This window comes from Ruegeria sp. BC3 (genome assembly GCF_056539265.1).
Genome location: NZ_JBQFUP010000002.1, coordinates 227042 through 284712 on the forward strand (window position 1 = coordinate 227042; position 57671 = coordinate 284712).

Sequence of the window (57671 nt, forward strand, 5' to 3'; positions counted from 1 at the left end):
ATTTCCTGCTGCGGTTTCAAGACACCGGTTCTTTAAAAATGCGGAAATCGCGGTCTTTGGTCGGTCTATCGTGGGGTTTAGGACCCGAACGTTTCAAAGTGAATTTGACTTTTTGGCACACCTGCTGCTTCGAGCCCTGATTTTAGCTCAGTTACGAAACCGGCGGGCCCGCATAACAAATACTGGGCACCATCGCCTGCGTTCAGCGCCAACAATTCATTTACGGTGATCCGCCCTTCGGCATCGAAATCCCGGCCCAATTGATCGGTACGGACCGGGGCGCTGTAGTAGACACGCTTTGCCGCGTTGCGGTTTGCCGCGATCACTTGGTTAACTTCGTTGCGAAGGGCGTGATGGTGACCGTTGCGTGCGCCGTGAACAAACCAAACTGGACGGTCACCATTTTTCTGAACGCTATGGTGCAGCATAGCCACCATCGGAGTCAGACCAACACCTGCGCTGACCAGAACCAAGGGGCTGTTGCCTAAAGGGATCAGGAAGTCACCGGCTGGGGGGCGGGCCTCTATAACATCACCCACGTCGATCTTGTCGTGAAGGAATGCGGAGGCCACGCCTTTGGGTTCTCGCTTGACGGTGATCCGATAGTGCTCATCTCCTGGATTGCTCGACAGCGAATATGTTCGCCGCACTTTTGTTTTTTGTTCCGGTATTTCGAGAGCGATGGGCAGATGCTGGCCAGCTTGAAAAGAGGCCAAGACGTGTCCCTTCGCAGGTGCAAGGTGGAATGAGGTTATGCCTTCGGCTTCGTTGACCTTGTCCGTAACCACAAGCCTCGTCGATGGCGTCGGTTGAGCGGACCATCGCAGCGACAGTGCCTCGGGACGCTCGATCACGGCATCAACTTGGACGTCGATCATGCGCAGGATGTTTGGATCGCGTGCCTCTGCCGGGGTCCAGTCGATCTCGGCGCGGCCTGTCAAATGCAGTAACCCGCCACTTGCGAAATCGACAAACAGCAACCCGATGCGCGGATCCTGCAAAAGGTTTCCAATCGTGTTGAAGAAGTTGTTGCCTGAATAGTCAGGAATCCGCAGCCGATTGGGGCCGATCACGCGGACGAAACCGGGCTCGCCCCCGCGGTGCGAGGCGTCAAACCCGTTGGAGGCGTCTTCTTGCGGGCCATGACGCCCGGAGCCGATGAACAAGGTATCTGCCTGGGTTATGTGTGCAATCTGCGTCGGACTGAGGTGGTCCGACAAAACGGGTTCTGCATCCCCATTGCGCGCGACACGCCACCAGTCGCGTTCGTTTATATATTGCGGGCAGTTTCCGAAGGTTTGCCGGATGTCGATGGCAAACCCGCTATCGGTCCGACGGGTCCGACCGCTCAATCTGTTGCGGCGGCGTGTGGCCAGTTCAATGCCGACGATGCCAACATCGGCACCATTGCAAAAGGTCTGCGCCAGTGGGTCCGAGGGGTCAAGCTGAGTGCTCAGCTCCAGCTTGCGGGGATCGGGCGAGTGAACAAATCCGTCAGGGCCTTCGATGATCGTGGCCCAAACGCGCCCCTCGGCATCACCGGAGGCGGCAACAAGGAATGGCTGTGCCTCATAGAAGTTCCGATGCTGGTCAGGCATGAAATCTCGAATAAACGGGGCGGCCTGCTTTGCGATATGGCCTGCCCCTGCGCGCTGCTGCGCCGCCAATTCGCCTGCGTGAAACGGAGTATCTGCGTAGGACATGATGTTTCCTTTCCATGCAGGCTGTGTGTTGGCTGTTCAGGCAACGAGACCGGCGGCTGTGGCGGGCATCGGTTCGAACCCGTCCAAGGCCTCGAACCGCGCGATCCATGCGCGAACGTTGGGGTATGGGTCGAGCGAGACGTTCCCCTCGGGTGCATGGGCGGTGTAGGAATAGGCGGCAACGTCCGCGATGGTCGGCCGATCACCAACCAGCCAATCCCGGCCATCCAGTCCCTTTTCCAGCTTCTGCAGGGCTTTGGTCGCTGTTGCGGCTGCGAAGTCTGCATCCAGCGGAGCACCAAAGACAGTGATCAGCCTTGCCGCGCAGGAACCAAAAGCGATTTCACCCGCTGCAAGGGTTAGCCAGCGCTGCATCGCGGCCTCATCCACCGCGTCGGTGGGTATCCAATCCGGGGCGTATGTCCGCGCAAGATAGACAAGGATCGCATTGGAATCTGACACCACTACATCACCGTCTTCCAGAACCGGCACCTGGCCATCGGGGTTCATCGCCAGAAACTCGGGCGATTTATGCGCACCTGCGGCCAGATCGACGAAAACGGCCTCGTGGGCGATCCCGGCCAGTTTAGCGAACACCAACGCGCGGTGCGCATGGCCGGACAGCGGAAAGTGGTGGATACGAACTGCATTGGCCATTTAAAGGCTCCTGTCTTGATCAACTTGATGTCTTGGGGAATAAGTAGCGCTTGCCTATTCAGATGATAATCGCCACTTTGAGCGAAAGATTAAGCCCTGAAAGGGCGCAAAGTTTATGGATAAAATCGATCGCATGCGCGCCTTTGCTTTGGTGGCAAAGAACGCCTCATTCACTCTGGCGGCTCAACGGCTGGGCAGGTCTGCGCGTCTGGTCAGCAAATATGTGGCGGATTTGGAAGACTCGCTGGGCGTGCAGCTTTTGAACCGAACCACGCGCAGCGTGTCGCTGACCGAGGCCGGGGCCACCTATCTGGCCATGTGCGAGCCGTTGCTGGACGGTTTCGACGAGTTGGAAGAGACGGTTAGAAATGCCCAGCAGTCCCTGCGCGGTGTGATCCGCATTTCGGCGCCAACAGGATTTGGGTCTATACGATTGGCCCCGTCGCTTGCTGCCTTTGCCAAACAGCACCCCGAAGTAGAGATTGACTTAAAGCTGTCGGACCGCCGGGTATCTATCATTGAAGAGGGTCTAGACCTTGCTATTCGGATCGGTCCGTTGCGCGACAGCTCGCTACGTGTTCGCCAGTTGGGACCCATGCCTTTGATCGTGTGTGCCTCGCCTGACTATCTGCGGCAGGCGGGTATGCCTTCACATCCTGGGGCGCTTACACAGCATGAATGCGTTTTGGACGGCACCATGAGCGACACGGCGATATGGCGGTTCGACATCAGCGGAGAGGACGTGGCCGTCCCGGTCAAAGGACGGTTTCAGGCAAACGCTCCGGCAGCCGCAGCTCGGTTGGCAGCAGCGGGTGTGGCCGTCGCCAGATGCCCGGCCTACACAGTGGCCAGCGCGCTGGAATCCGGTGAACTGGTTGAGCTTTTCCACGAGCACCGTGTGACGCCTTTTGTCGTCGCGGCGTTATTTCCGCAAAACCGTCGTCTCACGACCCGCGTGCGCGCCTTGATCGACCACCTGGCCGCCGATGATCTGATTTGTAACGCGGGTGCATGATCCAGGTCGCTTTGTAAGCCGACCTGTATGGGCCGTGACCTAGACCTGTTCGCATTGCTTTGAATTCCATTCTGCCTTTGCGGAATACTCATTGATCAGGTCGGAAAGCTCTGGGCGACAGGAACCGCAGTTTGTTCCGGCCTGAAGGACATTCCCGAGTGCTTCCACGTCCAAAGCCTGCGCATCTTCAATAGCACGGATGATGGATTTCAGCCCCACGTCAAAGCACGAGCAGACGATTGGTCCGCGATCTTGATCGTCCGAAACAGATCGACCAGACAATATCTGGTCGAGGCCGACCTCTGGCAAAGTCGCAAGGTAGTCTCGCATAAGCGTGACAGGTTCGCGGGAGATAAACAGAGCCGCCAGAACGTGGCGACCGTCAGAAAAGGCAATGCGAAACGACCCTCGTTTTGGATCTTCGACTGAGGTGCACGCAACGTCTGACAACCCGAACCAGTCTCGGGCGGTGCTTTCCCAGTCTTCGACGGGCCGATACCCGGCCAGTTCGGTCCGGTAGCCTTTGTCAGTTTTGACGGTTGCCCAGTAGTCAGCTTTTGGAACGGTTGCGCTAGAAGACACCGCAAACCCGTACCAAGCTGCTTTCATAGGCCGAATAGACACGGCTGTTGCCTTGCTTTCTGGCTGGCCAGAGATCGGGTCGGTCACGCTGGGCACCAACACGTCCACACGCGCGGAAGGGGCGGTCTCGCCTGTCCAATGGATGGGTGCAAAGGCCTGACCAGGTGCGACGGCGTCTGTGATGCGAAGCCGGAAGATGCCTTGTCCGACTGAACTTTGCACCTCAACCAAATCGGCAGGATTTAGGTTCAGGCGTTCGGCGTCGTTGGGGTTCAAATCGATAAACGGTTCGGCCAGATGTGCCGACAGGCGGGGCGACAGACCAGAGCGGGTCATCGTATGCCACTGATCCCGAATGCGACCGGTGTTCAACTGGAACGGATAGTGTATTGACGGTTCCGCTTTGGGCGGTCGATGGGTCAAGGGTACGAAACGAGCTTTGCCGTCCGGATGAAAAAACCGACCGTCGCCAAAATAGCGCCCGCCGGTTTTGCCAGAGGCCACAGGCCAGCGTGTCGGCTTCAACTCTGCGTATTCTTCGTCGTCAATCTCCGACAAACCCGAAATGTCGAAGTCTTTGCCCAGTGAACCTGCGATGGAGGATAGGGCGGCGTGCTCTCGAAAGATCTCTGCTGGTGAGGCGTAGTTAAACGCGTCCTCCCATCCCATGCGACGGCCAATTTCGGCCAGAATATCCCAGTCTGCCCGCGCTTGCCCCGGAGGCTCTAAAACAGCGCGTTGTCTGCTGATTGTTCGGTCTGAATTGGTGACTGTGCCGCTTTTCTCGGCCCAACCTGCCGCTGGTAACACTACATCGGCGAGCTGTGCGGTATCTGTATGTGCGGTCAGATCACTGACAACCGTGAAAGGGCAGTTGTCTATCGCGGCTTTGACGCGGTCAGCATCAGGCATTGTGACCGCGGGATTGGTGTGAATGACCCAAAGGGCTTTGATCTGACCGTCTTCAACAGCGCGAAACAAATCGACGGCCTTCAAGCCCTGCTTTTCCGGCATGGTTGGTGCATTCCAAAAGCCTTGGACAGCGCTGCGATGGTCTTCGTTCTCAATGTCGAGGTGGCATGCCAGCATGTTGGCCAACCCGCCGACTTCCCGTCCACCCATCGCGTTGGGTTGTCCGGTGACTGAAAACGGGCCCATACCGGGCCGCCCGATCCGGCCTGTCGCCAGATGGCAGTTCAGGATCGCGTTGACCTTGTCTGTACCTCTAGAGGATTGGTTCACGCCCTGGCTGAAGATTGTCACGACACGCTTCGTTTTGATCCAGAGCTCGCAGAAAGCTTCAATCTCGGTGGTTGTCAGCCCTGTGACCGATGGATCGTCATTCTCAGCTGCGCTGATGGCCTCAGCAAAGCCAACGGTCCGCTCCAGGAAATACGGATCGCTATGCCCGCCTGCCTGAATTTTGCGAAGAAGTTGATTGAACAGGGACACGTCGCTGCCGGGATTCAGCGCCAGGTGCAGATCAGCCTGATCGCAACTGGCCGTCCGACGCGGATCTATCACGACGATCTTTGTCCCCCTTGCCTGCCGCGCGGCCAAGACACGTTGATAAAGCACCGGATGGCACCATGCGAGATTGGAGCCCACGAGTACGACCAGATCGGCCTGATCCAAATCCTCATAGGTTCCCGGAACCGTATCTGTCCCAAATGCACGTTTATGTCCTGCCACGGTTGAGGCCATGCACAGGCGAGAGTTGGTGTCGATGTTGGCTGAACCGATAAAGCCCTTCATCAGCTTGTTTGCGACGTAGTAATCCTCGGTCAGCAATTGGCCGGAGACATAGAATCCGATGCTGTCCGGTCCATGCGCCTTGATGGCGGCCGAAAATTGATCGGCGACCATTTTTAGTGCTTCGTCCCAATTTACATCGTGACCAAATGCGCGTGGGGCGAGCAAGCGGTGGTCCAGACCGACCGTGTCACCCAGAGCCATGCCTTTCGAGCATAAGCGCCCGTGGTTCGCCGGGTGGTCCGGGTCACCACGAACCGCCAACCCTCCAACACCGTCCGGGCGCAGAAGGACGCCGCAGCCAACACCGCAATAGGCGCAGGTCGAACGAACTTCGGGCAGGCTGGTGCCGTCCATCAGGCTGCGCTCCGTTGGGCAACTGCGCTGTCGTCGAGCAGAATACGACCACCTTCGAGGCGCACCGGATACGTGGTGATCCGACCGTCATCGGCACCCTGCGCTTCGCCTGTGTTCAGGTCGAACACCCAATTGTGCAAGGGGCAGGTCACCGACTGGCCGTGGACAATACCTTCGGACAATGGGCCACCCTTGTGCGGGCAGCTGTTTGTCGCGGCATATACTTCTGCTTCGGCGGTCCGGAAGACAGCGATGCAGCCGATATGGGTTTTGACCAGACGTGCCCCGCGCAGCGGTATGTCGTCGATAGGTCCGATGTCGATCCAGCTCATTCTGCCGCCTCCAGTGTGAAATCTGCAATCGGCGCATAAGTTTGCGCCTTGTCGCGCACGTGTTCGGCCCATGGATCCTTGCGGTAGATGCTTTGCGACAGCTCAAACCGCTCGACCAAAGCAGCGCGGTTTTCAAGATCATCCACGACCTGCGCCTTTACCCAGTCCATGCCGACCTTTCCCAGCCATTTATACAATCGGTCCAGATACTTGCCGCCTTCGCGATAGGCTTGCGTCACGGCCATAACGACCTCGATGGCCTCGTCTTCGGTGAGAACCTGACAGAGCAGCTCGGTCTCTTTCACGTCCATACCTGCGGCCCCGCCGATGCTGATTTGATAGCCGGAATCCACACAAACGACGCCAATATCCTTGCATGTCGCCTCAGCACAGTTTCGAGGGCAACCCGACACGGCCAGCTTCAACTTGTGCGGTGTCCACGACCCCCACAGGATCTTCTCCAGCTTGATGCCGAGGCCGGTGCTGTCCTGCGTTCCAAACCGACAATGATCGGTGCCGACACAGGTTTTGACCGTCCGCAAACCCTTGGAATAGGCGTGACCCGAAACTAGGCCGGCCTTATTCAGGTCAGACCAGATCGAAGGAAGGTCTTCGCCCTTCACACCCAGCAGGTCGATACGCTGACCTCCCGTGACCTTGACGGTTGGCACGTCATACTTGTCGGCAGCATCAGCGATAGCGCGGAGTTCTTCTGGCGTTGTGATCCCGCCCCACATGCGCGGCACGACACTGAACGTGCCGTCTTTTTGGATATTGGCGTGCTTGCGCTCGTTCACAAACCGGCTTTGCGGGTCGTCCTGATACTCAAGCGGCCAATCGGCCAGCAAGTAGTAGTTGATCGCCGGACGGCAGACGTGGCAGCCGTTGGGTGTTTTCCAGCCGAGTTCCTGCCAGACGGCGGCCTGGCTTTTCAGTTCCTGTCCTTTGATCAGACGGCGCACATCCTCATGTGTCAGATCCGTGCACCCACAGATCGGTTGAGCAGACGGCATTTGGAAGTCGTCGCCCAACGTGACTTGTAAAACTTGCTCAACCAGCCCCGTGCATGTCCCGCAGGAGGCACTGGCCTTGGTGCTTGCGCGCACCGCGCCCAGATCGCCGGCCCCTGCATTGATCGCCTCGACAATGTCGCCCTTGCATACGCCGTTGCAGCCGCAAATCTCCGCCTCAAGCGGCAATGCTGCAACGGCTGAGAGAGGGTCCGCAGTGTCGCCCCCCTGATAGGCAGGGCCGAAGATCAGCGTCTCGCGCATCTCTTCGATGCTGGTGCCGTCTTTGATCAGCCCGAAGAACCAGCTGCCATCGGCAGTGTCGCCATACATCACGGCGCCAACCAGACGATCTTCTTCGATCACAAGCCGTTTATAGACCCCGCGCGAGGGGTCTCGGAACACAATATCCTCGCGACCCGGACCATCGGCAAAGTCACCTGCGCTGAACAGATCGCAGCCGGTGACTTTCAGTTTGGTCGAGAGGGTTTTCTGGGCGAATGCAGCGTCTTCCGCCAGCAACGACTGTGCCGCGACCTTCGCCTGATCGTAGAGCGGAGCAACAAGGCCGAAGATTTCTCCGTCATGTTCAACGCATTCGCCGACTACATAAATATCGGGGTCTGAGGTCAGCATCTGGTCGTCAACATGGATGCCCCGGCCGGTGGCGAGCCCGGCCTCTTGCGCCAGCGCCGTATTGGGGCGGATACCTACCGCCATTACCAGCAGATCACAGGGCAATTCAGTGCCGTCATCCAACAAAAGCGCGCGGACCTTACCATCCTGTCCAAGGATTTCCTTGGAGTTCGCCTGCAGGCAAATCCTGATGCCTTTGTCCTCCAGCGATTTCTTCAGCAGGTAGCCTGCTGCTTCGTCCAGCTGGCGCTCCATCAGGTGGCCCATGATGTGAACGATGGTAACGTCCACGCCGTGCGCGGCCATGCCTGCCGCTGCCTCAAGCCCCAGCAAGCCGCCACCGATCACGACAACCTTGTTGTCCGGGCCCATACCCATCATTTGCTGCGTGTCTTCCAGATCGCGATAGGCAATCACGCCGCCCAGATCATGACCGGGCAGTGGGATGATAAACGGGTTCGACCCCGTCGCAATGACAAGTTTGTCGTAGGGCACATGGCCATTCGCGCCCTCAACCACCTTCATCTCGCGGTCGATCTTTTCGACCTTTTCACCGAAACGGCAGGCTATGCCGCGCTCGGCGTACCAGGCGTCGTCATGGATGACGATCTCTTCATAGGTTTTCTCGCCCGACAAAACCGGGCTGAGCATGATGCGGTTGTAATTCCCGCGCGGTTCGGCGTTGAACAGGGTGATGTCGAACGCATCCGGCGCGGCGTCGGTCAAGTGTTCCAGCACCCGGCCCGAGGCCATGCCTGCGCCTATGACAACAAGTCTTTGCTTCATGGGTTCACTCCGCTGCAATCGCCTTGGGGGCGGGTGTTTTGGGCTTGGCGCCGTGTTCGTATTCTTCGAGGAAATCGAGGACTTCCTGCCGGTAGGCGTAGTAATCCGGGTGTTCCAACAGGGCCTTACGTGTGCGCGGACGCGGCAGGTCGACTTTGGTGATCTTGCCGATCGTCGCCTGCGGGCCGTTGGTCATCATCACCACCCGGTCGGCCAGCAGGATCGCCTCGTCCACGTCGTGGGTGACGCAGATCGCGGTGACCTTCGTGCGGGACCAAACCTCCATCAGCACTTCCTGCAACTCCCAGCGTGTCAGGCTGTCGAGCATTCCGAACGGCTCATCCAGGAGCAGCAGCTTGGGGGACAGAGCAAAGGCGCGGGCGATGCCGACGCGTTGCTTCATGCCGTTCGACAGATCAGAGGCGGATTTGTCCATCGCATCGGCCAGACCGACGCGTTCCAGATAGTATTCGACCACATCCTGCCGCTCGGCCATGCTGGCCTTGGGATAGACTTTGTCGACACCAATCGCGACGTTCTCTTTGGCGCTGAGCCATGGGAACAGGTTGGGGGATTGAAACACCACAGCGCGTTCCGGATCAGCCCCTTCGACATGGCGGCCATCCAGCTTGATCGCGCCTTTCGAGATTTCGTTCAGCCCGGCGGCCATGGTCAGAACCGTGGATTTGCCGCAGCCCGAATGGCCGATCAGAGAGATGAATTCGCCCTTGTCGATCTTCAGGTCGAAATCCTCAACCACGGTCAGCGGACCCTTGGGCGTCGGATAGACTTTGTGAAGTTGCGAGAAGTCCAGGAACCGATCTTGGATCATCCCCTTTTGCGCCTCTGCCACCGCCGTTGGGACGCCATGGATCGGCGTGACGTCGGGCAGGATGCGCGAGCCTTCGACCTTGGCCTCGATCCCCACGTCCATCAGGTACTTGGTGACGTCCGCGCGCAGGCGCTTGAAGGTCTCATCGTTGTTCATGGCCCCGCGTTCCCGAGGGCGTGGGATCGACACGCGGAACTCCTGACCCAGAGTGCCATCGGGGTTCAGGGCAATGATCCGGTCGGCGAGGATAATCGCCTCGTCCACATCGTTGGTGATCAGCACGCAGGTCTTTTTGTCGGCCTCCCAGATGTGCTCGATTTCGTCGGCCAGATTGGCGCGGGTGAGCGCGTCGAGCGCCGAAAGGGGCTCATCCAGAAGTAGAACTTCGGGGTTCATCGATAGCGCGCGCGCCACATTGACCCGCTGGCGCATCCCGCCCGACAGTTCCGCCGGACGGCGCGTGGCTGCGTGGCTGAGGCCAACCATCTTGACGTAATGCGCGACTTTCTCGGCTTTCTCGGCCTTGCTGAGGCCGGGGAAGACCGTATCAACCGCCAGACCCACATTGCCGCTGACCGTCAGCCAAGGCATTAGCGAGTAGTTCTGGAAGATCACGCCCCGTTCCGGGCCAGGGCCCTTGATCGGAGCACCTTTGAACGTGACCTCTCCACTGGTAGGCGTGTCCAGACCGGCCATCAGGTTGATCAAGGTCGTCTTACCGGTGCCCGAGAAACCTAGGATCACCAGAAACTCGCCCTCTTGCACGTCCAGATCGATGCCTTTCAGCACATCTGTGCGCGCAGTGCCCTCTCCGAAGGACTTTGAGGCGTTTTTGAAGCTCAGAATGCTCATCGCGCTCACCGGTTGTTCGTGAAGGTAAAGAGGGATTGCAGCGCGTACATCACTCGGTCCAGCAAGAAGCCGATGATGCCGATGGTGAAGACCGCGACCATGATCTTGGCGAGCGAACTTGACGAGCCGTTCTGGAACTCATCCCAGACGAATTTTCCCAGACCGGGGTTCTGCGCCAGCATCTCAGCTGCAATCAGAACCATCCAACCCACACCAAGCGACAGGCGCAGACCGGTGAAGATCAGCGGCAGGGCCGACGGCAGCACCAGCTTAGTGATCTTGGTATACGTGTTCATTTTCAGAACTTTGGAGACGTTCACCAGATCCTTGTCGATTGATGCCACACCCAAAGATGTGTTGATCAGGGTAGGCCACAACGAACACAGCGTCACGGTGATGGCCGAGATCAGGAAGGACTTGGCGAACCAGCCATCATTGGTGACGTAAACCGCTGAGACGATCATGGTCACGATGGGCAACCATGCCAGCGGAGAAACCGGTTTGAAAATCTGGATCAGTGGGTTCAGCGCAGCGTTCGCAGTCGGAGACAAACCGGCCGCGATACCCAGCGGAACTGCAATAACGGTTGCGATCAGAAAGCCGAAGAACACGGTTTTGATCGAGGTCCAGATTTGTTGGTAGTAGGTCGGAGCCCCAGTGAAGGCGACGTCTTTCACTTTTTCGGGCTGACCTGCGTCAATGAACTTCTGGTTGCGTTTCTCAACCATGGCCTCGAATTTCGCGCGCTTGGCCGCTTTTGCCTTTGCGTCCTCATTCAGACTGACCATCTCCTCCCAAACCTGAGCGGGGCCCGGGACCGCACCCAATGAGGTTTGCACTTTGGGGGCCAGCGCCGCCCACAGCAGCAGGAAGGCGCAGATCGACAGCAGTGGGACAACCAGCAGACGCCAGATCTCGGTCATCTGGGCGCGGGGGTTGTCTCCGGCGGCGGCCTTTAGGACGGGCGTCGCCCAACTGAGGCCCAGAACCTGAAACCATTTGTCGGCGGCATTGATGCGGGTGAAAAGGCGGGCGCGACGTGCCTCGCGGGCGGCGTCTGCGTTGAATTCTGGATCGACGGTTGTCATTTGATGTGTCCTTGCGATGGCGGGGCACTGTGGGGTCCGCGCCCGACCGATGCCGGGCGCAGCTTTTTGGGTTAGCCTTGCACGTCCGAGCCGACGATCTTCTGACCGTCCTTCAGACCGATGGACAGGCTTTCGAGATAGGCGTTGGGGGTGCGACCGTCATAGGCGATACCGTCGATGATATCCTCGGCCGGGGTCGGCGCTTTGTATCCGTCGCTGTCCCAGGGGAAGTCGGCCTCGTTCGCCAAACCTTCGTCGACCAACAGGCGCGCGGCTTCCAGATAGATCTCGGGCTTGTAGACGGACTTGGCGACCTCGTCATACCAACTGTCGGGCTTGGATTCTGGGATCTGACCCCAGCGTCGCATTTGGGTCAGATACCAGATGGCGTCAGAGTAGAACGGATAGGTTGCGTTGTAGCGGAAGAACACATTGAAATCAGGGACTTCACGCTTATCGCCTTTCTCGTACTCAAACGTACCGGTCATCGAGTTGGCGATCACGTCATAATCCGCGCCCACGTATTCCGCACGGCTTAGGATCTCGACGGCCTCGGGGCGGTTGGCGTTTTCGTTTTCGTCCAGCCATTGCGCCGCACGGATAAGTGCCTTGGTCACTGCCAGCGTGGTGTTCGGGTATTCTTCGGCGAATTCGGCGGTGATGCCGAACACCTTTTCAGGGTTGTTCTTCCAAAGCTCATAATCGGTGATGACCGGAACACCGATACCCTTGAACACAGCCTGCTGGTTCCACGGCTCGCCGACGCAATAGCCATAGATCGTTCCAGCCTCCAGCGTGGCTGGCATCTGCGGCGGAGGCGTCACGGACAGGAAGACATCCGCGCCAATCTGACCGGTCACGTTTTCGGGGCTGTAGAAACCTGGGTGCAGACCACCGGCAGCCAGCCAATAGCGCAGCTCGTAATTGTGGGTCGAAACCGGGAAGACCATGCCCATGTTGAATGGCTTGCCTTCGGATTTGTACTTCTCAACCACCGGAGCAAGCGCCTCGGCGCTAATCGGGTGCTGCGGGCGACCGTCATCCATCTTTGGGATGTTCGGCTTCATCTCTTCCCAGATCTCATTGGATACAGTTATGCCGTTGCCGTTCAGATCCATCGAGAAAGGGGTGATGATATGCGCTTCGGTCCCGTAGCCGATCGTTGCGGCCAAAGGCTGCCCGGCCAGCATGTGCGCGCCGTCCAATTGCCCGTCGATCACGCCATCCAGCAGCACTTTCCAGTTCGCCTGCGCTTCAAGCGTAACGAACAGACCTTCGTCCAGAAAATACCCGTTCTCATATGCCACCGCCAACGGCGCCATGTCGGTCAGTTTGATAAAGCCAAAAGTCAGTTCGTCTTTTTCAAGCTCCAGCTCGGCCAATGCCGGAGACACAAGCGCTGTCGTCGCAGCGAGGCTCAGAAGTAGCTTTTTCATTTCGGTCCCTTTCGGTTCAGCCCATTTCCGTTGGGCAAACAAAAAAGCCGCCGACACAAACCGCCGGGAGGAGATGGCGGTTGGTCGAGCGGCTTTGCTCTTGTTATTTGCCCCTGGCTTTGGGCGAATTCTGTCGGTGGGCTTCGTTGCCTTCCGATAAGAGGATTAAGCCAGCCGTTTGCCGGGTCGTCATCAAATTTCGCCATTTTAGCGTGGATTTTTCTGCAATGCAGCGTGATGAGATGCTGCGGTGCAAAAAAAATGTGCAACCTCACCCGGTCGGCTCGAAAATGCGTCGGTCAAAAAACATGTTTTGCGGCAGAATCAGGCTGCCTGTCGCCGAGGCTACAGCCGTCGACTCGGCCAATGCCCCTTCCAGCTTTTCGGATGCGCCGGGTGTTTCGACACCTAATCCCTGCAATTCGCGACGATAGAGATCGCTGCGAAACACCTTGGCCGCCTGACGTTCCGCCGTCGCAGGGTCCAACCCGTTTCGTTTTGCGAGTTGATGCGCGACCCATTTCGCCTGACTGCGCCAAGGGAAGGTCGCGGCACCCTCAAAAAACTCGACAAACCCGTCCACTTGGCGCTGCTCTCCGCGCGCAGAGATCGTGAACGCACCCATCAGGGCACGATCGATCAACTCAGGCGAGACATTGAGGTAGGTTTTGCGTGATAGCATCTCGGATGCGGTGGTCCGGCTGTCCGGGTTGGACAGCCACCGACCCGCACGCCAAACAGCCCGCATAAGACTGCCTAATAAGTGGGGTTCGGTTTCCGCCCAATCGTTTCTGACGGCCAGAACTTTTTCTGGTGCGCAGGTCCATATCGCCCGGCCGGGCAGTAGCAAGGCACCCACATTATCGTCTACCGAGAACGAACCCCAAGGCTCGCCCACGCAGAACGCGTCAATCTCGCCGCTGGCCAGGGCTTGCGCCATCAGTGGCGGCGGGACGGTGCGGATTTCGACCTTTTTGGAAGCTAGCCCCGTTCCGGCGACCCAATAGCGCAACAATTCGACATGCATCGAAAAGGGGAAAGGAACGCCAAAGACAAGAACCTCACCAGCGGCCTGCGCCAATGCGGCCCCGGCGGTTTGGGCGTCCGAAAAATCGAATTCATACCCCATATCCGCCAGTCGCCCGGCCAGCTTGGTGCCGACACCGATGACATTGCCATTCAGGGACAGGACAGATACGGCGGAAAGTGGTGTTGCGATGCCGCCCAAACCCAAAGCCATCGCCACGGGCACCGGAGACAACAGATGCGCCGCATCGACATGGCCGAAGGCCAGCATATCCCGCAGCGATGACCACGAAGGCGCGGGGCGCAGATCCAACGAGATCCCTTCTGCATGGTCGAAGCCCATCTCTCGCGCAACTATCAGGGGGGCCGCGTCCACCAAAGGCATGTAAGCGACAGGCAGCGTGACAGTCCTCATGAGAGCAACCCCGAAGCTGTCACCAAAGCCTCGGCCACGTCTGCAACACGCCGGTTCTGGTTCATCGCGGTTTTGCGCAGCAAGGCGTATGCCTCGTCCTCCTGAACACCTTTGGCTTTCATCAGCAGCCCCTTGGCGCGGTCAATCAGCTTGCGCTCTTCCAAAGCGCGTCGGGTTTCTTCCAATTCCACGCGCATCTGCCGCAACATCTGAAATCGGGCGATAGCGGTATCCATGACGGGCTTTATTCGATCGGCCTGCAGGCCATCGACGACGTAAGCTGACATACCGGCCTCAACCGCTGCCTTGGCCAAGCCACCAGCTGCTCCGGACACGAACATCGCGACGGGGCGTTCCATTGGGCCCGAGGCAACGGTCAGCTCTTCCAGCATGTCGCGGGACGGGTTATCGACGTCGATCAACACGATATCGGGGCTATGCGTGGCAATCTTGCGCGCAAGACCTGACACGCTGCCGATCACAAAGACGTCCACGTCCCCGGATTCTTTCAGGGCATCGACAATAGCAAAGGCACGCTCTTGGTTCTGTTCGACGACAACGACAGTGAGGTTTTGGCTCATGACGAACCAGCTGGGGCCAGACGTTGACGGCCTCAATCCGAAAACCTTGGATTGCCTCGTTGGAGTGCGGAGTTGCCTAATTTATCAGCGCTTTTGGGCCTGATGCGGAAAGACTGCGCAGTTGACCTTCGGCGGGCTGGGGACTCCGCGCTGGTCCGGTGATGACTATGGCACCGTAAACTTGTGTCGGGTTCAAAAGTGAAGGTAGTGGCGCACCACTGGGCCTGTGGCTCTGATATCGAATTTCTTTATTTCGGCCTGTTCCATGCTGTCGGAAACCGTAAGCCGTTCATGTTGGGCCAGGTGTTCATTCCAACTGGCAACCTCGAAGCTTTCAATCCAGATCTCGGGATCCTCGACACTTTGGATGAGCGACCACTTGAAGGCCCCATCGCGGTATCGCTGCGCTGACCAGGCCTTAAGAGCCTGAACAAATGCGGTGCGGTCTTCAGGTCGAATGCGATATTCAATTTGAACCCGCGCAGCACGATCAGCGGATTGGTCCGTGTTCAAGTCCAGGTCGGGTGCGGCAGGCCAAAGCATTGCGGGGCTCAGGTCCAGGTTTTCCCCCTGACCAAGCTTTGCTTTTCTGGTGATTGCCGACCCGAATACCAGACCAGCGGCCGCAATGCCCAAGGCCAAGGAAAGGCCGTAGGCTTGCGCAACCTGCCCCCAGAGTGTCGCCCCAATCGCCATGGACCCGAAGAAGACCATCAGGAAAATGGCCATACCGCGTGCTCTGACCCAATTCGGCAGAGCCAATTGCGCCGATACATGGAACTTCGTCAGCACCGCAATCCAGGCAAAACCACCGACAAAAGAGGCAAGCATGGCAACGCTAGGGTTGTTGGCAACCGCGAGCAAAACCAGTGCGACAGCCGTTCCGCCTGTTCCTGCTGTGACAACCTGATCAGACGAGGCGTTTCCGCGCAGTCTGGGCAAAGCAATGGCTCCGCTTACTGCACCTGCACCGACAAGCGTTAACAGTAGCCCGTAAAGTTCGGCACCGCCGTCGGGTATACTGCGCGCGATCAGAGGCAACATGGCCCAATAGGCAGAAGCAAACAGAAAGAACGCAGCCGCCCGGATCAATGTTGCCAGCAGCGCATGGTTATAGCGGGCATGGCGCAAACCCGTTGCCATTTCGGCCAGTATCGGTTGATGTCCGATTTTCCTGGGCGTCGCTTCGGGTTTCCAAACCAGCAAGGCCGCGATAATCACAAGGTGGCTTATCGCATTGACGACGAACGGCGTGGATAGCCCAACGCTTACGATCAGGACACCGGCCAATGCCGGACCGATCGCCCGACTGATATTGATGCCCATCGAATTCAGCGCAATCGCTGACTGCAGATTGTCGCGCGGGATCAATGAGGGCACCACCGCCTGCCAGGCCGGGGCCATGAAGGCCGCGCCGGTGCCTACAGCCAGTGTGAAGAGGATCAGGATCAAGGGCGTAATCGCCTTCAGCTGTACAAGTAGCGCAAGCACGGCAACTACAACCATCATTATGACGTTGATCACGATCAGCATGCGACGTTTGTCCAAACGATCTGCCAACGTCCCGGCGAACAGAGCGAACAGGAAAACCGGTAGTGTGGTCGCAGCCTGAACCAGCGATACCACAGCAGGTGAAGGGCTGAGTTCGGTCATCAGCCACCCCGCACCAACTTCGTGCATCCATGTCCCGACATTCGAGATCAGTGTGGCAAACCAAAGCAGCGCGAACGCGCGATAGCGAAAGGGCGACCAGGTCGAAACGGGTGGTGCAGCCTCAGAACTGGATGACATCGGCCCATTCCTCTTTGTGACGCATCGCTTGGGCCCGAACAAAGGGACATAGGGGAACCACTCGCTGGCCTGCTGAACGGGCGTCGGCGATCAATCGCTCGACCAGTTGTTGTCCAACACCCATGCCACGCAGGCTGTCGGGTACGATGGTGCCATCGGCGATCACCAGCGTCTCGCTGGTTTTTGAGAGCGTCAGCTCTGCGGTACCGTCCAAGCCGGGCAGGGTGCCCGAGTACACGGCTTTTGCATCTGAATCTTTGCGGGTAATTGTCGCTTGGAGGGTCAATTCTGAACTCCCGAATGTAGTAGTGTCGAGGTTACACGCACCGAAAGGCCAGGGCGCAAAAGCTGATCTGAATTTGGAACGCGCAGCCAAACGGTAAGGTGTCCGGCATCGTTAAGCTCAAGACTGGCGCGTTCCGGGGAAAGTCCATCGTGAATAACAGTTCCGCTTGCGAGCGAGATTGAGACACTGAGGCGATCAAACAAAGCTTCAAGCGACGAGACGCCAGCTTTGGTCATTGTGTTTAGGCGAGTATCGTAGTCGACCTCGTAGGCGATCAGAACGGGATCTGTGACGATAATTTCTCCTAGCTCCTGATTGGCCTCAGCCTCAACAAACATTCCCTTGGCAGTCGAGGCCTTAGAAATCACGCCAGCAATGGGTGCACGGATCACTGTTCGGTTCAGCGCAACTTCGGCAGCGGTGACATCGGTGTGCGCCAGTGCCAGATTTGCTTCGGCAACCTTCTGGGCCGTAATGGCCGGGTTTGCGGCGGCTTCTGCAGATATTCCACGGCTCAGAAGTTCGCGCTGCCTGTTTGCGCGCGCCGTTGCGGCGGCCAATGTGGCTTGGGCCTGTTGCAGGCGAGCGTTTGCCATGTCCAAAACCAACCTCGCGTCGGTTTCGTCCAATTGAATAATCGGCTCTCCTTCTGTGACATGCGTGCCGTTTCCGTGAAAAACGGCCTCTACGACGCCGTCGATATGACTGGTGATGATCCCGCGCTCAGAGGGAAGGACTGTGCCCTCGAACTCGAGCACATCGGCGGACGCAGCGGATCCCAACAGAACGGCCATGGCGAATGCGACGGCTTTCTTCATGCCACGTCCCCTTTCGCCGATTGAGCTGCGTCGCTTTGATCCTTGGCAAAGCTTTTGTCGCGCAGGCACTCGGCTGCCGCTTCTTCAATGGTCAGTTGTTTTTTGACCCAGCCTGTCAGACCTTCACCGATGAGCATGCCGAGCAATCCCAGCAGCGCTATGATCGGCGGCGCGGGCGAACGTGTGTTCAGTAGCGCATAGATCACCGCGATTAACAGGCCGACGGCCAGAGAGACAACGTATGCTTTCCAGTCCATTTCGCTCTCCGTCAGGCCACAAGAACGCCAGGCGCGCCGAATGAATTGATCGGGGACCAGTCGGGAAGCTCGGGCAGAGGTTCCGGACCAATGCTTGCAAATGCGCCCTTGGCGTGGACGATTTTCCCGCCTGTGAGGGTGAGGTCGGCCGAGATATCCGCGATCTCATCTTCCGCGACCGCAAAATAGTCGCGGTCCAGCACAGCGAGGTCGGCAAACTGACCCGGTTTCAACTGTCCCTTTCTGCCTTGTTCCCGGCTGAACCAGGCCCCGGCCTCTGTCCAGTGGCGCAGGGCGTCCTCGCGGCTCAACCTGTTTTCTGCAGACCAGATCATGTCTCCGCCCCGCCCTTTGCCTGAAACCGCCCAATGGATCGCGAGCCACGGGTTATACGAAGATACGCGTGTCGCATCGGTTCCGGCGGCCAGCGGCGCGCCCGAGGCCATCATCTTTTTGACCGGCATGACATCGCGCAGTGCGGCCTCACCATAACGATCCCGGTACGCGGTCGTCTGGAAGGCAATGCGGTTCTGGTAAGAAATGCCGCCGCCAAGCCGGGCCACCCGTTCCATAGTCTTTTCGGACACGGTCTCTCCATGGTCGAAAATCCAGTTGAGTTCGTCCAACCCTTTGTCTCGACCAACTTCTTCGACCACAGAAAGCAGGCGATGGGCGCTTTCCTCGTAGGTACAGTGGAAGCGGATCGGCCAGCGTTTTTCGAACAGGAACTCCAGCACCGGTTTCAAGTCGCTTTCCATGCGCTTGGGCAGTTCCGGTCGGGGGTAAGAGAAGTCTTCGAAATCATAGGCCGAGGCGACGAGCATTTCACCGGCGCCGACGCATTTCAGGAAATCATCGCCCTGATCCGGCTTCACGACGTCATTCCAGCGTTTGAAGTCGTCCAGCTCCAGCGTCGGTCGCTGCGCAAACAGTTGGTATCCAATCCGAACGGTCTGCTCTCCGCGCCGGTTGAGCTCACTGATCACGCCATAGTCGTCCGGATAGTTCAGAAACCCGCCAGCACAATCCAGTGCCGAGGTCAGGCCCAACCCGTTCAGCGCCCGAAAATAGTGTTTGGTGGAAAGCAACTGCTGCTCAAAGTCCAATTTTGGAGCCATGTCGAGCAGTGCATAAAGCGGTTGGGCATTCGGGCGTGCCAAGGCCAAACCCGTCGGATTGCCATTGTCATCACGCTCCAAGCGACCCGAAATGAACGGTTCGTAGTAATGACTGTCGATCCCAAGCGCGCGCAGGGCGGCTTTGTTCAGCCATGCCCGGTCGTACAGATGCAGGACATAGACCGGCACATCGGGCGCGACGGCGTTGATTTCGTCAATCGTCGGCAGTCGTTTTTCGGCGAACTGATCCGCCGACCAGCCGCCCACGACGCGGATCCACTGACCGGCGGGCGTGCGTTGCGCCTGTGCCTTCAGCATGGCCAGACCATCCGCCAGCGAGGGTACATGATCCCAGCGTAGCTCCATTGCGAAATTGTTGCCCTGCCGGATGATGTGCGTGTGGCTATCGATCAAGCCGGGGATCACGCGGCGGCCCTGCAGGTCGATAGTCTGCGCATCCTTGGCATCGGCCATCAGCTCGGCATCGGTTCCGGTGGCTTGGATTTTTCCGCCGGAAATCGCTATGGCAGTGGCCTCTGGCCGATCAGGATCGAACGTTGTGATACGCCCGTTATAGAGTATTAGGTCCGCCATTCTGCGTCTCCGTGAAATGGTCGTTAGGGGCACTGGGGTCCGGTTTGTTTCAGAAAACCGTCAGCGGTTGGGTCTGCTGCAGGATCACCGGGGACCAGTCCGGGCTGATCGGTGGAATGTGCCGCAGATCCTGATGCGCGAAGGGGCCGGAGCCAAAGACAACCTCACCCCCCATTACTGTCAGCTCGGATTTCAGCTTGGCGATCTCTGCATCCGTGACGGCGAAATAATCCCGGTCCAGGACAGCGAAATCTGCCAACTGGCCCGGAGTGATCGCGCCCTTTCTGCCTGCGTCGCCGGTGAACCAAGCTGAACCCGTGGTCCAGACACGCAAGGCTTCCTCGCGGCTCAGAAGGTTCGCGTCGTCATACATCGGCATACCCCCGCGTGAGAGGCCGGTGGTCATCCACTGGATCGAGAACCACGGGTTGAACGAGGTGACGCGGGTTGCATCCGTACCGCCGCCTACCGGAACACCAAGGTCGAGGATCGCGCGGAAATTGGGCGTGGTTTTCAGTTTGTCCACGCCGTAATTCGCAACAAAATCTTCGGCCTGGAACTGAATGCGGTTCTGCAGGGCGATGCCACCGCCAAGTGCGGCGATGCGTTCGAGGTTGCGCTGGCTGAAGGTCTCGACATGGTCGATGAACCAACCGGGCGTCAAACCCGCGCCCTTGGCGACGTCCTCGTAGACGGGCAACAAGCGATCGCCGGTCTCGTCATAGGTGATGTGCTGGCGGAACGGCCAGCCACCTTCGCCCAGAACGGTCATGATCTGGCGCTGATAGTCTTCGGCATCCGCGTCGATGTCGGGCCGCGCGTCTGCGAAAATCTCGTAATCGTAGGACGCCCAAGCGAGGTTTTCGCCTGCACCGACGAATTTCAGCAGATCATCTCCGGTACCGGCACGCGTGCTGGCGGCCCATCTCTGATAGTCGGACAGTTCCTGCCCTTTGTGCTGCGGGAAGGAATGGTAGCCGATGCGAACACTCTGCAACCCCTCATCATGCATCCAGCCGATGACGCGATAAGGATCGGCGTCCGGGAACTCCATCCCCCCGCCACCTGCATCCGATACAGAAGTAATGCCGAGGCCGTTCAGCGTGTCGAAATACTGTTGAGAGCTGTTGATCTGGTCACGGATCGACAGCATTGGCGCGGCTGCCAGGGTGCGATACATAACAAGACCCGACGGCGCGGCCAGCAAACGACCTGTCGCGGTCCCATCCACGTCCTTTTCGATGATGCCGCCGGGGTATTCCGGATGACCTGGCTCATTGTAACCGTACCACTCAACCGCCTTGGTGTTCAGCAGCGTGAGCTTGTAGAGATGGTGGATCAGAACGGGATGGTTGGGGGCAACTGCATCCAGCTCGGCCACGGTCGGCAGGCGCTTTTCTTTGAACTGGAACTCACTGAAGCCTCCGGCGACGCGGATAAACTGTCCGTCAGGCGTGCGCTCGGCCTGCATGCGCAGCAGGTGCAAAGCTTCTTCCAGACTGTCGACACCGTCCCAGCGAACCTCAAGGTTGTAGTTCACCGCGCCCCGGATGGCGTGCGTGTGACTGTCGTTCAGACCGGGGATCACCCGCTGGCCACGTGCGTCCATAACTTGCGTGAACGGCCCGATCATGGGGCGTATCTCAGCGTCGCTACCAACCGCGATGAACTGTCCGTCTTTGACGGCCAGAGCAGAAGCGTCGGGCTTTGCCGGATCCATCGTCGTGACTTTCCCGTTTACCAACACCAGGTCTGCCGTTTGCGTTTGAGCAGCGGCTGACAAAGGGGCGGCAATCAGGGTGGCGGTTCCGGCCAAAAGCTGGCGGCGGTCAATCTGGGTCGGCATGGTCGGTCACCTTGTGTCTGGGCAAAGGGGATCGTCCCGGCCCGACGGGCCGGTCAGGAATGTGTGCTGAGAAATTCTGTCCGGGGCAGGGGAGATGACCCCGGACAGGAGGCGCTAATTTACTCGGCGGCGATGGGTGCGGGCGCCGGATCAATGGTCGGTCCGTGCTCAACCCGTTCGGGCGCCTTGTGCACCATGGTGTAAGCGTAATCGACGCCCATACCGTAGGCACCCGAGTGCTCTTTCACGAGGTCGATTACGGCGTCGTACGTGTCGCGGTGCGCCCAATCACGTTGCCATTCCAGCAGCACTTGCTGCCAGGTCATTGGAACAACGCCGGCCTGCACCATTCGGTCCATCGCATAGTTATGCGCATCGACCGACGTGCCTCCCGAGGCGTCGGCAACCATGTAGATTTCATAGCCGCCTTCCAGCATCGCGCTGAGTGCAAAGGTGGTGTTGCAGACCTCGGTCCACAGGCCGGAAACGATCACTTTCTTGCGCCCGTTCTGAGCCAACGCATCACGGACTTTCTGATCGTCCCACGAGTTCATCGAAGTGCGTTCCAGCAGCGGATGCTCGGGGAAGACGCTCAGAAGTTCGGGATAGGTGTGACCCGAGAAGCTTTCGGTTTCGACAGTCGTGATCGTGGTCGGGATGTCAAATATCTTGGCCGCTTTGGCCAAACCCACTGTGTTGTTCTTCAATGTTTGCCGGTCGATGGACTGAACGCCAAAGGCCATTTGCGGTTGGTGGTCGATAAAGATCAACTGACTGTTCTGGGGGGTGAGAACCTGCAATTTCTCTGTGCTCATGTCTGGACTCCTTAAAAGGTTTGGCCGACGGGCCGCTGGGGTGCCTTGCCAATGCAAGTGGGGTGGAAAAAAGCGGGCGACAAACGATGGATTCTTGCCCGATAGTTTAGTTTTGCTATTCTATGCCCATGCCGTTTCGCCGCCTTCCAGCTCTGGCTTCGTTGCGCGCCTTCGAGGCCGCCGCACGGCTGTCGTCGTTCAAAGATGCGGCAGCGGAATTGGCGGTGACTCCGGGCGCAGTCAGTCAGCAAGTCCGCGCATTGGAGGATGATCTTGGCGTAAAACTCTTTACCCGCGCCGTGCGGGCTGTGACGCTCACCGAAGCGGGGCAATCCTTGCAACCTGCGGTCTCGTCCGCGTTCCTGCAGTTGCGCGATGCCGTGGATCAGGTCAGGCCAAAGGCGACCCAACCGTTGCGGGTGGAATCCAGCGGCCCGATTATTCGCAAATGGCTTTTGCCGCGTCTGCATCGCTTTGCCGAACGGTACCCGGAATTGCCGGTGAGCTTTGAAACCGTCGGCCACGTAACCACCTTTGGAAAAGATGGACCCGACGTAGTGATACGGTTTACCCGTGCGCCCGGAGAAGGGCTGTTTGCGGTGAAACTGTGCGAGGATTTTCTGGTCCCGCTGGCGAGCCCCGATTTGATCGCACAGCTTGACCTGCGATTCTCGGCCGATATTGTCCGCGCGCCCTTGTTGCATGACAGCAGTGCCGAGGTTTTCGGGCAGAACCTGAACTGGTCCGGTTGGTTTTCCAGGGCTGGCCTTGACATTGTCGGGGCTCAACGGGGCATGCGGTTTGAACGTCAAGCCGCTGACCATGCCATTGATGCAGCCGTCAATGGGGCTGGCGTTGTTCTGGCAAGGCGGTTTCTGGCCCGCAACGAGATGCTGGACGGTCGCCTTGTGATACCATTTGGTCCGGTGCTTCCGATGCATGTCAGCTACTTCGTGATCTGCCAAAAAGGGGATGAGACGCGACCAGAAATCGCCAGTTTCATCAACTGGTCGCGGGAAGAGGCCGCAGTGTTGGAGGATGGCGCCGGATTTGGCGGCGCCATCACTTGACTCAGCTCAGGTCCATATCGAACAACAAAATTTCTGCATCGCCGCACGCCTTAAGGTTCACCTGTGGTTTGTTCGCGACCGCGAAACCGTCCCCGGTTTCAAGGTCTGACCCGTTGGCAGTCAGCGGTCCACGGATCACCTGAACCCAAACGCCTCGTCCTGCCGCAATATCATGCTGAAGTTCTTTGCCTGCATTCAGGGTTGCACCGTACAGATCGACGTCCTGGTGGATAGTTAACGATCCATTCCGTCCGTCGCGCGACCCCAATAGGCGAAGATTGTCCTGACGCTCGATCTCTGGGAAGGTTTTCTGCTCGTAACTTGGACGAAGCCCTTCGCGCTCGGGTACGATCCAGATCTGCAAAAAGTGCACCGGGTCCGTCTTCGAGGCATTGTATTCTGAATGCCGCACGCCTGTTCCGGCGCTCATGCGCTGAACCTCGCCAGGTCGGATAATGGCGTTCCGGCCCATGGAATCTTTGTGCTCTAGCGCGCCATACAGAACGACCGAGATTATCTCCATATCCGCATGGCCATGAGTGCCGAACCCAGCCCCCGGTGCGACCCGGTCCTCGTTGATGACACGAAGCGGGCCAAAGCCCATGTGGTTCTGATCCAGGTATTGCCCAAAGGAAAAGGAATGTTTCGAGTCAAGCCAACCAAAGTTGGCTGCGCCGCGCTCTGCCGAAGGTCTGATCATCTGCATTTGTAACTCCGTGGTATGAGTTTCGCTGTTGACCTTCAATTTGGACTATTTGCATTGAGCGACAATTGCATCAAATATGGACACACTGTCCCGCAAAACGAGCAGGTGAAATATGGACCGTTTTTTAGAACTCCGTGCGTTTGTGGACGTGGTCGAGGCTGGCAGTTTTTCCGGCGCGGCCCGCGAAACCGGACAATCGCGGTCGTCCGTGAACCGATTGGTCATAGCGCTTGAAGAACGCTTGGGGGTTCAGTTGCTGCACCGAACAACGCGATCGGTCTCAACCAACAGCAATGGCCGGGCGCTCTATGAGCGGGCCAAACAGATACTGAGCGATCTTGAAGAGGTAGAGCTTTCAGTCACCGCCGCACGGCGCGTGCCCGTTGGGAAGCTTCGGATTAGTGCGCCCCATTCGTTCGGAGACCTGGATTTTTCCGATATTGTTGCCGGGTTTCTCAAGCAATATCCGCAGGTCCAAATAGAGATTTCTTTCGAGAACCGCCTGATTGATCCGGTCACTGAAGGATACGATCTTGTGATCCGAGTGGCCGAGCCCGATGAAGAAACCTTGTTGGTCGACCACCGCATAATGACGTTGGATTATCTTTTGTGCGCATCCCCAACCTATCTGAAAGAACATGGAGTCCCAAATACGGCAGAGTGTTTGAAAGACCACCATGGTCTAAGTTTGCTGCAATCCGAGCAGTCGGGATTTTGGGGGCTGTTGGGTCCGGACGGCCCGGTTAAGGTCAAAGTTCGACCGGTCTTGCGCGCAAACACCATGGACGCCCTTTTGAAAGCAGCCATTGAAGGGTTGGGGATAGCGGTGCTTCCAGAATATGCAATTCGGTCCGATTTGGAGGCAGGGCGGCTGGAAAAGCTATTGAGCAGCTACCAGCTCCCGTCTCGTATGCTGCAGGTGATCTATCCCCCGGCGCGGCACCTGTCGGCAAACGTGCAGGCCTTTTCGGATTTTGTCTCGGACTGGTGCAGTCGATAAGGTCGGCCCCATCAGATCGGACCAAACCTAGACGGCAAACATCTGGGCAGAAACCTGCCAAGTGGCTGCAAATAAAGCAAACGGCAATTTTTGTTGTGTGGAAACGAAGTGTGATTGCCAATTGGACAGCCACTTTGCTGTCAATGAATCCGACAAATGAAACTCACGTTTTACGAAAGTGACAAGTCGCCGCGTTAGTACTAAGTTGAGACATAAATATTCAAATATTTGACTGTCCAGTTTCTCAGCTTCACCCAGCGCGAGTTTCATATGTCCAAGTTCAAATTCCCTACCGCCTTTACCATTCTTTTCATTCTGATTGCCGTCGTGGCGGCCCTTACATGGGTTATTCCGGCCGGTGAGTATGACCGTCAGATGAACGAAGCTCTGGGCAGCGAAGCGCCTGTCCCGGGCACCTACCACGAAGTCGAGCCGAACCCTCAGGGGCTTACGGCGGTCATCCTTGCGCCGATTGCAGGTATGTACGACCCTGGTCTTTTGGGAAGTTCATCCAGCGCCGCAATTGATGTCGCTTTGTTTGTTCTGGTCATTGGTGGTTTCCTGATGGTTGTCACCAAGACAGGAGCTATCGACGCCGGTATCGGTTGGTTGCTGCATAGGTTGGCCGGGCGGGAAATCCTGATGATCCCGATCCTGATGATCGCCTTTGCCTTTGGTGGGACAAGCTATGGCATGGCCGAAGAATCCCTCGCGTTCTACGCTCTGATCATTCCGGTTTTTATTCGGGCAGGGTACGACTCCTTGACCGGGGTTGCGGTGATCATGCTGGGCGCAGGCATCGGGACCCTGGGCTCAACCTTCAACGCATTTGCGACAGTTGTTGCCTCGCAAGGTGCGGGTATTCCGTTCACGAACGGGATCGTACTGAGGTTCATTATCCTTATCCTTTGTCTTGCTGCAGGCATCGCATTCGTCATGCGATACGCATCACGCGTGAAGGCCGACCCGTCATTGTCCGTGGTGGCAGATCAGGCCGAGGAAAACCGGGCGCATTTCCTAAAGGGTTCGGAAGGCGATGATACGTTCCCCGAGATGACCAAGACGCGTTCCATCATCTTGCTCCTTTTCGGGATAACCTTCGCCATCATGATCTATGGTGTTGTCGCGCTTGGGTGGTGGATGGCCGAGATGTCTGGCCTGTTCCTGGTGATGTCCATCATCGTCTGGTGGGTCGGGAAAACGGATGAAGGGTCCAGAATGGACGAAGGGACCTTTGTGGAAACCTTCGTTGATGGCGCGCGCGATTTGCTGGGCGTTGCCCTGATCATTGGCGTCGCGCGCGGTGTTGTCGTCATAATGGACGCGGGCAAAATCACCGACACAATCCTCGCCGGAGCCGAGGGGTTTGTCTCGGGGCTGAGCGAGTTCGCCTTTATCAACGCGATGTTTGGCATTCAGATCTTGATGTCATTCCTGGTGCCGTCCTCGTCAGGGCTGGCCACGCTTTCGATGCCGATCATGGCGCCACTGGCAGACTTTGCGGGCGTTGGTCGTGACCTTGTGGTTACAGCGTACCAGTCAGCAAACGGATGGGTGAACCTGTTCAACCCGACATTTGCCGTCGTCATGGGTGGGCTAGCCATTGGCCGTGTCTCTTATGACCGGTGGCTACGTTTTGTTTTCCCGCTGCTCGTAATTCTGGCCGTGATCATCTGCGCGGCACTTACCGTTGGGGCCATCACTGATCCGGGGATCGACGGGCCCGCTACCGAGACTTCAGACACAACATCGAACTGAGCCGTCGCAATGACCGATCGCTCCGCTCCAGAGACGACTTCGACATCGGGTGCCCTAGGGCTGACGGCCTGTATCGCTCTGGTCGTTGGAAACATGATCGGCTCAGGAGTGTTCCTTCTACCAGCGTCACTTGCACCGTTTGGGCCAATCGCAATTGGCGGGTGGATTCTGACATCGGCAGGGGCGCTTGTTCTTGCGATCATATTCGGAAGGCTGTCACGTGTCGTTTCGAAACCCGGTGGCCCCTATGCCTATTCGCAAGAAGCATTCGGAGACTTTGCAGGCTTCATAATTGCCTGGGGGTACTGGATCGCACTTTGGACTGGGAACGCAGCTGTTGCTGTCGCGTTGGTGGGATATCTGGGATTCCTGTTCCCTATTATCATCGAAGTGCCAATGTACGGTCTTTCGACTGCGTTGGTTGCGATCTGGACGCTCACCTTGGTTAACATCCGAGGGGTCGAAGGCGCTGGTTTGGTTCAGATCGTAACCACCGTGCTCAAACTCGCTCCGCTGATATTGATTGGCACATTGGGTATCTTCTGGATCAACACCGAGAACTATGTTCCGGTCAACCAAAGCGGCACCACGGCGTTTACGGCGATTTCTGCCGCGGCTGCTCTGACGCTTTGGGCCTACCTAGGCCTTGAATCTGCGACGGTTCCCTCTGGCGATGTTATCGAACCGGAAAAGACCATCCCGCGCGCCACCGTGATCGGCGTGATTATCGCCGCAAGCGTCTATATCTCGGTAACTGCCGTTTCGATGGGGGTCATTCCTGCCGAGTTGCTCGCTGTTTCCGCCGCACCTCTGGCAGCCGTCGGTGAGGTGATGTTTGGTCCCGTTGGCGGTGTCCTTGTTGCAGTGGGCGCGGTGATTTCGACTTTCGGCACTTTGAACGGCTTTACGCTGCTCAGTGGCCAGGTCCCTTACGGTGCCGCTTTGGATCGCGTCTTTCCTGCAGCCTTGGGCCAAAAATCCAAATTTGGAACGCCTGCCAATGCGTTAATCCTGTCGAACGCGCTAGCCTCGGTTCTGATCATCATGAACTATGCGCAAGGGCTGGTCGCCGCATTCAACTTTGTCATTCTGCTCGCCGTTGTCGCCAGCCTGTTGCCCTATGCCATCTGCTCTGTGGCCGAGATTACGATCCGGCTGAAAGGCGGGCAGGTCCTGCATGGCCCGGAACTGGCGAAGGTCATCGTACTGGGCGCGCTTGGGTTCATTTATTCGGTCTGGGCCTTCATCGGCTCAGGCGCTGAAACCGTTTTGGTTGGCTCGGTCCTGCTGCTTATGGGCGTGCCTATCCATGTCTGGGTCCGCTGGAGCCAGGCCAATGAAATTGAAGAGATTCAGAAAACGGATAGTTCGAAAGGAGAGTTGCCATGAAGCTCGGCGTTCATTCCGAGATCGGAAAGCTCAACAAGGTGATCGTCTCGCGCCCTTCACTGGCGCATGATCGTCTGACACCACGAAATTGCGAAGAGCTTTTGTTTGATGACGTGATCTGGGTCGAGCAGGCCCGCAAGGACCACGCAGAATTCTGTTCCCTGATGCGGGAGCGCGGGGTCGAGGTTTACGACATTCAGGATCTGCTCGCCCAAGCTATCGCAGACGACCCCGCAGCGCGCGCCTTCCTGCTGGACCGTCTGATCACGCCCAACATGGTCGGCCTAGGCTTTTCCGTAGAAATGCGGGCTTGGTTGGACGAGATGGATGCAAAAACGCTAGCCCGCCATATGCTTGGCGGCATCATCTTCGCAGACCTGCCCAAAGGCATGATCGACGAACAGTTCGGTGATCTGGTTTCTCTGGGCGACTTCATCCTTCCGGCCATCCCCAACGCGCAGTTCCAACGCGACCCCTCCTGCTGGATTTTCGATGGCGTGACGACGAACCCAATGTTCTGGCCCGCTCGCAAGCCGGAAACCCTGATCATGCGTACGGTGTATCGCCACCATAAGATGTTCAAGGACGCCGAGTTCGAGTTCTGGTGGGGCGACAGCGACGACGATTTCGGCCTCGCCTCGGTCGAGGGTGGCGACGTTCAACCGGTGGGCAACGGCACTGTCTTCATTGGAATGGGCGAACGCACAACCCGGCAGGCCGTCGCACAGGTAGCGGAAGCATTGTTCAGGAAAGGCGGTGCTGAACGTGTCGTCGCCTGTGCCATGCCAAAAAGCCGCGCGGCCATGCATCTGGATACCGTCTTCACTTGTCTTGACCACGACAGGGTCACCGCATTCTCGGAAGTTGCGGACCAGATCACCTGTATCTCGATTCGCCCGGGCGACCGCGGGGACTTGGATATCCACGTGGAAAAAGGACACTTGTTCGACGTCTACAAGGAGGCCTTGGGATTGAACTCGCTTGAGGTCATTTCGACCGGCGGCAACGAGTTCCAGGCCGAGCGCGAGCAATGGGATGACGGCAATAACGTGGTGGCCCTCTCGCCCGGAGTGGTCGTTGGCTACGCGCGCAACACGTTTACGAACGGCAAGATGCGTGCGGCTGGCGTCGAGGTGATCGAAATCTCGGGTCAGGAACTGGGACGCGGTCGCGGTGGTGGCCACTGCATGACCTGCCCGATCGACCGCGACCCAGCCTATTGAATTTACCATGGGTGCAGCCCCCTGCGCCCACTGATTTTTTGTTAGGGAGAGACAAAATGGCATTCAATCTCAAAGGCCGTAGCTATCTGAAAATTGCCGATTTCAGCCAGCGTGAAATGCTGTATCTGCTGGATCTGGCCCGCGACCTGAAACGCGCCAAATATGCCCGCGCGGAACAGCCGTCGCTGACCGGCAAGAACATCTGCCTGATCTTCGAAAAAACTTCGACACGCACTCGCTGCGCCTTTGAAGTGGCGGCCTACGATCAGGGTGCAAACATCACCTACCTTGATCCATCGGGTTCGCAAATCGGGCACAAGGAGTCGATGAAAGACACGGCGCGCGTATTGGGCCGCATGTTCGACGGTATCGAGTTCCGCGGTGCGGGTCAGGACATGGTTGAAACGCTGTCAGAGTATGCCGGTGTTCCGGTCTATAACGGCCTGACCGACGATTGGCATCCGACCCAGATGCTCGCAGACATGCAGACCATGATCGAGCACGCAGACAAGCCCCGCAAGGACATTGTCTATGCCTATTCGGGCGACTGTCGGTCGAACATGGGCAATTCGCTACTGATGTTGGGCGCGATCATGGGCTGCGACGTCCGGATGATCTCGCCGAAGGAAACCCAGCCTCATGACGATGTGCGCGAATTGGCGATGGAGCGGGCTGAAAAGACCGGCGCACGTGTGACCATCACGGACGATACCTCGGCCGTAGAGGGCGCGGACTTCATTCATACCGATGTCTGGGTGTCGATGGGTGAGCCTAAAGAAGTCTGGGCCGAGCGGATCAAGCTGCTGAGCCCTTATCAGGTCAACATGGATCTGATGAAGAAAACTGGCAATCCAGCCGTCAAGTTCATGCACTGCCTGCCCGCCTTCCACAATCTGGAGACCAAGGTCGGTCAGGACATTCACGAACAGTTTGGCATCACCGAGATGGAAGTGACCGAGGAGGTCTTCGAAAGCGATATGAACATCGCGTTCGAGCAAGCCGAAAACCGGATGCACACCATCAAGGCGATTCTCGTCGCCACGCTGGGGGCCTGATCCATGGGACGCGTTGTTGTAGCACTTGGCGGCAACGCGCTTCTCAAACGGGGTGAGGCGATGACAGCGGACAATCAGCGCAAGAACGCAAAGATTGCCGCCGAAGCCCTCGCCCCGCTCTGCGAAGCGCACGAAACCGTCATCACTCATGGCAATGGTCCGCAGGTCGGGATGCTGGCCCTGCAAGAGATCATGTATACGGATGTCGAGGAGTACCCGCTGGACGTGTTGGTCGGCGAAACGATGGGGATGATCGGCTACATGATCGAACAGGAGCTTGGGAACATCCTGCCCTTCGAGCATCACATCGCCACCCTTTTGACCATGATTGAGGTAGACCCGAGCGACCCGGCCTTTGACAATCCGACCAAGTTCATCGGGCAGGTTTATTCCGAAGCGGACGCCAAGAAAGAGGCGGCGGACAAGGGCTGGACGGTGAAACCGGATGGCGAATACTGGCGGCGCGTGGTGCCCTCGCCGCGCCCGAAACGCATCTTTCAGGTCGAACCGATCCGTTGGATCCTGGAAAAGGGCGCGACCGTGATCGCCGCTGGCGGAGGCGGCATCCCGACGATGTACGAGGCAGGCGCAGAACGGAAACTGGTCGGGGTCGAAGCCGTCATCGACAAGGATTTCGCCTCGTGCCTTCTGGCGCAGAACCTTGGCGCAGATTTCTTTGTCATCGCTACAGATGCTGAGGCCGTTTTCCTGAACTGGGGAACGCCTGAACAAACAGGTATTCGATCAATCACTCCGGATTCCTTGGATGAGTACGACTTCCCCGCCGGGTCAATGGGCCCCAAGGTTCAAGCCGCACAAGACTTTGTGCGATCCTCAGGCGGTCGCGCGATCATTTGCGCCCTAGCCGATGTTCCTGCGGCCGTTCGCGGTGAAAAAGGTACGACCGTATCGCTAAAGGCGGGGGAAACACAGTTTCATTAGGTTGCTATTGCCCGGAACGCCTGCACAAAGCCGCCAATGCGTTGGATCTCGACTAACGCACCGTTCAACGAACTTCGGATCACTGCTATAGAAACGACAAAAGCGCCCTTGGGCGCCTTGTTTCATTGGTCGGAGTGAGAGGATTCGAACCTCCGACCCCTGCCTCCCGAAGACAGTGCTCTACCAGGCTGAGCTACACTCCGACCGTGGCGCGTGATCTATACCTGCGGTTTTGGATGTGCAAGAGGCATTTTGGTGGCGTGCGCGCGAATTGTGCACTGGCTTCTAAATCGGGTCAGGTCAGGGGATCGGTGCGGTACAGTCGGATTTTGGTGCCGCCGTGGTCGACGACCGGGCCGGGGGGCAGCAGCGGCAAACGGGTCGAACGTGCAAGGCTTGCGTTACTTGTCACGATGCCGACTCGCCACCCCTTGAATCTGGACTGCAACGTCTTTCCCAGACTGCCATAAACGGATCGCAGGCGTTTCTCGTCGCCGATCCGCGCGCCGTAAGGTGGATTAACGATGACCAGACCGGTGGGGCCTTGTGGGGGTTTGATGTCGCTGACCGGTCGTGTCTGAAACACAGTAACGTCGGCCACACCGGCACGCTCTGCGTTTTTTATCGACGCCTCGACCGCCCCTGCGTTGCGGTCCGATCCATGAAAGGTCACGTCCGGCTTGGCCGAATGATCCTGCTGTTGCATGGACGACCAAAGATTCGGGTCAAAACCGACCAAATTCTCGAAGGCAAAGCTGCGGGTCCGACCGGGACGCAGCCCGGATGCGATCTCGGCGGCTTCGATGACAAAGGTGCCGGACCCGCACATCGGATCCAGGACTGGTTCAGACCCATCAAATCCACATTCGCGCAGGAACATTGCGGCCATCGTCTCGCGCATGGGGGCTTTGGCGACGGCTGGTTTGTGCCCACGTTTGTGCAATGGCTCGCCCGAACTGTCTAACGAGAAGGTGCAGATGTCTTTTTCAATGCGCAGCAGGACGCGCAGCGCGGCATCAGGCGCGATGGGAGCGCCCAAGGTTTCGGTGATCGCCTTCTCGACCCGCTGACGCGCAGCGCCCTCGTGATAGATTCGGGACTTTCGGCTGGTTGCTTCAACCCTTACGGGGACATCGGGGCGCAGGAACTCAGCCCATGGAAACTTGCGCGACCGTTTGTCCAACTGCGCCAGGTGGACCGCAGGGAACCCGCCCAACCGCACCAGAACCTTGTTCGCCCCGCGCAGGCAGAGGTTCGCGCGCCAGACTTCTTGCCAACCTCCGCGGCAAGTAACGCCCCCAGGGACTGGTTTTGCGGAGGCGAATCCCTGTTCGACCGCCTCGGCATGCAAGGGCGCTTCGAGACCGGGCGTGGCTATCAAAAAGATTTCAAAATCGTCGTTTTGTTCCATCCCCGGTGCTTACACCGGAAGCTCGACAGGTGCGACATGCAATTTCATTGGGCCGAAATGCGACCCTTCAAAGGAATTTGACAATAAATCCGTATTTTCGTCGGTAACGGGTTTGCGTTTAGCACCGTCCCCGCGTAAAGGGTGCCTGATCAAAACGAAGCTTGGAATGGAAACAGGTGCCATGCGCCTTTTTCTGCTCGCAGGCTCCCACATACAGGTTGTTTTGTGCCACTATAGGGTGGTGGGAACGACGTGTTGCAGGAAAGAGGCTTGGAAGACCGTAGCGACATGCAAACTTTCAAACTGAAAAAAGGGTTGGAACTGCCGGTGCAAGGTGCGCCAGAGCAAAAAATCCAACCGGGTCCTGAATTCAGCTCAGTTGGGGTTTTGGGGGCCGATTATCTGGGCCTGAAACCACGTATGCTGGTTCAGGAAGGCGATGAGGTTCAGCGGGGCACACCGCTGTTCTGCCACAAGGACGTGCCCGAGGCGATGATGGTTGCCCCGCTCAGCGGCAAGGTTGTAGCCATCAACCGCGGCGCGCGCCGGGTTTTGCAGAGCGTCGTGATCGAGGTTTCGGACGCCAACGACACTGGTCTCGACTTTTCCGGCGTCGGCAACGGTGACACCGCCGAAGGCGTGACCGAACGCCTGTGTGCCGCTGGTCTTTGGACTGCATTCCGCACGCGTCCTTATTCCAAAATGGCCGTGCCGGGCACCACGCCTGCCGCCATTTTCGTCACGGCAATGGACAGTGAACCGCTGGCTGCTGATGCCGCGACGATCATTCAGGATGCAGGCGACGCCTTTGCCGCTGGCCTGAGCGCCATTGCAAAGTTGACCGAGGGCAAGACCTACCTTTGCCAGAAAGACGGTGACGTCCTTCCGGGCGCAGATGTTCCGGGTGTAGAGGCGGCTGCGTTTTCCGGCCCGCACCCCGCTGGTTTGGCTGGCACACACATCCACTTCCTCGAGCCGCTGGCCGGTGAAAAGCAGGTTTGGACGATCGGATATCAGGATGTCATCGCCATTGGTCGCCTGATGCAGACCGGCCATTTAGATCCGAACATCGTGGTGGCCCTGTCGGGCCCAGGTGCACGGCAGCCGCGTCTGATCCGTACAGTCATGGGGGCCTCGACCGACGATTTGACCCGCGATGAGATCAACGTTGATGGCACCGCCCGCGTGATTTCCGGCTCGATCCTGTCTGGTCGCCATGCAGCGGGTGCAGAGGCCTATCTGGGCCGTTTCGCGCGCCAGATCAGCATCATCCGCGAAGATCATGATCAGCATACGCTGGGTTGGATCCTTCCGATGCCGTCGAAATACGCGGTGCAACCGGTTTTGGGTTCGGCTTTTGCAAAGAAGCTGTTCTCATTCACGTCCAACCTGAACGGTGGACGGCGCGCAATGGTGCCGACCGGCACGTTCGAGCAGTTGATGCCGCAGGACTATCTGCCGACACAGCTGCTGCGGGCGCTGCTGGTGATGGACACAGATACTGCACAGGCGCTGGGTGCGCTGGAGCTGGACGAAGAGGATCTGGGCCTCGTCGGTTTTGCCTGTCCGGCGAAATATGAATATGGGCTGGCGCTGCGAGACTGCCTGACCAAGATTGAAAAGGAGGGCTGATCCGAATGGGTTTGCGTAGCTTCTTTGATCGGATCGAGCCGAACTTTACCAAGGGCGGCAAGTACGAGAAGTACTTCCCCATCTACGAGATGGTGGAAAGCTTCATCTACACTCCGAAAACCGTAACAACCGCTGCACCTCATGCGCGGTCCTACGTGGATATGAAGCGGATCATGACATATGTCGTGATCGCGACGATCCCCTGTATCCTGTGGGGGATGTACAACACTGGCTATCAGGCCAACTCGGCGATTGCTGCGCTTGGCCCGGATTCGGCCACCGGCTGGCGGATTGCCATCCTGCAGATGTTCGGTATCTCACTGAACCCTGACAGCATCTTTGCCTGCTTCATGCATGGCCTGATGTACTTCCTGCCGATCTACATCACGACGCTGGTCGCGGGTGGTATTTTCGAGGTCATCTTTGCAACCGTACGCGGCCATGAGGTCAACGAAGGTTTCCTTGTTACCTCAATGCTATACACGTTGATCATGCCCGCGTCTGCTCCTCTGTGGCAGGTCGCGCTGGGGATCATCTTCGGTGTGGTCATCGGTAAAGAAGTCTTTGGCGGTACTGGCAAAAACTTCCTGAACCCAGCGCTTGTGGGCCGTGCGTTCCTATACTTCGCATACCCTGCGAATATGTCGGGCGACACCGTTTGGACCCCGGTTGACGGGTTCTCGGGCGCGACGGCTTTGTCTGTGTCGGCCTCGGAAGGCTTTCAGGCGCTGGCGACCGAAGGGCTGACCTGGTGGAACGCGTTCCTGGGTCAGATGCAGGGGAGTTTTGGCGAAACGTCGACGCTGGCCTGTCTGATCGGTCTGGCATTCCTACTGACAACGCGGATCGCAAACTACCGTCTGATCGTCGGCTGTCTGGCGGGTACTATCGGTCTGACGCTGCTGTTCAACCTGATTGGATCGGACACCAACCCGATGTTCGCGATGCCTTGGTATTGGCACATCGTGGTCGGCGGTTATGCCTTCGGTCTCGCCTTCATGGTGACCGAACCCGTCTCGGCCAGCCATACCAACATGGGGCGTTACTTCTACGGCGCGCTGATCGGTATCATGGTTGTGCTGATCCGTGTGGTGAACCCCGCTTTCCCCGAAGGCATGATGCTGGCAATCCTGTTCGGTAACGTCTTTGCACCACTGATCGACTACTTTGTCGTTCAGGCAAACATCAAACGGAGGGCGCGTCGCCATGTCTGATACGCAATCCCCAGAACCCAAAGGTGCGATTGCCAAGTTTCTGGCGGCCTCGCCGGACTCAGTTGGCAAGACGATCTTTATCGCAGTTGCTGTGTGCCTTGTGGCTTCGATGGTCGTGTCTGCCGCCGCTGTAAGCCTGCGCCCTGTGCAGGAAGCCAACGCGCTGAAGGACAAGCAGATCAACGTTCTGCAGGTTGCAGGCGTTTACGAACCGGGCGTCGATGTCTCTGAGGCATTTGCCAAGTTCGAGCCGCATGTACTTGAACTGTCGACTGGCGAGTTTGTGGACGACAAGTTCGATCCAGCCACCTTCGACGATCTGGCCGCCGCTAGTGACCCAGAGCTGAGCGTTGCGCTGACCGATGACCCTGCCGGGATCGGTCGCAAGGCTCTGTATCGCGTGATCTACCTGCTGCGTGACGATTCTGGCGAATTGGACAAAGTAATCCTGCCGCTGCACGGCTATGGTCTGTGGTCCACGCTGTATGGCTTCATCGCCCTGGAGAACAACGGGAACGACATCTTCGGTTTGCAATTCTATCAGCACGGCGAAACCCCTGGCCTGGGTGCTGAGGTGGACAACCCCCGCTGGAAGGCACTTTGGAACGGCAAGAAACTGCGCGATGATGCGGGCGATCTGCAGATCACCGTATCCAAGTCGCAACCTGCCGCTGGCCCCGACTTTTACGTGGACGCGCTGGCTGGTGCCACGCTGACCTCGGTAGGTGTCGATAACCTGGTGAAATTCTGGATGGGTGATGCGGGCTACGCTCCGTTCCTGGCCAAACTGCAAGCAGGAGAGATTTGATGTCCCAGACCAAGAAAGAGATGCTGGTCGACCCGCTTGTCGACAACAACCCGATCACTCTTCAGGTGCTGGGTATCTGTTCGGCGCTGGCGGTGACCTCGTCGCTGCAGGTGTCGATGGTGATGGCGCTGGCGGTGATCTTCGTGACGTCGTTCTCGTCCTTCTTCATCTCGTGCCTGCGCAACCAGATCCCGGGTTCGATCCGGATCATCGTGCAGATGGTGATCATCGCATCGCTGGTGATCCTGGTGGACCAGATCCTCAAGGCCTACGCTTTTGAGATTTCAAAAACGCTGTCGGTTTTCGTCGGTCTGATCATCACCAACTGTATCGTGATGGGCCGCGCCGAAGCGTTTGCGATGAAGAACCCTCCGGTCGCGTCTTTCATCGACGGCATGGGCAATGGAATGGGCTATGGCCTGATCCTGCTGCTGGTTGGTTTCATCCGCGAACTGTTCGGGAACGGGTCGCTGTTCGGCGTCACCATTCTGGAAACCGTCAACAATGGTGGCTGGTACGTGCCCAACGGCATGTTGCTGCTGCCGCCGTCTGCGTTCTTTATCATCGGTCTGATCATCTGGGCCTTCCGCACATGGAAGCCGAACCAGGTCGAAGAACGTGAATACAAAATTCAGCAGGTAGAGGCCCACTGATGGAAGGTCTGATTTCACTGGCCGTAAAGGCCATCTTTGTTGAAAACCTCGCGCTCAGCTTCTTCCTCGGCATGTGTACCTTCATCGCCGTATCCAAGAAGATTTCGACCGCGCTGGGGCTGGGTATTTCGGTCATGGTCGTGCAGGCCATCACAGTGCCCACGAACAACCTGCTGCTCAACTACCTGTTGAAGCCGGGCGCATTAGCTTGGGCTGGTTTCCCCGATGTGGACCTGACCTTCCTGGGTCTGATTTCGTATATCGGCGTGATTGCGGCGATGGTTCAGATCCTTGAGATGGTTTTGGATAAGTACTTCCCGCCGCTCTACAACGCGCTGGGGATCTTCCTGCCGCTGATCACGGTGAACTGCGCTATCCTGGGTGGTTCGCTGTTCATGGTTGAGCGTGACTATAACTTCGCTGAGGCTGCCACCTATGGTCTGTCTTCTGGCTTTGGCTGGGCGCTGGCGATCACCGCGATGGCGGGCGTGCGTGAAAAGCTGAAATACTCGGACATTCCGGATGGTCTGCAGGGTCTTGGTATCACCTTCATCACCGCGGGACTGATGGCGATGGCCTTCATGTCCTTCTCGGGCGTGAAGCTGTAAGGAGGCGTCGATGGAAACGTTTAGCCTGGGCGTCGTCCTATTCACCCTGATCGTTATCGCTCTGGTCGCCATCATTATGGCGGCGCGTTCGAAACTGGTCTCGACCGGTGATGTGAACATCACCATCAATGGCGAGAAAACCATTTCTGTTCCAGCGGGCGGCAAGCTGCTGCAAACGCTGGCGGCCGAGAAGCTGTTCGTGCCTTCTGCGTGCGGTGGCGGTGGTACCTGTGCACAATGTCGTGTGCGTGTGCATTCGGGCGGCGGGTCGATCCTGCCGACCGAAGAAAGCCACATCACCAAGCGTGAAGCAGCCTGCGGCGACCGCCTGTCCTGTCAGGTCGCGGTCAAGCAGGACATGGACATCGAAGTCCCCGAAGAGGTATTCGGCGTCAAGAAATGGGAATGCACGGTGCGTTCGAACGAGAACGTTGCGACCTTCATCAAGGCGCTGACGTTGGATCTGCCGGAAGGCGAGGATGTGAACTTCCGCGCTGGCGGCTATATCCAGATCGAAGCGCCGGCCCACGCATTGAAGTACACGGACTTCGATGTCGAGGAAGAGTACCGCGAAGACTGGGACCGCTTTAACCTGTGGCAGTACGAGTCGGTTGTTGCCGAACCGATCGAGCGTGCCTATTCAATGGCAAATTACCCGGACGAAAAAGGCATGATCATGCTGAACGTCCGTGTTGCCTCACCGCCTCCGGGGTCGGAAGGTATCCCTCCGGGTCAGATGTCGTCCTATATCTTCAACCTGAAGCCGGGTGACAAGGTGACCATCTCGGGTCCGTTCGGCGAATTCTTTGCCCGCGAAACTGAGAAAGAGATGGTCTTTATCGGCGGTGGTGCTGGTATGGCGCCGATGCGTAGCCACATCTTCGACCAGCTTAAGCGTCTTGAGAACCGCAACCGTAAGATCAGCTTCTGGTACGGTGCGCGTTCGAAGAAAGAGATGTTCTTTGTCGAAGACTTCGACACGCTGGCCGAAGAATTTGAGAACTTCGAATGGCATGTGGCCCTGTCGGACGCGCAGCCCGAAGACGACTGGAAAGGCTATACCGGCTTCATCCACAATGTTCTGTTCGAAGAATACCTCAAGAACCACCCGGCACCTGAGGATTGTGAGTTCTACATGTGTGGCCCGCCGATCATGAACCAGTCGGTCATCAACATGCTGCTGGATCTGGGTGTGGACCGCGAAGACATCATGCTCGACGATTTCGGCGGGTAAGAGACAAAAAACCGGCGCTCAGAGCGCCGGTTTTTTTATAGACGTAGATCGCTGGCTTCGACCGGCAGAACGGATTTGACGTCGAATATGATGCAAGGGTCCTTTCCGTACGCACGAATATGTGCTGGATCAATCTGCAGAAACTCATGATGTGCAACCGCCAGGATCATCCCGTCATAGGTGTGCGACTGCGGAGCATCAATCAGCGAAATGCCGTATTCATCCTGTGCGGCCGCGGCATCTGCATGCGGATCGTGAACATCCACAGCAATTCCGTAGTCTTTCAGCTCGTCAATAATATCGACGACCCGAGTATTTCGCAGATCGGGGCAGTTTTCCTTGAAGGTCAGGCCCATGACCAGAACACGGGCAGATCCCACGTCAATTCCGGCACGGGTCATTCGCTTCACAAGTTGGGACACCACATAGCTGCCCATGCTGTCATTAAGCCGCCGACCGGCCAGGATGATCTGCGGATGATGCCCGACGGCCTCTGCTTTGTGGGTCAGATAATAAGGGTCAACGCCGATGCAGTGGCCCCCAACCAAACCCGGACGGAAGGGCAGAAAGTTCCACTTTGTCCCTGCCGCACGCAACACAGCGTCGGTATCGATGCCCAAACGCCCAAAGATCATCGCCAACTCGTTGACCAGCGCAATGTTCAGGTCGCGCTGTGTGTTTTCGATGACTTTGGCGGCTTCCGCAACGCGGATACTTTCGGCTTTGTGCGTGCCTGCGGAAATGATCCGCGCATAAAGCGCATCGACCAGATCGGCGACTTCGGGGGTCGACCCCGATGTCACCTTGCAGATGTCTGAAATCCGATGAGTCTTGTCGCCGGGGTTGACCCGCTCGGGGCTGTAGCCTGCAAAGAAATCCGTGTTGAACGTCAGGCCTGACACGCGTTCCAGAACCGGCACACAATCTTCCTCGGTTGCACCGGGATAGACGGTGCTCTCATAGATCACCAGATCGCCTTTTTTCAGAACGCTCCCAACGGTTTCGGAGGCGCGCAAAAGGGGGGCCAGATCTGGTTGTTTCCCCGCTGTAATAGGTGTTGGTACGGTCACAATAAAGGTGTCGCACTCTGCGAGGGTGGTGGGGTCAGTAGTAAAGGTCAGACCAGTCGCAGCCGCCAGTTCCTCGGGCTCCACCTCTTGGGTGCTGTCCTGTCCTGCGCGTAATGCTTCTATCCGAGCGGCATTGATGTCAAAACCGATGACCGGACCGATCTTGGCAAAAGCAACGGCCAGAGGCAGGCCGACATAACCCAATCCGATAACGGCTATTTTTCGTGAATTTGGATCTGTTTCGAACATGTGGAACCTCAGCCTACTTTCCGTGGTAGTCGCGGAACCATTCCACGAAACGGGCAATCCCATCTTTGAAATCGGTCTGAGGGCGGTACCCGGTCAGGCGCTGCAGCAGATCGTTGTTGGCCCAAGTCGCAGGAACATCCCCCATCTGCATCGGCATATAGTTTCGAATGGCTTTTTTGCCGACAGCGTCCTCGATCGCTTCAACGAAATCCATCAGTCGGACCTTGTCGCCATTGCCGATGTTTACCACGCGCCAAGGGGCCGCGGGCGAAAGACTATCGCCTTCCTCAATCTCGCCCGGGCTGTCGGGCCGCAAAGGAGGGGTGTCGATCAACAGCCTGATGCCACGGACCAGATCATCGACATAGGTAAAGTCGCGATACATGTCGCCGTGGTTGTAGATGTCGATCGGGCGTTCATCCAGAATGGCGTCAACGAATTTATACAACGCCAGATCAGGTCGGCCCCAGGTCCCATAGACCGTAAAAAAGCGGAACATCGTGGTCGGCAGGTTCCACAGATGGGCATAGGAATGCCCCATAGCCTCATTCGCTTTTTTGGTCGCAGCGTAAATGGTCAGCGGGGTGTCCGCCTTTTCGACTTCGGTAAAGGGCATCGCCTCATTCGCGCCGTAGACTGAGGACGTTGAGGCCATCAACAGGTGCTCGACCATATGCTCGCGCGCAACTTCCATCACGTTGAAGGTGCCGACAATGTTCGAGTCGATATAACTGCGCGGGTCTTCAAGGCTATAACGTACGCCCGCCTGACCAGCGAGGTGAACAATCACGTCCGGTTGGAACTCTTCCCCGATCTGCTTCAGTTTTTCGTGGTTTTCCAGAAGATCCTCGGTTGCTGAGAAGCCGGGGTTCTGAAGCAGCATTTGATGCCGGCGGCGCTTGAGGGCAACGTCATAGTAGTCCGTCATTCCGTCAAAGCCGTGCACCCGAAATCCTTCGGCCAGCAACAGTTTTGCCAGATGGAATCCGATGAAACCGGCTGTACCCGTGATCAGAACACGTTTCATTTTACCCTCGACCTATAACCGAACCAATTTGCGCATCAGGGATACTGTTGGTCCGCCAAGGTCAAGGGGTATTCTTTTGTTGGTCTCAGCCGACAATCATCTGTTTCATGCGCAGGGCTTCGTATTCCAGCTCTTTCAGTCGGAAATGAACGACGTCTCCGATTGTGATGACACCGCGCAGGTGACCGTCGCTCAGAACCGGCATATGGCGGAACCGTCCTTCGGTCATGGTTTTCAGGACATCGTTCAACAGATCCTCCGGTGCGCAGGTTTTGACCTCCCGGGTCATCAGATCCTCGACCGATTGCGGCAGGGTTTGGCCGGGCGTGTCCGCCATGCGTCGCACAATGTCGCGTTCCGACAGGATGCCCTGCAGCGTGCCGTTCTGGTCGGTTACGACCACCGCACCGATCCGCTTTTCCTTGAGTGTATTGACGACCGAATGGATCGTGTCATTTGGGCGCACCGCAAACACAGCATCCCCTTTACCCTCAAGCAGCTTCGAGACTGTCGTCTGTGTGTGCGACAGGTTGGATTCAACCGACTGACTTTGTGTGCTTTTATCGGCCTTGTCGCCACGGGTGGGGGGCTGATATGAGGTTGGGGCCATTGGCAATCTCCTCTTTTTTTGAGATGGCTTCCCTTACACCTTACCGCAGCAACGCAGTCTGTATAGGGTGCAAATTCCCAAACCGGCTAAAACTGCCGCAAATCAAGGATATCCGGCCTTTTGTCTGACCTGTACCTGACCCCGCCCATTGCCGCGCTGATTTTCTTTGCCGTGGTGGTTTGTGGGCATAACTTCAGAATGGCCTGGAAACAGCAGCCAGAGGGATGGCAGAAAAAAGCCTGGTTGTTTGGTATTCCGGCTGGCATCGGATTGCTGGCTTTGGGGTTCTTGCCTCTGAAACTGTGAAGTCGGTTTGACTCTGCAAGGGGCCGCTGGCATATGCCGGGCACGGTTTTCCTCAGGAGGTCTCTCGATGCGCCTTTTGCCTGTTTTGGCTGCTGCAACACTTTTGTCCGGGTGTCTTTTCGACGAAGAGCCCGAGGTTGTGCGCCTGTCCGGTGAGACCATGGGTACCACGTTCAACATCACCGCCATTGGCACGGATGTTGATGAAACTGCTCTGGGTACAGCTGTCGAGGAGACGTTGGCTGACGTAAACGCCAAAATGTCCAACTGGGACCCAAATTCTGAGGTTTCGACATTCTCGGCGTCTACCAGCACGGAACCGACCGAAGTATCTGACGAATTCGCATTGGTTATCGCGGCCGCGAACGATGTGCATGATAAATCCGGCGGCACTTTCGATGTCACCTTGGGCCCATTGATCGAGCTGTGGGGCTTTGGTCCGCGCAAGCCGGAAGACCCGGTGCCCTCGGATGCCGAAATACAGGCCGCTCTTGATAGCGTAGGTCAGGCGCGTTTGCTGACGCTGGATGCAGACAAAGGCACTTTGTCCAAGTCGGATGCGGGTGTCGGCATCAACCTGTCCGCCATTGCCAAAGGCTATGGCATCGACGCCGTGGCCGCGACGCTGCGCGAGGCGGGTATCGAGAATTACATGGTCGAGATTGGCGGCGATCTGGTCACCATGGGCCAGAACGACAAGGGCGAGGCCTGGCGGATCGGCATCGAAAAACCCGAGGCTGGATCACAGAACCTGCAACTAATTGTTCAGCTCGACAATCTGGGCATGGCCACCTCGGGCGACTACAAGAATTTCTTTGAACAGGATGGCGTGCGCTATTCACATATCATTGATCCAACAACCGGTCGTCCCATCACGCACCGCACGACTTCGGTGACGGTGCTGGCCGAAAACGCAATGATGGCCGATGCCTGGGCAACCGCGATGCTGGCGTTGGGTCAGGAAAAAGGCATGGAACTGGCGGAAGAGCATAAACTTGCCGTGTATTTCATCTCGCGGGATGTGACAGGCGGCGACGATGCCTATATCACTGTTCATAGCACTGCGTTCAAAGACGCCTTGGGCACCAACTGACGGATAGGACCGGAATGAGCACCTTTATCATCGCCTTCTTTCTGCTGCTTATCATCGTGGTGGGCATGTCTTTGGGCGTCATGCTGATGGGGAAAACCATCAAGGGCAGCTGTGGTGGTCTGAACGCGATCTCGGGCGCGGACAAATGTGTGGTCTGCCAGAAAGACGTCGACCCGAACTCGCCCCTGCGCGATCAGCTTCAGTGCAAACGCGCCAAAAAGATGTTGGAACAGATGGAGCGTCAGGCCTAAGCGCAGATTGCGCTTCGTTATTTCTGCGAAACTGTCTAAACACTCCTCCGAGGCATATTGGGGGAGGGCGCGGGTTTGGCCAAAGCCAAAAACATCCTGTTCATCATGTTCGACCAGCTACGCTGGGATTACCTGAGTTGTTACGGGCACCCACATCTGCACACCCCTAACATCGACCGACTGGCGGCTAAGGGCGTTCGGTTTGACCGGGCCTACATCCAATCTCCGATTTGCGGTAGTTCGCGAATGTCGACCTATACCGGCCGATACGTTCATTCGCATGGTGCGTCGTGGAACGGTATCCCGCTGAAGGTTGGTGAGATCACGATGGGCGACCATCTGCGAAAGGCCGGTATGGATTGCTGGCTGGTCGGCAAAACGCATATGCGGGCGGATGCAGAAGGGATGGCGCGGCTGGGTTTGGAGCCTGACAGTTTGATTGGCGCGCGGGTGGCGGAATGCGGCTTCGACGTTTTCGAGCGTGATGATGGCATGCTGCCCGAAGGGCCCGATGGATACTACGACCCGGATGGTGCGAAGGAATACAACAAGTACCTGACCGCTAAAGGCTATGAGAGTGACAATCCTTGGCACGACTTTGCCAATTCTGGTCTGGATGCGGATGGCAATGTCCTTTCCGGCTGGTTCCTTAGGAATTCTGCTGAGCCTGCGAACATCGCCGAAGAGGACAGCGAAACTCCCTATCTGACTGGACGGGGAATGGATTTCATGGAGACCTATCACGGGCCTTGGTGCTGCCATCTGAGCTTTATCAAGCCGCATTGGCCCTACATCGTGCCGGAACCCTATGCCTCGATGTATGGTCCGCAGCATGTCGCGCCGGTCATCCGGTCCGAAGCCGAGCGGCAGAATGCCCATCCCGTGCTCAAGGCGTTCATGGACACCAAAGTGGGGCAGGCATTCTCGCGGCAGGATGTGCGCGACGCAGTAATCCCGGCCTATATGGGGCTGATCAAACAGGCCGACGATCAGATGGGTCGCCTGTTTGACTGGATGGAAAAAACGGGTCGGATGGAAGACACGATGATCGTCCTGACCTCGGATCACGGAGATTTTCTGGGGGATCACTGGATGGGCGAGAAGACCTTCTTTCATAATGCTTCGACCAAAGTTCCGTTGATCATCTACGATCCGTCCCCGCAGGCGGACGCGACCCGTGGCACTGTCAGCGATGCGCTCGTTGAGTCCATCGATCTGGCACCCACATTCTTGGACGTGGCGGGTGGCGAGGTAGCAGGCCATATCCTGGAGGGGCATTCCCTGCTTCCGATCCTGCATGGGAACCAGACAGAAACGCCGCGCGATGTGGTCGTTTGCGAATACGACTATTCGGCCTCGCCTATTGCGGACATGCTGAACGCCTCGGTCCGGGATGCGGTCATGTTCATGGTGGCCGACAAAAAGTGGAAACTGATTCATTGCGAGGGCGGCCACCGGCCGATCCTGTTTGACCTTGTAAACGACCCGAACGAGTTGAACGATCTGGGCGACAGCGCGGATCATGCGGATGTGATCGCCGACATGTATGACCATCTTTTTGCCTGGACACGTCGTCAATCGCAACGCACCACCCGGTCTGAACAGCAACTGATCGAGATGCGGACCAAAAGCCGGGGCAGGGGCGTTGTGGTCGGGGTTTATGACGAAAACGATGCGCCCTTGGACCTGACGGTCAAGTATCGCGGACGAAAAGCGCGCCCCTATCAGGATTACACGAAAAATGGCTAGGGCGAGCGGGCATTAATTCTGGCCATCCGCGCTCAGAATACGGTTCAATTGCCCAAGGTCAGAGGATACAAGACCGAACAAGAGCAGAAACCCGGAGAGCCGCAATGACCGCCCCCAAACCCGTCGTCCTGTGTATTCTTGATGGTTGGGGCTTGTCCGATGACACGCAAGCCAACGCGCCTTTTCTTGCGAATACGCCGACCTTTGATGGGATCATGGCCAACGGGCCGCACGCGACTCTGATCACGCATGGCCCGGATGTGGGCTTGCCAAGTGGCCAAATGGGCAATTCCGAGGTTGGCCATACCAATATCGGAGCGGGTCGGGTTGTTGCTATGGATCTTGGGCAGATTGATCTGGCAATCGAGGATGGCAGTTTCTTTGACACCGCCGCGTTGCAGGCCTTTATCGCCAAAGTGAAAGCGTCAGGTGGGACAGCTCACCTTATGGGGCTGGTATCGGACGGTGGCGTGCACGGTCATCTCAACCACATCGTCGCTGCGGCCAAGGCCATCACGGATGCGGGTGTTCCGGTTGCGCTGCACGCCATCACAGACGGGCGGGACGTAGCCCCTAAATCAGCTTTTACCTATTTGGCCGAGCTTGAGGACCGCCTGCCTGAAGGCGCGCGGATCGTCACGGTCAGTGGTCGGTACTTTGCCATGGACCGCGACAATCGATGGGAGCGGGTCAGCGAAGCCTATAATGCGATGCTAAAGGGGCAGGGACGTACGGCCGCGACGGCGCATGGGGCCGTGGATCACGCCTATAATCAGTCGGAAACGGATGAATTTATCGTTCCCACGGTTTTGACCGATTATGATGGTGTTAAAGACGGCGACGGCTTTTTCTGCCTGAATTTCCGTGCCGACCGCGCTCGCGAAATCCTGCGCGCCATCGGTGAGCCTGGTTTTGCGGATTTCGACACCGGCCCGCGTCCGCAGCTGTCGGCTTTACTGGGCATGGTCGAGTATTCGGACGGCCACAACGTCTATATGACGACCGTGTTCCCCAAGCGGGATATCGTGAACACTTTGGGTGAGTGGGTTGCCAAAAAAGGACTGCGCCAGTTCCGTTTAGCCGAGACCGAGAAATACCCCCACGTGACTTTTTTCCTCAATGGAGGCAAAGAAACCGCCGAGGAGGGCGAAGACCGCTTCATGCCGAAATCTCCCAAGGTTGCGACCTATGATCTGCAGCCCGAGATGTCTTCGGCCGAGGTGACGGCCAAGTTTGTCGAAGCGATCGAGGCGGGGTATGACCTGATCGTCACGAACTACGCCAACCCGGACATGGTTGGGCACACTGGTGATCTGCAGGCCGCGATTAAAGCTTGCGAGGCGGTGGACCAGGGCTTGTCCCAGGTTGTCGCCGCGCTGAACAAGGCCGGCGGTGCGATGATCGTGACAGCCGACCATGGAAATTGCGAGATGATGGTTGATCCAGAAACCGGCGGACCACACACAGCACACACGCTGAACCCGGTACCCGTGGCATTGGTTGGTGGACCTGAAGGGGCAACGTTGCGCAATGGTCGCTTGTCCGATCTGGCACCAACCCTGCTGGAGTTGATGGGCCTTGAGCAACCGCCCGAGATGACGGGGCAGAGCCTTCTGTCATGAAGCTCCGCGCGCTCATTCTTGCATTGTGCATTGCGTCGCCCGTCGGCGCGCAGAATGATCCGTCTACGGCGGCATTGAACGCCGCACGAATGCTGGAGCAGGCGTCAATCAACTTGACCGAAGCAGACGGAGCGAGAGACCGCGTGCGCGCCCTGACCGAAACGATCCAGGCCTATGAGGCGGGGCTTTCGGCAATGCGTGACGGGTTACGCATGGCGGCGACGCGAGAGGCTCAGCTAACAGCAGAGCTGCGGGCGCGCGAAAAAGACGTGGCACAACTGCTTGGTGTATTGCAAACGATCGAAACCACAGCCCCGCCGGTTTTGATGCTTCATCCATCCGGCCCGCTTGGGTCCGCGCGGGCAGGCATGATGCTGTCAGAAGTTACCCCCGGGCTGAATGCGCGCGCGCTGGCGCTGGCGCGGGATCTGCAAGAGGTTCAAACCCTTCGGAAGTTACAGCAAAGTGCCGCCGAAACACTGGTCGAAGGGCTGACCGGTGTGCAGGATGCACGAACCAAACTCAGCGAGGCCATTGCTGACCGCACTGATCTGCCCCGCCGGTTCGTAGAGGACCCGGTGCGCACGGCCATTCTGATTTCATCGACCGAGACATTGGATGGGTTCGCCAGCGGTCTGTCCGAAATCTCGGAAGGTGAAATCGCGGCTACGGATGCTGATGTGTCGGATCGGAAAGGGCAGATTGCCCTGCCGACTCAGGGGGTGATGCTGCACCGTGCGAATGAGACGGATGCCGCAGGTGTGACCCGCCCCGGCGTGGTATTGGCTACCCGCCCGCGGGCAATTGTTACAACCCCGATTGCCGCAACAATTCGCTATCGTGGCCCGTTGCTCGAGCTTGGGAACGTGATGATCCTTGAGCCGCAACCGGGCTTGTTGTTTGTGTTTGCGGGTCTCCAAGACGTCTATGGCAACACGGGCGAGGTGATCCCAGAGGGTACTCCGGTCGGGTTGATGCCCGGTGAAACGCCCGAAATCGGCGCTATTTTGTCAACAAGCGGTGATGGCACTGGAACTGACCGGTCAGAAACGCTCTATATAGAGGTAAGAGAGAATAACAGCCCCGTGGACCCGGAATCGTGGTTTCGGACCGACAAGGATGGATAAACGAGTATGAAGAAATTTCTGATGGCCGGTCTGGCCGGAACCGTGGCAGGTGTAATCGCAACCACACAAATCGCCGGTCCTCTGCTGGCTCAAGAGGCCGACAGCAAGGCTACTGTCTACGAACAATTGGATCTGTTTGGCGATATCTTTGAACGTATCCGCGCCCAATATGTCGAAGAGGTCGAGCCCAAAGAGCTGATCGAAGCGGCTATTGACGGCATGCTTACCTCGCTTGATCCGCACTCCAGCTATCTGTCGCCGGACGACGCTGAACAGATGCGCGTTCAGACCCGTGGCGAGTTCGGTGGGCTGGGTATCGAAGTCACGCAAGAGGAAGGCTTTGTAAAAGTCGTCTCTCCTATCGATGGCACACCGGCAGATGAAGCCGGGATCGAAGCGGGTGACTTCATCACACATGTCGATGGCGAGAGCATTCTGGGCCTGACTCTGGACAAGGCGGTGGATTTGATGCGCGGTCCCGTGGGTTCGGAGATCGTGATCACTGTGGTCCGTGAAGGTGAGCAAGAGCCGTTCGATGTCACCATCATTCGTGATACCATCAAACTGACTGCCGTACGGGCCCGAACCGAGGGCACAAGTGTTGTTCTGCGCGTCACCACCTTCAACGATCAGACGTTCCCCAATCTGCAAGAGGGTTTGAACGAACAGATCGAAGAGGCCGGCGGCATTGATAAGGTTAACGGCGTGGTCCTCGACCTTCGGAATAACCCCGGCGGGTTGCTGACGCAGGCCATCAAAGTCTCGGACGCGTTCCTGAACGAAGGTGAGATCGTCTCGACCCGTGGTCGCGACGCAAACGACGGTGAGCGCTTTAACGCGACACCGGGTGACTTGGCCGAAGGCAAGCCGATCGTCGTGCTGATAAACGGTGGTTCGGCCTCGGCCTCGGAAATCGTCGCAGGCGCGCTGCAGGATCACCGCCGTGCGATCGTGGTTGGTACCAAGAGCTTTGGTAAGGGATCGGTGCAGACGGTTATGCCGCTGCGCGGAGACGGCGCAATGCGCCTGACAACCTCGCGGTACTACACACCGTCGGGCCGTTCAATCCAGGCGCTGGGTGTGAGCCCTGACATCATCGTGGAACAACCTCGTCCGGCGCCAGAGACCGACGAGGATGAAGCTGACGCCCGTACCCGGTCCGAGGCCGACCTGCGCGGCAGCCTGAACAACGACAGCCTGAGCGAGGACGAAATCCGTCAGATCGAGGAAGATCGTGCCAAAGCCGAAGCCACGGCCGAGCTGCGGGAAGAGGATTATCAATTGGCCTACGCCATCGATATCTTAAAAGGCCTGTCGGCGTTCAATCCCACCGGTGGACCATCCCAGTAAACCTAACAAGGGCCGCCGATTTCGGCGGCCCTTTTCGCATGAAAGGTTTTAGCTCTCGACCTTGTGCAGTTTTTCTTCATCAAGCATCAAAGCCAGTAGTACGCCCATCGATACCGAAATGGCGGCGAAGACAAACGCCATGTTCATCCCGGTGTCGAAAGCAGAGGCGATGGCTGATTTGACTTTTTCAGCATGGTCCGAGCTGAGTTTTTCCATGACAGCGCGCGCTGTATCGGTTGTCAGCGTTCCGCCGTTGATGGCCCTTTGATCGGCTGCGGACAGGTCGATCCCGTCTGCCGTCAGTTGTTTGCCCAGATTGGCCAGGCTGGTGGCGTACATGATTGCGGTCGCACAGGCGACGGAAATCGCGCCATAGACCAGATGTGTCATAAAGCTCAGCCCGCCAACCAGCCCCGCTCGTTCTGGTTTGACAGCACATACGGCGGCGGTGCCGGATGGTCCGACGGTCAGCGTCGCACCCAGCCCGATCATCGCCATTCCCGGCAGGATCTGGAAGTATCCTAAGCCCGCAGGCAGGACTACGACGCTCAGCGCGCCAGCCGTTGCGATCACGTAACCCCAGAACAACAACCGCTTTGGGCCGAAGTCATTGTACAGCGTACCAGAGACAATCGACCCAACCGCGAGCAGAACCGTCAACGGAGCCAGGCCGACCGCCGACGCGAATACCGACCAGCCCAGAACTTTCTGCATGTACTGTGGAAAATAAAGCAGCCCAACGAAGGCGGCCGAGACGTTGAACATATTCAAGCCAAGTGTAATGCGAAACTCGCGGTTCTGCATCATTTGCGGCAACAGCAAAGGCTCTTCTACACGTTTTTCGACTTTGGGGAACAATAGGAACAGAACCGCACTGATGAAAAACAGCATCAACAGTGGCACCGAGCTCCAGCCCCAATCCGCGCCAACGTCCAACCCGTAAAGCAGCAGTAGAACGGCGAATGACAGAATGCCCATTCCGGCAAAATCGATATGTTCGCCCTGCTTGTGCTGCGTTTCACGCTCCATCAGGATCAGGGCGGTGACCATCGAAATGGTCGAAAACACAACATTGGCCAGAAAGAACAGCCGCCAGTCACCGAAGTTCACGGCGGCTCCACTGATCAGAGGGCCGAAGACATTGCCGCTGGTCACGCCTGCAAGGATCATCCCCATGATCATCGCGCGGTGTTCCGGGCGCGAGACTTTTGTAGCCCCAAAGGCCAAGGTGCAGGGCCAGACACAGCCCGCGCCGATCCCCTGAAGCGCACGCGAAAAGATCAGGAAATCAAGGCTTGTTGAGACAAAACACATGATGGACGAAAACAGAAAGATCGTCAGCCCGAAGATCATCATCTTGCGATGTCCGAACATATCCCCCATGCGCCCACCAGCGACCATGGTCATGGCAAAGAACAGCGCATAGATGTTCAGAACCCATTGAGTGCTGGTGATATCGGCGTCAAAGCTGTTTTCAATGGCCGGAACCAAAATGAGCGCACCGGTAAAGTCGATACCGATGCCAAACCCCGTGACCATCAGGGCAATGACCTTGACGATACTGCTGCGGTCCATGGACGTACCCGGATTGCTGCGGATACGATAATGATGCACGGAATTTGATTTAAAGATAGGGGCTTGCCTCAGCAAGGCCCGCCCAGCGTCAGTCCGAAGACGCCTGTGACCGTCGGAATGAGCGCTTTAGCATGTCCAGTTCCGCCCTCAGCAATGCAACCTCAGCCCGAAGATCCTCGGCCGCCGGTGCCCCAGCAATGATCGTAAATTCCCCGAGCTTCTCTGTGGACTGCGAGTCTCTGATCACAAAGCAATGCACCCCGTCTGAAATCGCAGTGGGTGGCACCTGTACGCTCAGTTCCCATCCGTTTTCGGCCTCAGCTATCCGTACATCCTCCAATACTTGCCCCAGGTAATGGACGTCGATCTGAGGCTCTGTTTCGGCCCGCACATAGGCGCGCCAGATACCGTTTTTGAACAGGGTTGGGGTCAGGGTCGGATGTGTCATGCCAATGCTCTTACAAATCGGCGCGGTGGTGGCGGCAAAGGGTCAGGTCGCGCAAGGTGATACGGTTCATCGCGGGATTGTTGAAAACGAGGTCGAGCCAGATCTTGTCGATGCGGCGTTCGTTCAGCGGCAGTTTGGCCAAATCGAAATCCAGCGCATTTGAGGGGGTCGCCAAGTCCAGCGATCGCACTACAACGTCGGTGTTCGGGCCATGTTGAACATTCAGCCGTGCGGTCACGTCGAGGGGACGTTCAGCCTCAAGCAGCGCATCGACCCGCATGAGGTGCTGTCGGGTCAGACCTCGCCCTGCCTCGGGCGGTAAATCCAGAGACAAGGACAGGAAAGAGCCCGAAAACCCGAAAACCTCAAGGCTCAGCCCAAACGCGGCCAGATCCCTGTCATCCGTGTTTCGGGTCTGCCTGGCGCTGATTTCGGACAGGGGGCAATCATGGAAGATGGTCACTTGAGGATCGAATGCCGCCTTGCGTGCGACCGAAGCGATACCTGGTCGCGCCAATGGTCCACGCCACAAATCCGGTCGCCAGCACCAATCTGTGCCCAACGGTTTGGGAAACTGTTTCGAGCCAACCAAAGGCAAGCTCAACCGTTCGGTGGAGTCCTGAATCAGGCGATCCAATTGTGCCCGCAACTTGCGCGCTTCGTCGCGCTGCTGACGCAATTGAGGGATGGGAGCCTCGCCCGCACTCTGCGCGGCGCGGCGCCAGCGCGCAAAAGTCTTGCGGTGTAAGTATCGTTCAAGAATTCTGCCCATGGTCCCATCATTTGAACTTGACCATCTTTAGTCAAAGACGGTGGCAAGGATAAGACCGAATTTTTGAATTCCGAATAAATCTGCCCGCCAGTTAACGAGCTTGTGACTGGGCAGGCCCTCTCTGCGCTGCTAAAGGCGCGGCCGTTCTTGCAATCAACCGGCTCTGTGCTTACCGTCCGGCACTTGATTGCTGTGGTTCATCTGACAAGACAGCGTATCATTTTCTAAAGCAAGGCGGGGCATGGAACCCACTCTTTTTGCATTCATTTGGAAACACTCGAAAAAGCAACAGCTTGTGCTTTTGTTTCTGACGGTGTTGTCTTTCCCGTTCCTCTACGCCTCGCTTGAGCTGCCTAAACAGATCATCAACGATGCGATCGGTGCGCCCGGCGATACCGTGACCGTTATGAGCGTGACTTTCACGCAAGTTCAATACCTGCTGATCCTGTGCTTTGCCTTTCTCGCGACCGTTATCGTCAGCGGGTTGATGAAAATGCGCATCAACACGATGAAGGGGGTTCTGGCTGAACGGATGTTGCGTCGGCTGCGGTTCACGCTGATCCACCGGACGATGCGTTTCCCGAAGTCTTACTTCGCGACCACCAGTCAGGGTGAGCTGGTGTCGATGATCACGTCCGAGGCCGAACCAATGGGTGGACTGATGGGCGATGCGATTGCGCAGCCCGTGTTCCAGTTTGGTCAGATGATGACGATCGTCACCTTTCTGTTCATGCAGAGCGTATGGTTCGGGTTGGCCAGTATCGCGCTTATCCCGCTACAGGCCTGGCTGATCCCAAAGCTGCAGCGCCAGATCAACTTGTTGAACAAAGAGCGTATTCAAGAGGTCCGACAACTTAGCTCGGAAATTGGGGAAAGCGCAGCGGGGATCAGCGATCTGCGTACGAACGGCGGCTGGCGCTATCGGCTGGCGCAGTTCAGCCATCGGTTGGGGACATTGTTCGAGATCCGGTTCAAGATCTACAACAAAAAGTTCTTCATGAAGTTCCTCAACAATCTGATCACTCAGATGACACCGTTCCTGTTCTTCTCGGTCGGTGGCTATCTGGCGATCAAAGGTGAGGTGACTGTGGGCGCGCTTGTTGCGGCACTGGGAGCCTATAAAGATCTCAGCGGTCCGTGGAAGGCTCTGCTGACCTATTACAACCAGGTTCAGGATATGTCGCTGCGTTGGGAAATCGTGACCGAGCGGTTTGCGCCCGACAACATGATCCCGGAAGAACTCTTTGTCGGCGAACCTGAAACCATCCCGCACCTGACAGGAGATATTGAGCTGCACAATGTCACGGTGCGCGACGATGACGGCAAAACGATCCTCGAAGACATTGACCTGATCATTCCAAAAGGCGCGCGTGTGGCCATCCAATCCACCAGCGCGGCCGAGCGTAGTGCATTGGCGCAAGTGCTTACGCGAGAAATTTTGCCGGTTCAGGGCGATGTCATCATCGCGGGTCACGACATTCAAAAACTACATCAAACCGTGATCGCAGCGCGTATCGGCTATGCCTATTCACGCCCCTACCTGTTTGACGGTACCTTGGGTGACAACCTTTTGATGCCATTGCAGACCCATCCGCAGCATGAAGCGGATGCGAAAAAAGCACCAAGCCGGTGGCAGATCGAGGCGGTTCGCGCAGGGAACCCGCCGGATTCCTTGTCCGATGAATGGATCGACCCCGGTTTGGCAGGCCTCGAAGACATCGAGGACATTCGTGACTGGTGGTTCGAGCTGGTTGAGGCAATGGGTATCGATGAGTTTATGTTCCGGCGGACGCTGCGATCTCAGTTCGATCCGGAACAGCATCCCATTCTTGCCGGGGAAATTGTGAAGCTGCGCGATACTGTTGCGCAGAGGCTTAAGGAGAGGGGGCTGGATAGATACGTTTATCGATTTGACCCCGACCGCTTCAACCCGGCTGTGCCGCTTGGGGGCAACCTGCTTTACGCTGCGCCGTCCCATGACATCTCACCTGATATTCTGGCAGGCGATAGTCGTTTCATGCAGATGCTGCGCCACCATGATCTGGATGATGATGCAATGAGCATCGCAAGCGCGGTGCTTGAGACGTTGAACACGACGTTCGGTCGGGATGGAACCGATCACCCGCTGTTCTTGCGACTGGGCATGACCAAAGAGATGTTCCACCGACTTCTGGATATTGAGGATCGCCGCAAGGCCAAAGGGGATAGTGAAATAAGTGAGGGCGAGCGGGCCTTGTTGCTGACCGTTCCGTTCCTGCTGACTGCTGAACAGATTGGGCCGGATTTCCCGGAAGAGTACAAAAACAAGATCCTCGCAATTCGCAGCGGTCAGGCCGAGCTGTTACGGGCTTCGTTGGACGGTATGTTCATTCCGGTGACGCCCGAGACGTATATCGGACGTATGACTGCTATGGAAAACGCGCTGTTCGGACGCGTATCTTTGATGGCCGGTGCACATATGGATGAGATTGAAGACGTCGTGGCCGAAGCTATGAACGAAGCCGGCCTGCGCCGCCGCGCCGCGGCCATCATCTATGACCTGCCTTCGGGTCTGGGTGGGAACAATCTGCCGACGGTGTTTCAGGAACGCGCAGCCTTTTCGCGCGCCGGGATCAAGCGTCCCGACGTTCTGATTCTGGACAAGGCACTGGCCAGTCACGATTCGGAAAGCCGGTTGAGAACCCGGCTGAAACTGCGCGAGCTGCTGCCTGACTCGATCATGCTGTTCATGGAGGATCATTTTGCCCACCCAGAAGCCTATGATCTTTTCGTTGAGATCAAGGAAGGCCGGATCGACGGCGTTTCGCGCACGCGCCCCGAGGACGAAACCAGCGCGACAGATGATCTAAGCCGAAAGCTCAAGATCATCTCTTCGACCGAGCTGTTTTCAGGGATTGATGGTCGAAACCAACGCCTGTTGGCGTTTTCGGCCCAATGGTACGAAGCCGCTGCTGGTCAGATCATCTTTTCGCGGGGGCAGTCGGCAGACGCCGCTTACCTTTGCATTTCCGGTGAGGCCGATTTGATCTGGACCGAAGAAGGCGGCGCGGCACGGACGATTTCGGTGATCGAGCCCGGACGTCTGATCGGCGACTTGTCGGTGATTACGGGCGAACCCCGGCAGCTTGATCTGGTTGCAGTTCAGAATTGTTCCTTCCTTCGGATCGGCGCAGAAGAACTGCGTGCGGTCATTGAAAGCGACGCGGGCGTTGCCTTGCAATTGTTGCAAACGGTAGCGGGGTACCTGTCTACGTTGGCGGAACGAGCAAATGCAGCCAACGCTACATCGCTTTTTGCAGACGCCGACCAAATAGTCCGGGAACCACCCAAAAATGTTTGACGCCCAACCCGGAGCCTATTCGGCGCATCAGCGTTTGGTTGACGCCGCGCGCACCCGCCCTCAGCTGTGGCGGCTTTTGGTCGGTCTGGCCATTGTGGGTGTGGTTGTGACCGCGCTGAACTTTGTTCTGTTTGGGTTGGCGTCGACACTGGTTTCCGTCGCGTGGGCGCAATCCCTGTTGGCCGGAGCCTCGCCCACAGCGATGTTGGTTCTGCTGGCCAGTTTTGCCTTCGTCACTTTCGGAGTGTCGGTCGCCGCCCGGTCTTTGCAAGGGCGGACCTTGAGTTCCATTTGTGGCCCTTGGCGCGAAACAACTGCGCAATTCTGGACTGTGTTCAAGGCGTTATTGGTGATTGGGGTCATCGTGACCATTCTTCCACCCTACGACATGGGCGCGACCTTGACGCAGAACCTGGCCTTGTCGACATGGTTGTTGTTGTTGCCGGTATCCCTTGTTGCGGTACTGATTCAGGTCAGCGCCGAGGAGGTCCTTTTTCGAGGCTATATCCAACAAACTCTTGCAGCGCGTTTCCGTTCACCTGTCATTTGGTTGGGTGTCCCTTCGGTTCTATTTGCGGCAGGTCACTATGCCCCCGGTGCGGCTGGCGACAATGCACTGCTGGTGGCGATGTGGTCCGGGCTGTTTGGACTTTTGGCAGCGGATCTGACCGCGCGGTCAGGAACATTGGGCCCGGCTATCGCATTGCATCTGTTCAACAATATGGTTGCGCTGTTATTCATCTCATTGCCGGACAGCCTCAGCGGACTGGCTTTGTTCCTTTTGCCTTACGATATGTCGGACACCGGGATGTTGCGGCAATGGCTGTATGTTGATTTCGCAGTGATGATTGTCAGTTGGCTGACAGCACGGGTTGCGCTCAGGCGCTGATTGCATTTCTTTCCGTAGCGTCTTATTTGACGTCAAAGTCGCACAAGCCAAGGTTCCGACATGAACTGGATCACAAACTACGTCCGTCCCCGGATCAACTCGATCTTCTCGCGCCGCGAGGTGCCTGAAAACCTTTGGCACAAATGCGATGAATGCGGAACGATGCTGTTCCACCGCGAACTGGCGGACAACCAGAATGTCTGCACTCAATGCGGTCACCACATGGCGATCACACCGCGCGACCGGTTCAAACATCTGTTTGACGGCGGCATCTTCACCGAGGTCGAGGTTCCTGCGCCCAAAGACGACCCGTTGCAATTTCGCGATCAGAAGAAATATCCCGACCGGATGAAAGCGGCCCAGAAAAAGACGGGCGAGAAAGAGGCGATGCTGGTCGCCACGGGCGAAATCGGCCGGACTCCAATTGTAGCCGCTGCGCAGGATTTTTCGTTCATGGGTGGGTCCATGGGCATGTACGTGGGCAACGCCATCATCGCCGCCGCGCAAGAGGCTGTGAAGCTGAAGCGCCCTCTGATCCTGTTTTCGGCCGCTGGTGGTGCGCGGATGCAGGAAGGTATTCTCAGCCTGATGCAGATGCCACGGACCACTGTCGCGGTTGAGATGCTGAAAGAGGCGAACCTGCCGTATATCGTCGTGCTGACGCACCCCACGACCGGTGGGGTGACGGCCTCCTACGCAATGCTGGGTGACGTTCATATCTCGGAGCCGAACGCCCTGATCTGTTTTGCCGGGCCGCGTGTGATTGAACAGACCATTCGCGAAAAACTGCCCGAAGGGTTCCAACGCGCGGAATATCTGCTGGATCACGGAATGCTGGATCGCGTGACCAAACGCACCGAGATGCGGGATGAATTGATCACCATCACTCGGATGTTGATGAACCA

At 57.5% G+C, this 57671-nt stretch carries 49 protein-coding genes and 1 tRNA gene (1 of these 50 cut by a window edge); 24 read left to right on the forward strand and 26 right to left on the reverse strand.

The features are described from left to right. Nucleotides 1–77 precede the first annotated feature (77 nt). A complete protein-coding gene (locus ACR0MV_RS06480; protein WP_480701457.1) occupies nt 78–1703 on the reverse strand; it encodes an FAD-binding oxidoreductase in 1626 nt (541 codons plus the stop codon). Nucleotides 1704–1739: 36 nt separating this feature from the next. Next, nucleotides 1740–2360, reverse strand: coding sequence for a glutathione S-transferase family protein (locus ACR0MV_RS06485; RefSeq protein WP_480701459.1), 621 nt, complete (start codon nt 2358–2360; stop codon nt 1740–1742). Nucleotides 2361–2475: 115 nt separating this feature from the next. On the opposite strand from ACR0MV_RS06485, the gene ACR0MV_RS06490 reads away from it, so the two are divergent. Continuing rightward, nucleotides 2476–3375, forward strand: coding sequence for a LysR family transcriptional regulator (locus tag ACR0MV_RS06490; protein ID WP_480701461.1), 900 nt, complete (start codon nt 2476–2478; stop codon nt 3373–3375). A gap of 39 nt (nt 3376–3414) precedes the next feature. Here the strand turns inward: ACR0MV_RS06490 and ACR0MV_RS06495 are convergent, their stop codons facing one another. From ACR0MV_RS06495 to ACR0MV_RS06565, 15 genes are all read right to left on the reverse strand, one after another. Further along, entirely contained in the window at nt 3415–6066 is a 2652-nt protein-coding gene (locus ACR0MV_RS06495) for a molybdopterin-dependent oxidoreductase (RefSeq protein WP_480701462.1), read from the reverse strand. After that, nucleotides 6066–6398 carry a nitrite reductase small subunit NirD gene (gene nirD / locus ACR0MV_RS06500; protein WP_475206780.1) on the reverse strand — a complete coding sequence of 111 codons (333 nt, stop codon included), beginning with the start codon at nt 6396–6398 and terminating at the stop codon, nt 6066–6068. The genes ACR0MV_RS06495 and nirD overlap by 1 nt, the downstream gene beginning before the upstream one ends. After that, the gene (gene nirB, locus ACR0MV_RS06505; protein WP_480701464.1) at nt 6395–8830 is read right to left on the reverse strand and encodes a nitrite reductase large subunit NirB; all 2436 of its coding nucleotides are present in this window, start codon (nt 8828–8830) and stop codon (nt 6395–6397) included. The genes nirD and nirB overlap by 4 nt, the downstream gene beginning before the upstream one ends. Nucleotides 8831–8834: 4 nt before the next feature. Continuing rightward, a complete protein-coding gene (locus tag ACR0MV_RS06510; protein ID WP_480701466.1) occupies nt 8835–10514 on the reverse strand; it encodes an ABC transporter ATP-binding protein in 1680 nt (559 codons plus the stop codon). 5 nt (nt 10515–10519) lie between these two features. Then, nucleotides 10520–11602: an ABC transporter permease gene (locus tag ACR0MV_RS06515; protein ID WP_480701468.1), complete on the reverse strand. Its 1083-nt coding sequence runs from the start codon at nt 11600–11602 to the stop codon at nt 10520–10522. 71 nt (nt 11603–11673) lie between these two features. Further along, a complete protein-coding gene (locus ACR0MV_RS06520) occupies nt 11674–13038 on the reverse strand; it encodes a CmpA/NrtA family ABC transporter substrate-binding protein (RefSeq protein ID WP_480701470.1) in 1365 nt (454 codons plus the stop codon). 271 nt (nt 13039–13309) lie between these two features. After that, the gene (locus ACR0MV_RS06525) at nt 13310–14479 is read right to left on the reverse strand and encodes an ABC transporter substrate-binding protein (protein ID WP_480701472.1); all 1170 of its coding nucleotides are present in this window, start codon (nt 14477–14479) and stop codon (nt 13310–13312) included. After that, nucleotides 14476–15060 (reverse strand): ANTAR domain-containing response regulator, encoded by a 585-nt coding sequence (locus ACR0MV_RS06530; protein WP_480701474.1) that lies wholly within the window; start codon nt 15058–15060, stop codon nt 14476–14478. The genes ACR0MV_RS06525 and ACR0MV_RS06530 overlap by 4 nt, the downstream gene beginning before the upstream one ends. 192 nt (nt 15061–15252) lie before the next feature. Then, nucleotides 15253–16851, reverse strand: coding sequence for an MFS transporter (locus tag ACR0MV_RS06535; RefSeq protein WP_480701476.1), 1599 nt, complete (start codon nt 16849–16851; stop codon nt 15253–15255). Beyond that, complete coding sequence (locus ACR0MV_RS06540; protein ID WP_367647651.1) at nt 16835–17089, reverse strand: GNAT family N-acetyltransferase; 255 nt, start codon at nt 17087–17089, stop codon at nt 16835–16837. The genes ACR0MV_RS06535 and ACR0MV_RS06540 overlap by 17 nt, the downstream gene beginning before the upstream one ends. A gap of 44 nt (nt 17090–17133) precedes the next feature. Beyond that, on the reverse strand, nt 17134–17955 hold the full coding sequence (locus ACR0MV_RS06545; protein ID WP_480701478.1) for an efflux RND transporter periplasmic adaptor subunit: 822 nt from the start codon (nt 17953–17955) through the stop codon (nt 17134–17136). Next, nucleotides 17952–18212, reverse strand: coding sequence for a DUF1427 family protein (locus ACR0MV_RS06550; protein ID WP_480701480.1), 261 nt, complete (start codon nt 18210–18212; stop codon nt 17952–17954). The genes ACR0MV_RS06545 and ACR0MV_RS06550 overlap by 4 nt, the downstream gene beginning before the upstream one ends. A gap of 11 nt (nt 18213–18223) precedes the next feature. Next, nucleotides 18224–19924 carry an amidohydrolase gene (locus tag ACR0MV_RS06555; protein ID WP_170423391.1) on the reverse strand — a complete coding sequence of 567 codons (1701 nt, stop codon included), beginning with the start codon at nt 19922–19924 and terminating at the stop codon, nt 18224–18226. Nucleotides 19925–19973: 49 nt separating this feature from the next. Then, entirely contained in the window at nt 19974–21770 is a 1797-nt protein-coding gene (locus tag ACR0MV_RS06560; RefSeq protein WP_480701482.1) for an amidohydrolase, read from the reverse strand. A 119-nt stretch (nt 21771–21889) separates the two neighbouring features. Then, nucleotides 21890–22585, reverse strand: coding sequence for a hydrolase (locus tag ACR0MV_RS06565; protein WP_170423395.1), 696 nt, complete (start codon nt 22583–22585; stop codon nt 21890–21892). 122 nt (nt 22586–22707) lie between these two features. On the opposite strand from ACR0MV_RS06565, the gene ACR0MV_RS06570 reads away from it, so the two are divergent. Further along, complete coding sequence (locus tag ACR0MV_RS06570) at nt 22708–23655, forward strand: LysR substrate-binding domain-containing protein (RefSeq protein ID WP_480701484.1); 948 nt, start codon at nt 22708–22710, stop codon at nt 23653–23655. Nucleotide 23656: 1 nt separating this feature from the next. Here ACR0MV_RS06570 and ACR0MV_RS06575 read toward each other — a convergent pair whose 3' ends face one another. Beyond that, complete coding sequence (locus ACR0MV_RS06575) at nt 23657–24361, reverse strand: pirin family protein (RefSeq protein WP_480701486.1); 705 nt, start codon at nt 24359–24361, stop codon at nt 23657–23659. Nucleotides 24362–24473: 112 nt separating this feature from the next. Between ACR0MV_RS06575 and ACR0MV_RS06580 the strand changes: the two genes are divergently transcribed. The 6 genes from ACR0MV_RS06580 (at nt 24474) to arcC (ending at nt 31728) form a co-directional block, all read left to right on the forward strand. Next, on the forward strand, nt 24474–25361 hold the full coding sequence (locus tag ACR0MV_RS06580; RefSeq protein WP_480701488.1) for a LysR family transcriptional regulator: 888 nt from the start codon (nt 24474–24476) through the stop codon (nt 25359–25361). A 270-nt stretch (nt 25362–25631) separates the two neighbouring features. Beyond that, nucleotides 25632–27119 carry a YfcC family protein gene (locus ACR0MV_RS06585; protein WP_480701490.1) on the forward strand — a complete coding sequence of 496 codons (1488 nt, stop codon included), beginning with the start codon at nt 25632–25634 and terminating at the stop codon, nt 27117–27119. 9 nt (nt 27120–27128) lie between these two features. Further along, entirely contained in the window at nt 27129–28508 is a 1380-nt protein-coding gene (locus tag ACR0MV_RS06590) for an amino acid permease (RefSeq protein WP_480701492.1), read from the forward strand. Next, nucleotides 28505–29731 carry an arginine deiminase gene (locus ACR0MV_RS06595; protein ID WP_480701494.1) on the forward strand — a complete coding sequence of 409 codons (1227 nt, stop codon included), beginning with the start codon at nt 28505–28507 and terminating at the stop codon, nt 29729–29731. Before ACR0MV_RS06590 ends, ACR0MV_RS06595 begins: the two co-directional genes overlap by 4 nt. Nucleotides 29732–29787: 56 nt before the next feature. Next, nucleotides 29788–30786, forward strand: coding sequence for an ornithine carbamoyltransferase (argF, locus tag ACR0MV_RS06600; RefSeq protein ID WP_170423409.1), 999 nt, complete (start codon nt 29788–29790; stop codon nt 30784–30786). Nucleotides 30787–30789: 3 nt separating this feature from the next. Further along, nucleotides 30790–31728, forward strand: a complete 939-nt coding sequence (gene arcC, locus ACR0MV_RS06605) for a carbamate kinase (RefSeq protein WP_170423411.1) — start codon at nt 30790–30792, stop codon at nt 31726–31728. Nucleotides 31729–31854: 126 nt separating this feature from the next. Here arcC and ACR0MV_RS06610 read toward each other — a convergent pair. After that, nucleotides 31855–31931 (reverse strand) — tRNA-Pro (locus tag ACR0MV_RS06610). A gap of 92 nt (nt 31932–32023) precedes the next feature. After that, a complete protein-coding gene (locus ACR0MV_RS06615) occupies nt 32024–33139 on the reverse strand; it encodes a THUMP domain-containing class I SAM-dependent RNA methyltransferase (protein WP_170423413.1) in 1116 nt (371 codons plus the stop codon). Between the two features lie 288 nt (nt 33140–33427). On the opposite strand from ACR0MV_RS06615, the gene ACR0MV_RS06620 reads away from it, so the two are divergent. The 6 genes from ACR0MV_RS06620 to nqrF are packed head-to-tail and all read left to right on the forward strand — an operon-like array spanning nt 33428 to nt 39288. Further along, nucleotides 33428–34771 (forward strand): Na(+)-translocating NADH-quinone reductase subunit A, encoded by a 1344-nt coding sequence (locus ACR0MV_RS06620; protein ID WP_170465069.1) that lies wholly within the window; start codon nt 33428–33430, stop codon nt 34769–34771. 5 nt (nt 34772–34776) lie between these two features. Further along, nucleotides 34777–35985 (forward strand): NADH:ubiquinone reductase (Na(+)-transporting) subunit B, encoded by a 1209-nt coding sequence (locus tag ACR0MV_RS06625; protein ID WP_475206675.1) that lies wholly within the window; start codon nt 34777–34779, stop codon nt 35983–35985. Beyond that, a complete protein-coding gene (locus tag ACR0MV_RS06630; RefSeq protein ID WP_480701495.1) occupies nt 35978–36793 on the forward strand; it encodes a Na(+)-translocating NADH-quinone reductase subunit C in 816 nt (271 codons plus the stop codon). The genes ACR0MV_RS06625 and ACR0MV_RS06630 overlap by 8 nt, the downstream gene beginning before the upstream one ends. Beyond that, nucleotides 36793–37446 (forward strand): NADH:ubiquinone reductase (Na(+)-transporting) subunit D, encoded by a 654-nt coding sequence (locus ACR0MV_RS06635; protein ID WP_170415660.1) that lies wholly within the window; start codon nt 36793–36795, stop codon nt 37444–37446. The genes ACR0MV_RS06630 and ACR0MV_RS06635 overlap by 1 nt, the downstream gene beginning before the upstream one ends. After that, nucleotides 37446–38054: an NADH:ubiquinone reductase (Na(+)-transporting) subunit E gene (gene nqrE, locus ACR0MV_RS06640; RefSeq protein ID WP_170423419.1), complete on the forward strand. Its 609-nt coding sequence runs from the start codon at nt 37446–37448 to the stop codon at nt 38052–38054. Before ACR0MV_RS06635 ends, nqrE begins: the two co-directional genes overlap by 1 nt. Before the next feature lie 10 nt (nt 38055–38064). Next, nucleotides 38065–39288, forward strand: coding sequence for an NADH:ubiquinone reductase (Na(+)-transporting) subunit F (gene nqrF / locus ACR0MV_RS06645; protein WP_170423421.1), 1224 nt, complete (start codon nt 38065–38067; stop codon nt 39286–39288). A 35-nt stretch (nt 39289–39323) separates the two neighbouring features. Here nqrF and tviB read toward each other — a convergent pair whose 3' ends face one another. From tviB to ACR0MV_RS06660, 3 genes are all read right to left on the reverse strand, one after another. Then, a complete protein-coding gene (gene tviB, locus ACR0MV_RS06650) occupies nt 39324–40607 on the reverse strand; it encodes a Vi polysaccharide biosynthesis UDP-N-acetylglucosamine C-6 dehydrogenase TviB (RefSeq protein ID WP_480701496.1) in 1284 nt (427 codons plus the stop codon). A 13-nt stretch (nt 40608–40620) separates the two neighbouring features. Next, on the reverse strand, nt 40621–41634 hold the full coding sequence (locus tag ACR0MV_RS06655; RefSeq protein ID WP_480701497.1) for an SDR family NAD(P)-dependent oxidoreductase: 1014 nt from the start codon (nt 41632–41634) through the stop codon (nt 40621–40623). Between the two features lie 85 nt (nt 41635–41719). Beyond that, complete coding sequence (locus tag ACR0MV_RS06660) at nt 41720–42244, reverse strand: CBS domain-containing protein (RefSeq protein ID WP_480701498.1); 525 nt, start codon at nt 42242–42244, stop codon at nt 41720–41722. Between the two features lie 120 nt (nt 42245–42364). Here ACR0MV_RS06660 and ACR0MV_RS06665 point away from each other — a divergent pair, with 120 nt between their 5' ends. From ACR0MV_RS06665 to ACR0MV_RS06695, 7 genes are all read left to right on the forward strand, one after another. Beyond that, nucleotides 42365–42550 carry a hypothetical protein gene (locus ACR0MV_RS06665; protein ID WP_480701499.1) on the forward strand — a complete coding sequence of 62 codons (186 nt, stop codon included), beginning with the start codon at nt 42365–42367 and terminating at the stop codon, nt 42548–42550. Nucleotides 42551–42617: 67 nt separating this feature from the next. Continuing rightward, the gene (locus ACR0MV_RS06670; protein ID WP_480701500.1) at nt 42618–43643 is read left to right on the forward strand and encodes an FAD:protein FMN transferase; all 1026 of its coding nucleotides are present in this window, start codon (nt 42618–42620) and stop codon (nt 43641–43643) included. Between the two features lie 14 nt (nt 43644–43657). Beyond that, nucleotides 43658–43894 carry a (Na+)-NQR maturation NqrM gene (nqrM, locus tag ACR0MV_RS06675; RefSeq protein WP_170423432.1) on the forward strand — a complete coding sequence of 79 codons (237 nt, stop codon included), beginning with the start codon at nt 43658–43660 and terminating at the stop codon, nt 43892–43894. A gap of 75 nt (nt 43895–43969) precedes the next feature. After that, on the forward strand, nt 43970–45643 hold the full coding sequence (locus ACR0MV_RS06680) for a sulfatase-like hydrolase/transferase (RefSeq protein ID WP_480701501.1): 1674 nt from the start codon (nt 43970–43972) through the stop codon (nt 45641–45643). 104 nt (nt 45644–45747) lie between these two features. Beyond that, a complete protein-coding gene (gpmI, locus tag ACR0MV_RS06685) occupies nt 45748–47265 on the forward strand; it encodes a 2,3-bisphosphoglycerate-independent phosphoglycerate mutase (RefSeq protein WP_480701502.1) in 1518 nt (505 codons plus the stop codon). Then, a complete protein-coding gene (locus ACR0MV_RS06690; protein ID WP_480701503.1) occupies nt 47262–48392 on the forward strand; it encodes a murein hydrolase activator EnvC family protein in 1131 nt (376 codons plus the stop codon). Before gpmI ends, ACR0MV_RS06690 begins: the two co-directional genes overlap by 4 nt. Before the next feature lie 6 nt (nt 48393–48398). Further along, nucleotides 48399–49742: a S41 family peptidase gene (locus tag ACR0MV_RS06695; RefSeq protein WP_480701504.1), complete on the forward strand. Its 1344-nt coding sequence runs from the start codon at nt 48399–48401 to the stop codon at nt 49740–49742. Nucleotides 49743–49790: 48 nt separating this feature from the next. On the opposite strand, the gene ACR0MV_RS06700 is transcribed toward ACR0MV_RS06695, so the two are convergent. The 3 genes from ACR0MV_RS06700 to ACR0MV_RS06710 form a co-directional block, all read right to left on the reverse strand. Further along, nucleotides 49791–51317 (reverse strand): MFS transporter, encoded by a 1527-nt coding sequence (locus ACR0MV_RS06700; RefSeq protein WP_480701505.1) that lies wholly within the window; start codon nt 51315–51317, stop codon nt 49791–49793. An 88-nt stretch (nt 51318–51405) separates the two neighbouring features. Next, the gene (locus ACR0MV_RS06705) at nt 51406–51765 is read right to left on the reverse strand and encodes a hypothetical protein (RefSeq protein ID WP_480701506.1); all 360 of its coding nucleotides are present in this window, start codon (nt 51763–51765) and stop codon (nt 51406–51408) included. Nucleotides 51766–51775: 10 nt separating this feature from the next. Then, nucleotides 51776–52537, reverse strand: coding sequence for a DUF6478 family protein (locus tag ACR0MV_RS06710; protein ID WP_480701507.1), 762 nt, complete (start codon nt 52535–52537; stop codon nt 51776–51778). Nucleotides 52538–52778: 241 nt separating this feature from the next. Between ACR0MV_RS06710 and ACR0MV_RS06715 the strand changes: the two genes are divergently transcribed. The 3 genes in view from ACR0MV_RS06715 to accD are tightly spaced (at most 60 nt apart) and all read left to right on the forward strand, a layout consistent with a single transcriptional unit that may run on beyond the window. Next, nucleotides 52779–55877 carry an ABC transporter transmembrane domain-containing protein gene (locus ACR0MV_RS06715; protein ID WP_480701508.1) on the forward strand — a complete coding sequence of 1033 codons (3099 nt, stop codon included), beginning with the start codon at nt 52779–52781 and terminating at the stop codon, nt 55875–55877. Then, nucleotides 55870–56766, forward strand: coding sequence for a CPBP family intramembrane glutamic endopeptidase (locus ACR0MV_RS06720; RefSeq protein ID WP_480701509.1), 897 nt, complete (start codon nt 55870–55872; stop codon nt 56764–56766). The genes ACR0MV_RS06715 and ACR0MV_RS06720 overlap by 8 nt, the downstream gene beginning before the upstream one ends. A 60-nt stretch (nt 56767–56826) precedes the next feature. Further along, nucleotides 56827–57671 carry the 5' portion of an acetyl-CoA carboxylase, carboxyltransferase subunit beta gene (gene accD / locus ACR0MV_RS06725; protein ID WP_480701510.1) on the forward strand. 88 nt of this gene lie beyond the right edge of the window, so the window shows 845 of its 933 coding nt (coding positions 1–845); the start codon lies at nt 56827–56829; the stop codon falls past the right edge of the window.

Bases quoted from the DNA above. Each gene is read 5' to 3' on its own strand.
- ACR0MV_RS06520 (WP_480701470.1), bottom strand. From the start codon at position 13,038: ATGAAAAAGCTACTTCTGAGCCTCGCTGCGACGACAGCGCTTGTGTCT.
- ACR0MV_RS06560 (WP_480701482.1), bottom strand. From the start codon at position 21,770: ATGCCGACCCAGATTGACCGCCGCCAGCTTTTGGCCGGAACCGCCACC.
- nirB (WP_480701464.1), bottom strand. From the start codon at position 8,830: ATGAAGCAAAGACTTGTTGTCATAGGCGCAGGCATGGCCTCGGGCCGG.
- ACR0MV_RS06535 (WP_480701476.1), bottom strand. From the start codon at position 16,851: ATGTCATCCAGTTCTGAGGCTGCACCACCCGTTTCGACCTGGTCGCCC.
- ACR0MV_RS06555 (WP_170423391.1), bottom strand. From the start codon at position 19,924: ATGGCGGACCTAATACTCTATAACGGGCGTATCACAACGTTCGATCCT.
- arcC (WP_170423411.1), top strand. From the start codon at position 30,790: ATGGGACGCGTTGTTGTAGCACTTGGCGGCAACGCGCTTCTCAAACGG.
- ACR0MV_RS06510 (WP_480701466.1), bottom strand. From the start codon at position 10,514: ATGAGCATTCTGAGCTTCAAAAACGCCTCAAAGTCCTTCGGAGAGGGC.
- ACR0MV_RS06580 (WP_480701488.1), top strand. From the start codon at position 24,474: ATGGACCGTTTTTTAGAACTCCGTGCGTTTGTGGACGTGGTCGAGGCT.
- ACR0MV_RS06655 (WP_480701497.1), bottom strand. From the start codon at position 41,634: ATGAAACGTGTTCTGATCACGGGTACAGCCGGTTTCATCGGATTCCAT.
- ACR0MV_RS06695 (WP_480701504.1), top strand. From the start codon at position 48,399: ATGAAGAAATTTCTGATGGCCGGTCTGGCCGGAACCGTGGCAGGTGTA.
- ACR0MV_RS06570 (WP_480701484.1), top strand. From the start codon at position 22,708: ATGCCCATGCCGTTTCGCCGCCTTCCAGCTCTGGCTTCGTTGCGCGCC.
- ACR0MV_RS06660 (WP_480701498.1), bottom strand. From the start codon at position 42,244: ATGGCCCCAACCTCATATCAGCCCCCCACCCGTGGCGACAAGGCCGAT.
- nqrM (WP_170423432.1), top strand. From the start codon at position 43,658: ATGAGCACCTTTATCATCGCCTTCTTTCTGCTGCTTATCATCGTGGTG.
- ACR0MV_RS06720 (WP_480701509.1), top strand. From the start codon at position 55,870: ATGTTTGACGCCCAACCCGGAGCCTATTCGGCGCATCAGCGTTTGGTT.
- ACR0MV_RS06575 (WP_480701486.1), bottom strand. From the start codon at position 24,361: ATGCAGATGATCAGACCTTCGGCAGAGCGCGGCGCAGCCAACTTTGGT.
- ACR0MV_RS06480 (WP_480701457.1), bottom strand. From the start codon at position 1,703: ATGTCCTACGCAGATACTCCGTTTCACGCAGGCGAATTGGCGGCGCAG.
- ACR0MV_RS06690 (WP_480701503.1), top strand. From the start codon at position 47,262: ATGAAGCTCCGCGCGCTCATTCTTGCATTGTGCATTGCGTCGCCCGTC.
- ACR0MV_RS06595 (WP_480701494.1), top strand. From the start codon at position 28,505: ATGAAGCTCGGCGTTCATTCCGAGATCGGAAAGCTCAACAAGGTGATC.
- gpmI (WP_480701502.1), top strand. From the start codon at position 45,748: ATGACCGCCCCCAAACCCGTCGTCCTGTGTATTCTTGATGGTTGGGGC.
- ACR0MV_RS06525 (WP_480701472.1), bottom strand. From the start codon at position 14,479: ATGAGGACTGTCACGCTGCCTGTCGCTTACATGCCTTTGGTGGACGCG.
- ACR0MV_RS06670 (WP_480701500.1), top strand. From the start codon at position 42,618: ATGCGCCTTTTGCCTGTTTTGGCTGCTGCAACACTTTTGTCCGGGTGT.
- ACR0MV_RS06515 (WP_480701468.1), bottom strand. From the start codon at position 11,602: ATGACAACCGTCGATCCAGAATTCAACGCAGACGCCGCCCGCGAGGCA.
- ACR0MV_RS06620 (WP_170465069.1), top strand. From the start codon at position 33,428: ATGCAAACTTTCAAACTGAAAAAAGGGTTGGAACTGCCGGTGCAAGGT.
- ACR0MV_RS06635 (WP_170415660.1), top strand. From the start codon at position 36,793: ATGTCCCAGACCAAGAAAGAGATGCTGGTCGACCCGCTTGTCGACAAC.
- ACR0MV_RS06495 (WP_480701462.1), bottom strand. From the start codon at position 6,066: ATGGACGGCACCAGCCTGCCCGAAGTTCGTTCGACCTGCGCCTATTGC.
- ACR0MV_RS06630 (WP_480701495.1), top strand. From the start codon at position 35,978: ATGTCTGATACGCAATCCCCAGAACCCAAAGGTGCGATTGCCAAGTTT.
- nirD (WP_475206780.1), bottom strand. From the start codon at position 6,398: ATGAGCTGGATCGACATCGGACCTATCGACGACATACCGCTGCGCGGG.
- ACR0MV_RS06530 (WP_480701474.1), bottom strand. From the start codon at position 15,060: ATGAGCCAAAACCTCACTGTCGTTGTCGTCGAACAGAACCAAGAGCGT.
- argF (WP_170423409.1), top strand. From the start codon at position 29,788: ATGGCATTCAATCTCAAAGGCCGTAGCTATCTGAAAATTGCCGATTTC.
- ACR0MV_RS06545 (WP_480701478.1), bottom strand. From the start codon at position 17,955: ATGAAGAAAGCCGTCGCATTCGCCATGGCCGTTCTGTTGGGATCCGCT.
- ACR0MV_RS06590 (WP_480701492.1), top strand. From the start codon at position 27,129: ATGACCGATCGCTCCGCTCCAGAGACGACTTCGACATCGGGTGCCCTA.
- nqrF (WP_170423421.1), top strand. From the start codon at position 38,065: ATGGAAACGTTTAGCCTGGGCGTCGTCCTATTCACCCTGATCGTTATC.
- ACR0MV_RS06625 (WP_475206675.1), top strand. From the start codon at position 34,777: ATGGGTTTGCGTAGCTTCTTTGATCGGATCGAGCCGAACTTTACCAAG.
- ACR0MV_RS06715 (WP_480701508.1), top strand. From the start codon at position 52,779: ATGGAACCCACTCTTTTTGCATTCATTTGGAAACACTCGAAAAAGCAA.
- tviB (WP_480701496.1), bottom strand. From the start codon at position 40,607: ATGTTCGAAACAGATCCAAATTCACGAAAAATAGCCGTTATCGGATTG.
- ACR0MV_RS06585 (WP_480701490.1), top strand. From the start codon at position 25,632: ATGTCCAAGTTCAAATTCCCTACCGCCTTTACCATTCTTTTCATTCTG.
- ACR0MV_RS06615 (WP_170423413.1), bottom strand. From the start codon at position 33,139: ATGGAACAAAACGACGATTTTGAAATCTTTTTGATAGCCACGCCCGGT.
- ACR0MV_RS06485 (WP_480701459.1), bottom strand. From the start codon at position 2,360: ATGGCCAATGCAGTTCGTATCCACCACTTTCCGCTGTCCGGCCATGCG.
- ACR0MV_RS06705 (WP_480701506.1), bottom strand. From the start codon at position 51,765: ATGACACATCCGACCCTGACCCCAACCCTGTTCAAAAACGGTATCTGG.
- ACR0MV_RS06700 (WP_480701505.1), bottom strand. From the start codon at position 51,317: ATGGACCGCAGCAGTATCGTCAAGGTCATTGCCCTGATGGTCACGGGG.
- nqrE (WP_170423419.1), top strand. From the start codon at position 37,446: ATGGAAGGTCTGATTTCACTGGCCGTAAAGGCCATCTTTGTTGAAAAC.
- ACR0MV_RS06710 (WP_480701507.1), bottom strand. From the start codon at position 52,537: ATGGGCAGAATTCTTGAACGATACTTACACCGCAAGACTTTTGCGCGC.
- ACR0MV_RS06565 (WP_170423395.1), bottom strand. From the start codon at position 22,585: ATGAGCACAGAGAAATTGCAGGTTCTCACCCCCCAGAACAGTCAGTTG.
- ACR0MV_RS06550 (WP_480701480.1), bottom strand. From the start codon at position 18,212: ATGGACTGGAAAGCATACGTTGTCTCTCTGGCCGTCGGCCTGTTAATC.
- ACR0MV_RS06490 (WP_480701461.1), top strand. From the start codon at position 2,476: ATGGATAAAATCGATCGCATGCGCGCCTTTGCTTTGGTGGCAAAGAAC.